Source organism: Bacteroidia bacterium, from assembly GCA_040880525.1.
In the GTDB taxonomy this organism is placed as follows: Bacteria; Bacteroidota; Bacteroidia; order CAILMK01; family JBBDIG01; genus JBBDIG01.
The window spans coordinates 1-45,254 of the sequence record JBBDIG010000010.1; the positions used below are offsets into that span (position 1 = coordinate 1).

Below are 45,254 nucleotides of genomic sequence, written 5' to 3' on the forward strand. Positions count from 1 at the left end.
CCCTGTCCGGTCGTTGTATTCGTAAAAATTGCCAACTCCCCATCACAAACATCTGATACCGTAAAACCCGGATCAGGCACTGGGGAGACATATACGTAGCGGGTAAGAACACTATCGCAACCGGCAGAACCTACCTGAACCGTTATATCAATTTTAAATTTATGCCCGGCTTCGCTTGCATCTGCCACGAATTGCAGCCTCGCATTTGCGCTGCCCGAGGGCGGGAAAGTTGCCGTATCCACCGGAGCGGTGCCGAAGCTTCGTTGGATCTGCAGATCACTTACAACCCAGCCTGATCCGAAATCGGCATTGGTGAAGCCTGTCGGAGGGGTTACCCCGTAAGTTACGGTATCTCCTACACAAACAGTATCGGGCGAAGATGCAGTTCCAGCGCCTGCTCTACCCTGGAATGGGGATTCCTGTGTGGAGCTAATCCCACTAATAATGGCTACAACCCTTGTCGTCAGAGTATCATCAAAATTCACAGTATCTGCAACACCGTTGGGTAAAACTGTCCAAGCTTTGATTACACGGGGCGATGTTCCAAATGCTATGTTATTTCCGATCGTTACTTCCAGTTCATGACCAGTAGAACTCCCGGCTGTGTCTATCGCAGTTGTAACAGAGACGGGGGTTTGCGGAACGCCATCCAGCGTCCAATGGACTTCTACGCTGTCAAGCTTGTTATTGCCATTATTCTGCACAATTACCTTTACATCATGGTCTCCGCAATTTGGATTAATGGGTTCGGTTAATTCCATTATTCCGGCATTATTGGGGGAGGGTGGCTCATAAATAAATGCCACATCATCCACCCAAAAAGATGCATCAGCATCAGTCGGATAGAGATCAAGCGAGGCTATCTGGTTTATTGAGTTGGAAAATGATCCGAGTAAAACGTCATCTATATAAACGTTCCAGGTATTGGCAGATAGATGGACATAGATTTTGAGTTCAAACCATTGATCATTTGGAAATGTACCTGAAAGCATAGTTCCGGAGGTTCCATTATCGAAAATGATATCTCCATTGTCCTCCATGTTCACATTCATGGCCCATGTTACCCCAATAGTGGCATCCGCCTGAAAATTAAAGTAAGCGGTTTTTCCAGTAGGAACTTTAAAGTTGGCTTTGAAGAGAAACTGGCCTCTCGTGTATTCGCCTCCAAAAGGCAGCACTACGTCCTCCGGCCCCGGTCCGGCTCCGAAATAAATAGATTTCGTTCCGCTGGCGGCATCAGTATTCGTAACCTGAACGTCATCCCCGCCTGATCCATGAACCCCGCTCCAGGTTGTCCATTCTGATGAGGATTGTCCAAGCCAGGAGTTAACCGAATAACTTTCGAAGTTATCTGAGAATGATTGCGATGATTGACCATGCAGCAATGAGAATGTTGCTACGCAAGCTAAAAATAGTGTGACTACTTTTTTCATAAATCTTAAAAGTTTAAATGAGTTAATGGTTGGTAAAGGAATTTAATACCTTTTTAGTTTCACAAAACTCCTTAAAAAACGTTCATTATTTGCCCCATTATAAATATATCAATAAGTTTTCTTACGTGTTCAAAAATGAATATCTATTTCCAACAGTGAGTACCACAGCGAGTAAGCTGCACTACTACCGATAAAAGCCCCTGGCAACGTTTGTCGCCAGGGGCTTTTATTTGAATATTAATGACTTATTGTAAGCTGCCTTACTTCGCCTTCACGATTTGCTTCATGTAGGTTTCGCCATCAATGGTGAAGCGTATAAAGAAACTGCCGCTGCTCAGGCCGCTTTCCTGGCCACTGAATATGCAGCGGTGCTCGCCTGCCTGTTGCGTGGCATTCACCAGGCGCGAAGCTAGTTTGCCCTCCATCGTATACACCTCTATCAGCACCTTGCTGGTTTTCTCCAGCTCGTACACGATATTGGTGGTCTCACGGTAGGGATTCGGATACACATTGATCGAAGCACTTACTGCCGGAGTATTCTCCACTCCCGTGGCGTAATCAATGTTCACATCTGAAGTGGATTCACAGCCATTGCTGTTAACGACAATTAATGACACTGTAAAACTTCCGAAGTCCTCATACCGATGGCGCGCGATTTCATCATTGCTTGTCGTGGTATCGCCAAAGTTCCAGCTATATGAATTCAGGCCGGTTGTATTGGGTGTGAATTCATAAAGCCCATTACCTAAATGAGCATGCGTAAACCCTGCATCGGGCTTTGGATACACTTCCACCGTCATCGTCATGCTATCCGTACAGCCGTTTTCGGTTGTTGCTATCAGCATGACATCATAGCTACCCTCGCTGATATAACGGTGATCTGGCGACATCCCCGTTGAGGTCATTCCGTCTCCGAACCTCCACACAAACTCCATCGTATCGCTCAGGGATTGACTTTGATTGCCAAACATCGTAGTATCTCCAATACAGGCATTATTAGCAGTGAAATCAGCGGCCGGAACCTCGAATATCTCCAACTCATGGCTGAATGTATCTACACAACCCAAAACCGATTCAGCAATAAGCTGAACATTATATGTTCCGGGAACTGAATAGGTGTGAATTGGGTCAAGATCTGTTGATGTATTTCCATCACCCAGGATCCATTCATAAGTAAGGGTATCACCGGTTACTATGGTGCTGGCATTGCTAAACCCGGTGGCAGGCCCGAAACAAGCATCTGAAACGGTAAAATCCGCTTCGGGTGTTTCATAAATGTCTGTCATCATCGTCATTGTATCCACACATCCTGAGGCAGTCATCACGGCCAGAGAAACCATGTACTGTCCGGGAGCTGAATATTGGTGAGAAGGCAATTGGCCGGAAGAGGAATTTCCATCACCAAATTCCCAAGAATAACTGGAGATGGTGCCGCCATTCACAGTGCTCGAATTACTGAACATCGTACTATCTCCAAAGCAATGCCCGCTTGCAATCGAAAAGGAAGCAACAGGATCCGGATAGACCTCTACATTTTTTGTCGTAGTATCCGCACAGCCGTCAGGCGAGGTGGTGATTTGCGTCACTAAATAGATTCCTGATGTTGCGTAATGATGTGTGGGATTCCTTAATCCGGAAGAACTACCATCTCCGAAATCCCAGGAATATGTGAGCCCCGTACCGGAAAAACCAGATGCATCTGCAAAACTGACAGAATCAGATTCACAAACATTGGCTGCTGAGAAATCAGCTTCAGGTACTTCAAATACGTTCACCTGCCTGGTTACCTGACCCGTACAACCTTTATCTGAGGTAGCTCGCAGCTTCACGTCAAATGTTCCTGCCGAGTCGAAGAGATAGGTGGGATTCTGAAGAACTGAAGTATCCCCGCCAAAATCCCATCTGTAGTCCGTAACCGAACCACTGGCTATACTGGTCGTATCAGTGAACATGACAGGAAGGCCATCGCACGCTTCGATGGCAGAAAAACCAACCACAGGATCGGGATGAACGGTTACCGGCTTTACGATGGATGACATACAACCAAAGGAGTTGGTCGCTTCGAGTTCTACCTGATAGGTTCCGGGTGTGCTATACACCCGGATTGGGTTCTGAAAAGTGGAAGACGAATTATTTCCAAAATCCCAGCGGTAAGTCATTGTTCCCGGGCCGGTGGTATTATTAGTAAAAATTACAAGATCACGATCGCACACATCGGAAACCGAGAAATCCGCAACCGGAACAGGCGCAACAAAAAAGTAATGCGTAAGGACCGTATCACAACCTACCGAAGTAAGCTCAACCGTTATTTCCATTTTAAACAGTTCATTGGCCTCACTTGTATCAGCCACATACCGCAGCCTCGCATTGGTGTTACTGGTAGGTGGCAGAGTAACGGTATCCACAGGAGGGATTCCGGGATTTCTTTCAATTTCCAGGTTGCTTATTATCCAGTCTGTTCCAAGGTCGGCATTGGTAAACCCTGTTGGAGGAGAAATGCCGTAGGTCAACGTATCACCTACACAAACCGTATCTGGTGAGCTCGCTGTACCGGCAGCGGTACGGCCCTGAAATGGAGATTCCCGTGTAATACCAGTGCCTCGCAATACGGCTGTAACGCTCGTTTCAAGCGTATCATCAAAATTGATGGTATCAGCCACGCCATTGGGGAGTACTGTCCATACCTTAATATCCCGTGGTGTGCTACCAAAGCTGATATTGGTTCCCAGGGTTACTTCCAGTTCATGCCCGGAACTACTGCCCGGAGTGTCAATAGCTGTGGTAACGTTTACCGGGGTTTGTGATACCCCATCAAGCGTCCAGTGTACCTCCACGCTGTCAAGCCGGTTGTTCCCATTATTCTGAACATTTACCTTCAAATCGTGATCACCGCACGGTGTGGGTTTAAGAGGTCTGGTCAATTCCATGATCCCGGCATTATCGGGCGAAGGCGGTGCGTAGATAAATGAAACATCATCCACCCAGAATGAAGAATTATTATCCACCGGATAAAGATCTAATGAAGCAATCCGGTTAATGGCATTGGAAAAGTATCCCAGGTATTCACCGTCAATATAAACATGCCACCTATTGACAGAAAGATGAACATATAATTTTATCTCAAACCAGCGGTCATTCGGTATCGTAGCACTAAACATGGTGCCTGAAGTCAGATTACTGAAAATAATATCTCCATCTGTTTCCATGTTCACTTCCATCGCCCAGGTTACTCCCGTGGTAACATCCGCCTGGAAATTAAAATAAGCTGATTTATTGACCGGGACTTTAAAATTGGCTGAAAAAAGAAACTGGCCCCTTGTATACTCACCTCCAAAAGGCAAGACCACATCTTCCGGTCCGGGACCTGCGTTAAAATAAATGGATTTGGTTCCGCTTGCAGCATCACTGTTGGTAACCTCTACATCATCACCACCAGATCCATGAACACCGCTCCAGGTAGTCCAGGCAGGTGAAGACTGTGCAAGCCAGGAATTTACAGTGTAACTTTCAAAATCATCATGGTATGATTTATAAGCCTGTCCTTGCAGCCATGTGGATGCTCCAAGGAAAATTATAAGAAGAGGGACAAGATTTTTCATAAGATTAGGTTTTTGATCAGGTTTAATGGTTCAGAATCAATTTTAAGTTTCAAAAAAGGATGTTTTGCCGTGATTTATTTAATGTCGAAATTACAAAAACCCTTGCTGAAACATAGGATACACCGTTAGAATGTAAACAACGGCAAAATAAAAAGGGCGAAAATATTTTCGCCCTTTTTATCAGATTTAGCTTTTTCATCGATCCCACCAAACTGGGGTGAGGATGTTGGTGACAACCGTTGCATTTTGGTTGTACAATCTTTCATCAAGTGAAGTTGGCAGCCGCACTGGAATTTGGGTTTCAGTGCCCTGCGGGTGGGGGCTTATAGCAGGAATTCCCTTTCTCCGCCAATCAGTCCAAACTTCTGCCTGCGTAAACATGGCAATATACTTTTGGGTCATGATTTTCTCAAGGTTGATGGATCCTGCTGTTTCGCTGGCGTACTCATCAATGAAAACCGTGGGAGGTGCAGCACCCGAAACTTTAGTAACATGTGCTATCACAGCTTCATTATAGGCATCGGCCGCAGGTCCGGAATTGCCCGCTCTTAAATTGGCCTCGGCCTCGATAAATTTCACTTCAGCATATGTGATAAGAGGTGCCGGTGAATTGGCAGAAGCAAAATAAGGCCCTACATAAGATGCGCTGATGTCCTCTGATCCAAGCTCGGCTCCTCTGTAGCCACCCCCTGAAGCCTCAGAGAAATAGAATGGTATCCTTGGATCCAAAGTATCCATCATGTCCACCATCATCTCCGAGGCTCTGATGTATCCGGCTCTCTCATTTTCAAAGGAATACCATTGATTTAATTCGTTGCCATTGGTACCAAAAACTGCATACGCATCGTCACCATTACCAGTCAGTCCTGCCTGGGCAATTGCAGTCAGCGCACTGGTAGCCGAGCCGTTAGGATCCACTTCGCTCAAATGATTGTGGTAGCGCGCTTTGAGCATATAAGCCGTGGTTCTCCAGGCATTAATGTCTCCTCCATGGATGAAGTCCTCTGCACCTGGGAACAGTAAGTTCGCGGCAGCAGGATCAGGCACGTTAAAATCGGCTATCGCCTCATCCAACAGCGTTTGAATTCTTTGGTATATCACTTCTTGTGGCTGATAGGCAGGATTAAAGTTCTCTGATCCATCCAGCCCCCCGAAAGCCTCATCATAAGGGACATCCCCCCAGAGCGAGGTCGCGAGGCCTAAATTCATCGCCATCAAAACTTTTGCAATACCCCGGTAATATGCGTTTTCTCCACCACCTGTTTCACCAGCCCTGGAATCTTCGATCAAGGTGAAGGCGGTTTGCATCGCATTGGTGTACAACACTTCCCATTCGTTTACGACATCTCCTTCCCTGATCCGGTATTGGGCTACATCCAGCATTTGGAATTGTGTGCCCTCCAGTTGCTGCACAATGATGCCTGAAGTCCGTGCCAGTTGACCGGAATGAGCAATAAAAGTAGCGACCTCCGCATTCGTCAAAAGCAAGGCCGGGGTAACCTCCAATGGTTCGTTTGGTGAAATATCATAGTCTTCAACAAACTTGTTGCAACCTGTTGAAATCAATATTATCGCTGAAAGGGTTATGATTATCTTTTTCATTGTTTTGTCCTTTAATGATTAAAATCCAGCTCTCAGTGAAAAGAGATATGACCGGGTACTCGGCATATTAAAGTAATCGAATCCTCCTACATTGGAGCCTGCACCTGTCAGGCTGGTTTCAGGATCCACACCGGGATAGTCGGTTTTCATCCAGATATTACGTGCTGATACGCTAATGTCTAAGGTCCTGAGCAAGGGAACGTCTGTAAGCATTTTGTTTGCGAAACGGTAACCCAAAGACACCTCTCTGAGCCTGATCCATGACCCGTCAAAAACTGCATTTTCTGTGGCCCCCAAATCTCCTACTACATTTCTGAAATAGTCATAGGCCGTAATGGGGATAGCCGCTGCGGTTTCTGTAGCTATTGGGTCGCCATTTTCCTGTAGCTTGATCTCTCCTGCGGCATCCAACTCTGCTAAAACTCCCTCAACTTCATATGTCTGCTCTCGCTCAGCGGATTCTTCAGACCGGCCGATCTGGTTAAGTCTCGCGCAGGTTCCGCACCACACGTCCCCACCTTCCCGAATGTCCAAAAGAGCGGTCAGGTAAAATCCTTTCAACTCAATGGTGTTTCTGATAAATGCCGTCCAGTCAGGATAAGGATTACCCAGGTTTCCTCTTTGCTGCGCAATGATGGGCAGGCCGGTTCTTGGATCAATAATCAATTCGCCAGCTTCAGAGCGCGCCCATTTCGAACCGTAAAAAGCCCCGTAAGGATCACCCACAATTGCAAAAGAGCCAATGGAGGCGAAAGCTGCTTCTATATCAATTTCATCCACGCCTTCAGCCAGTTCCAATACTTCATTCTCATTTGTGGCGAAGTTCAACTCAATCAGCCAGTTAAATCCTCGTGGTTTTGAAGCTTTAATGGGTATTCCTGATAAAGTGATCTCAATTCCCTGATTCCGCATTTTTCCGGTATTATCCAAAATAGCTGAGAATCCCGTGGAAGGAGCCAATGGACGCAGTACCAACAGATCGCTTGACAGTTGATGGTAATATGTAATATCCATATTTAGGCGTCCATTCCAGATTCTCAGATCCAGTCCAACTTCATTTCCCACGACCTTTTCAGGACGCAACTCCTCATTGCCCAGGGTGCTGCTATAACCAAATCCATTAAAGCCAAGATAAGGATAGCTCAATCCTGAGGTGAAACCATCCGTCAGGAATGGCTTATTAAAGTAAGTCCGCGTAAAATATGGATCAGGATTTATACCTGCCTGCGCATAGGCATATCTCAGTTTACCAAATGAAAAAACGTCATTATCCGGGAGCAATTCAGTAAATACGAAAGAAATATTAGCAGAGGGATAAAAGAAGTTATTATTGGCCTGGCCAAAAGTGGATGCCCATTCGTTCCTGCCGGTTACGCCCAGATAAATTATACTCCGCCAATCCAGATTTGCATCAAAGAAAAAAGCTGCGGTTCTCACATATTCTTCGCTCTCGTCTGCATACAGGTTCCGGGCGTTGGAAAGGTTGTTAAAATCGGGAATATCCATATTCCTTCCACGGCTGTATACATCCTGGTAATATTCATGGAACAGATTATTACCTAATAATAATGTACCTGATAAGTCTTCATTGAAGTTGTGCGTCATGTTGGCCAACAAGTCCGAATATACCATCCTGTATCGCTGTATGTTCTGTTCCAGTTGTCCTGTCGGCTGAGGTGGGTCCCAAGAACCTATTGCAAATACCTGCTTGCGCTGATCTGAATAAACATCGGTCCCTAATCTATAGGTAAACTCAAGCCAATCGAGCGCTCTATAATTTATATCGAAGTTTCCCAAAATTCGGTTGACATCATCAGTAAAAGGATTTTCATAGGTACTCCAGTATGGGTTGTCATAGGGAAAGAAATATTGCCGTTGCTGTCCATTAGGATATTTATAACCCTCCTCCCCTTCGCCCTTGAGGTCATAAGTGGCGGGAGCCCGTGTGAGGCTCAGCATTACTCCCGAAAGGTTGCTGCCGTTTTGAGAGCGCAATCCGCCAGACTTTATGTAATTAGCGCTTGCTCCTACAGTTACTCTCTCTGATAGCGATGACCGGGCGTTAAATCTTACAGAGGTGCGCTCAAACAGGGTATTCGGAATAACACCCTCCTGTCTTCTATGGCCAATGGACATTCTGATGCGGGAATTTTCATTACCCGCTGTTACAGCAACGTTATTGTCCCATGACCAGGCTGTCTCAAAATAATTGTCCATATTATCATATGTATTCAGGTAGTCCAATTCCGAAATTTTTGGGCCCCAACTGTTGGCTGTTCCAAGCGAAATATCATCACCCGTAAAGAAAAGATTATCAGGACCCGGGTCCGCCACATCATATACTACGGAATCCAGTATTTGTCCGTTATTATCAACATAATAAAAGCCATACGGAGTACCGGCTGCGTCTAGAACCGGACGGTCATAAGAAGGGAAGTAAACATTTGCCGGTGAGTCTACTTTGAAGCCACCGCCTCCTGATCCCTGTGCGTATTGTGAGTGCAATGCCGGCAGTTTATTTACCTGGCTGGCCTCAACACTGGTAGAGTATGTAACCCTTACGCCACCTACTCCGGCTCCGGACTTGGTCTTAATGATGACAGCCCCATTTGCTGCCCGCACACCATAAAGAGCCGCTGCTGCCGGGCCTTTCAAGATAGTCATCGATTCTATATCATCAGGGTTGATATCTATGGCCCGGTTAGAATTATTCACCCCGGTCAAATTCGCGTTAAATGGATAATCCCCCGCCACGGTGGATCTTGTTTCATTATCAATGGGAACACCATCCACAATAAACAACGGTTGATTATTTCCGGTGAATGTGGAATTGCCGCGGATTATGATCTTACTGGATGCACCGGGTGTTCCGCCCGAACCGATCACCTGTACTCCTGAGGCCTTTGCAGCCATTGACTGCACCACATTGGTTTCACCTGCCCTGCTTAATTCATCACCACCAATTTCCTGTGTGGAATACCCCAGCGCCTTTTGATCCCGAGGAATACCTAATGCAGTTACAACAACAGCATCCAACTCCATTATATCCTGCCGTAGCTGGATGTTGACGATGTTTGTTGTACCCAGTGGCACCTCCTGGCTTTCCATGCCTACGTAACGAAAAACAAGGATTTCGGCATCTTGCGGCACACGCAGCGTATAGTTGCCTTCAAGGTTAGTGGTAGTACCTATGGTAGTACCTTTCACAAATACATTCACCCCGATCAGGGGTTCCCCCGATTGTGCATCGGTTACCTGGCCGGTAATTTCACGTTGCTGAGCAAACGATTGGACCGAAACAAATGTGCTCAACGCAAGAAACAATGTCAGGAATCGCTTCATAAGTTTGGTTGTTTTGTGGTTGAAGAAATAATGAAATGTTAATGTTGTATTCAGGGCAAGTTGGAGAATTTTTTTGTATTGCCAAAATTATTAATAGCACTATTTTTTAACACTTGTTAACAATTCTTAGCAAAAAATTAAGAAACAACACTGCGAGGAAGAAAAAAGTTGAGCAATTATTTCAGGCGTGTTTCATAGAACTCATCCTGGAGGCGCTGCTGAAGCATTTTTGGGTTCACCTTTAAGGTTATTTTGCCGTCTTGCGCAATGGAGATTGACCCCCGCTCTTCTGAGATAATGATTACCACTGCATCTGTTTGCTCGCTGATGCCGAGGCCGGAACGGTGGCGCATTCCGAGGTGGTGGGGTAGCGTTTCGCTTTCTGAAACAGGGAGTATGCAGCCTGCCGCTTTTATCCGGTTGGCAGCTATAACAACTGCGCCATCATGTAACGGGCTTTTTTTATTGAAAATACTTTCCAGCAGCTTGGTGCTTACATCTCCATTAATGGCTGTTCCTGTAGAAGCATAAAATCTCAGTTCCGATGTTTTTGCAATGACGATGAGGGCGCCCGTTTTGGTGCGGGAAAGATTGCGGCAGGCATCCACAAGGGCCGTATAATTCAGGTCCGTAGGTTTCTGCAATTTCCAGTTCCAGGGCAGTATCTTTTGCCAGCTCCAGTTTTGATTCAATAAAAAACTGTTTTTCCCAATAATTAAAAGAAAGCGCCTCACCTCCTGTTGAAAAACGATAAGCAATGCCAGTACACCTACTCCGATAAATTCACCCAGTATCTCGGAGAGCAGTTGCATATTGAGTGCTTCCACAATTTTGGAAAGCAGGAAAATAGACAGGAAACCAATGAAGATGTTAAAGGCTATGGTGCCGCGTACCAGTTTATAAAGAAAATAGATAAGGATGGCCACCAGGATAATGTCCACCACGTCAAGAAGACGTATTTCTATGAATCCAATATTAAATAACAGAATCATAGAAACGGGTTATTTTGATGGCGTCTTTTGCGGCTTTCACATCATGGACACGTAGAATGCTGCAGCCTTCCAAAAGGGCTATTGTATTGACCGCTATCGTGCCCGCCAGCGCATCTTCCGGCTTTGTATGTAATATCTTATTGATCATTGATTTTCTTGAAACCCCTGCGAGCACCGGCAAATTGAATTCTTTGAAAAGATGCAGTTTTTTCAATATTATGAAATTATGGAGGGTCGTTTTTCCAAAACCAAATCCAGGATCCAGAATAACGTCCTTTACCCCCCGTTGGCGCAACCAGTCCTGGCGAGTGGCAAAATAACGAAGGATTTCCATTACCACATCTTCATATTGCGGATCTGCCTGCATTGTTTGGAACGTTCCTTTGATATGCATTAGAACGTAAGGCACAGAATTTCTGGCGGCAACGGCAGCGATTTCAGAATCTTCCCGGCCCCCTGTTACGTCATTAATGAGGCAAGCTCCGGCTGCAATGGCTTCCTCTGCTACTTTGCTCCTGTAGGTATCAATAGAAATAAGCGCTGAAGGAAACTCCCTGATCAATGCTTCAATAACCGGAATTACGCGCTTCAGTTCCTCATCCTCCGTAACTGTTACGGCTCCGGGCCTTGTGGAGTGCCCGCCCACATCCAGGAAATCAGCGCCTTCCTCCAGCATTTGGGCTGCCTGCTTCAGCAAAGCGCTGGTTGTGGGGATGGCTCCCTTCTCTTCGTCCTTCCGGTAGAATGAATCGGGCGTTACATTAAGAATGGCCATCACTGCGGGTTCATCAAAATGGTAGAGCCTGCCACCCAGATTAAGGGAGAAATGATGCCCGCGATCAAAATCTTTATTCATCCTTATATCTTTGCCTTCATAATTTCAATACTCAGAAATTGCCCCTGAAATTTCACCATTGCCGGTCATTTTGAATATCAGCCAAAAAATGCAAAGATATTCTACATAAAAAGACGCAGGACTTTTGTCAGGGATTATTGCCGGTCCGGATCTCTTAAAATTTTGAATTCCGTACAAGCCATTAATTTTTAAAATGCATTAAGCACCTTTCATTTTTTGGTTAAATAAAATTTTAGAATTAAAACTATGAATGTATTAATTTGGATCAGCCGCCTGGTAACGGGCATCCTGTTTATTCTTTCAGGCTTTGTAAAAGCAGTGGATCCGGTTGGTTTTTCCTATAAACTTCAGGAGTATTTCACAATTTTCGGAACCGATTTTCTGAATCCCTACACGGTTATCCTATCCGTTATTCTGTGCATACTGGAAATCGTTCTGGGCCTCTCGGTGATACTCGGCACGCACCGCCATATAACCTATATCTTCCTGCTGATCATGATCCTGTTTTTTACTTTCCTCACCGGGTGGTCACATTTTACCGGGCAGGTAACCGATTGCGGATGTTTCGGGGATGCGGTAAAACTCACTCCTTTTGAGTCATTTCTCAAAGACCTCATCCTTCTTGTCCTGATCATATTTCTGTTTATTTACCGCTATACCATTGTGCGCATTGTACCGCGTGCAACTGGAAACATCATACTGGCCATCAGCGTGTTGGCAACGGCATCTATCTCCTTCATCGGCTGGTATTATTTGCCGGTCATTGACTTCAGGGCCTACAAAGTGGGAAATGATATTCAGGAACTCTCTGTAGGAGGCCAGCCCGCAGTTTACGAAACCACACTTATTTACAAAAAGGATGGGGAAACTTTCAGGTTCGATATGAATGAACTGCCTGATAACCTTGACGAATATGAATTTGTAGATTCAGAAAATCGCGAAGTGGAGGCGGCTGTATTACCTCCTATTCACGACTTCTATATATTTAATGCTGAAGGAACAGAAATTACCCAAAAATTCTTTTCACAGCCCGGCTACCGGTTCATGATCGTTCAGTACGACATTGCAAACAGCAATGAAAGTGTACAGGCGGAACTCAATGTGCTGATTGAAAAAATGGTGAAAGACTATGGCCTCCGGGTTTGGGCGCTGACGAGTTCTCCGGCCTCAGATGTTTCGGAATACCGCCAGAAATATAATGTGCCATATCCCTTCTTCACTGGCGATGCCACAACGCTCAAAACCATTATCCGTTCCAATCCCGGCCTTCTGCTTTTAGATGGCAATACGGTAATTGCCAAATGGCCTTCCACCAGCCTGCCTGATGAGGAGGAAGTGCTAAATCACATGGAATGATCCGCTTTATTATTCGCAGGCTGCTCTATGGCGTGCTGGTAATGCTGGGCATCATCGGTGTGGTGTTCATGCTCTTTATGGTGCTGCCGGACCCGGCCCGGTTAACGCTCGGCCAGCGGGCTGATGCCGCCACCGCAGAGGCCGTGAACCGGGAACTTGGCCTTGATAAACCCTGGCACACGCAACTCCGGCTGTACCTCAATGATCTCTCCCCGCTTTCCATTCATGCTGATAAAGAAGCGAATCGGGAGAAGTACCGGTACACAAGACTCATTCCCATTGGAGATAACGTTCTGACCGCTAAAGCGCCATACCTCCGCAGGTCTTACCAGTCCCGCAGAGAAGTTTCTGATATTCTCTGGGAGGCGCTGCCCAAAACAGCGATCCTTGCGCTTACGGCACTTTTACTCGCAGTAGTACTCGGCATTCCGTTCGGGGTGTTTTCTGCATTAAATAAATACAAGCTCACAGACAATGTGATCATGGTCATTGCCGTCCTGGGAATTTCCATCCCTTCATTTTTCTCCGGTATCCTGATCTCCTGGTTTTTTGGGTTTAAACTTCATGAATATACCGGGCTGGATATGTTTGGAAGTTTGCATGAATATGATGCCTACCAGTGGAAAGTCCTGGATCTGAAAAACCTGATACTTCCGGCTATCACCCTGGGCATCCGTCCTTTGGCCATTATTACGCAGCTCACGCGGAGCTCAATGGTTGAGGTGCTTTCGCAGGATTACATCCGCACAGCCGTGGCAAAGGGAATTGGCAAGCGGGTACTGCTATATAAGCACGCCCTCAGGAATGCATTGAATCCGGTGCTGACTGCCGTTTCCGGCTGGCTTGCTTCTCTTATGGCGGGCGCCTTCTTTGTGGAGTTTATCTTCGATTGGAAAGGACTGGGGCTGGTAACGGTAAACGCTCTTGCCACGTCCGATTTTCCCGTGGTGATGGGCGTAGTCCTGCTGATAGGGGCGCTTTTTGTGGCAATCAATATTATTGTGGATGTGCTTTATGGTGTGCTGGATCCCCGGATCAGATTATAGCCGTCAGGCTTCCACACCCGGAGGCCTGGTTCCGGTAACCTTCAGCCAGCCATGAGCCGCTGCCCTATGTACCAGCACTCTTCCAAGAGCTGCGGTGAGTCCTGTTAATCCGGCCCATATCATCGCCTCCTGCCAATCCGTACCATAGGCTGCCGGATTCTTTGGAGGCTCATCTTTCTTTATTGCCTTCCATGAGGCATTCAATCCTTTCCGAATTCCCCATGCCACGATCAGCGCTGAGCCCGTAGCCAACAGCTCATATTGCATATTCCTGGATATCAAAGCCATAGTAAAGGTTTGTTTAAAATATTATTCTCCAAACATGATATAGCAATGAAAGTTGAATTGTAAACCTTTTTAATTCTATTAAATGTGGGTAAAATGATTACTCAGGGAGCCATTTCAGGTTTCTTAATTTTGCGCTCATTTTCTTAGTGGCTTTATCGCCATAATGATATATATGGATCTAACCATCATTGTCCCCCTTTATAATGAAGAGCAACTGGTACCGCAGGTTATCAGCAAACTGTTAAATCTCAAACTACCTGAATTTGTAAATAAACGTGAAATCATAGTGGTGGATGATGCCTCTTCAGATGGCTCCTACCAGGTAGTGGAAAAAATTGCTGCGCGACACGAACAGATTCATCTGCTCCGGCACGAGGTAAACCAGGGAAAAGGCGCAGCCGTGCATACCGCCATAGCTGCCGCCAAGGGCAATGTATTTCTCATCCAGGATGCAGATATGGAGCTTGATCCTGCTGACATTCCGGCTATGCTCACCGCCATGCACAAACTCAAAGTCCAACTGGTGAATGGCTCCCGCTATATGCCAGGGGTCATCAGGCCCCTCTCCAGCTACAGAAGATTTATGGCCAACCGGCTTTTCACGCTGCTTACCTCCATTTTTATCAATGTCAGGATCACAGACATGGCCTGCGGATATAAGCTCATTCATAAAGATCTCTTAGACCAGATACAGTTGAAGGAAAAGCGATTCGGAATTGAGGCCGAACTGATCATTAAAGCCATGCGGATAAGGCGAAATAATATTGCTGAGGTACCCGTACAATATTTTCCCCGGAACGAAGGCGAAGGGAAAAAACTGAGAACCAGCGATGGAATTAAAATACTCTGGATCATTTTTAAATATGGTTTATGGGACAAATGAAAACACTCCTGCACCAAAAACTATGGTCCACTAAAGCTTTGTGCTGGGCCAGCGTCCTTGTAATACTGATGATCATCAATAATCTCCGCGACTGGGAGGACTATAAGCAGGTGATATATTGGGATACCCTTTCATACTATGCCTATCTGCCGGCAGCCTTCATTCACGGAGATCTTTCCCTGAAATTTACCTCCAAAGCTCCTGCAGCATACTCTCAGAAATTTTGGCCTAATACTACGCCCGAAGGCTATAAAGTGATCAAAACCACGATGGGCCTGGCATATTTGTACGCTCCCTTCTTTTTTATTGCCCATGGCGCAGCCCACGTTTTAGGATATCAAACCGATGGATTTTCTGACCCCTACAGCCTGATGATGTTACTGGGCGTGGTATTCTATTTTGCCATTGGCCTTTTTGCGCTCAGGAAAATTTTGTTGCGATATTTTTCCCCTTTTGTTACAGGTCTTACGCTTATTGCAGTTGTATTTGCCACCAATCTTTTTCACTACACTTTTGAGCAATCCACAGTTGCCCATACCTACAACTTCATGTTGTTCAATATTTTTATTGGACTCTCAATACTCTGGCATGAGCGGCCTAACTGGAAGACATCATTATTCCTGGGTTTTGTATTTGGCCTCATCGTGCTGATCCGCCCTACGAATATCCTGATCGGGCTATTCTTCCTGCTATTCGGGATTACGAGCGTGGCGAGGCTGAAAGAGCAATTCCGGAAATTCGGCAGGCACTGGCAGTTGCTCCTGCTGATGGCGGCAGCTTCACAGTTTCCGTGGATACCACAATATCTCTACTGGAAACTCTTTGCAGGCCAATGGATATTCTGGAGCTATACGGGCGAGCGGTTTTTCTTTAATGACCCAGAAGTGTTGAATGTTCTTTTTAGTTATCGCAAGGGCTGGCTGCTTTATACGCCTATCATGGCTTTTGCCCTGGTTGGGATATTTTTTCTTCGCCAACAGCTAAAACCATTCTTTCTGCCAATACTCATATTTACAATACTCAACTTTTATGTAATCTCAAGCTGGTGGTGCTGGTGGTGGGGCGGATGCTATGGCCAGCGTGCATTCGTGGATTCTTATGGGCTTATGGCTTTCCCCCTTGCAGCTCTAATGGCCTGGAGCCTGAAAAAACATTTTGCGACCAGAGTGGCGACACTGGTATTGGTTACCCTCCTAACCGCGCATGGCATATTCCAAACCGCACAGTATCATTATGGAGCGATCCATTATGACGCGATGACCAAAGAGGCCTACCTGCACCAGTTCCTGAGACTGAGACAAGGGCCGCTCTTCTGGAAATACGTAAAGACACCGGATTATAAAGCCGCAAGGAAAAACGAAGAGTGAGGGTATCAGAAAGTCAGCTCCAACTGCCTTGCAGCGCACGGGGCGAAGCTCATCCGGTGATAAGGCGTAACTCCAAAATATCGCAATGCGGATTTGTGAATGGGCGTTCCGTAACCTTTGTTCCGGTCCCAGCAATATTGCGGATATTCTGTATCCAGGTGTTGCATCAGTTCATCTCTAAATACTTTTGCCAAAATAGAAGCGGCTGCTATGCTTTTGAATTTCGCGTCTCCATCCACCACACATTCGTGCCTGATCTGCCGGTAAGGTTTAAAACGATTCCCATCAATCAGCAGCAATTCCGGTTGAACAGTTAACTGATCTATTGCCAAATGCATAGCCTTTACAGATGCCCAGAGAATGTTGATCTGATCTATCACCACGTTATCCACCACACCTATTCCCCAGGAAATAGCTTTCTTACGAATATAGATCGCGAGTTTTTCGCGGTCTTCGCGCAGAACCTGCTTACTATCATTCAGCAGCTGGTGCCGGAAACCACCTGCCGGCAATATAACTGCAGCAGCCACTACCGGCCCCGCAAGGCAGCCGCGCCCGGCTTCATCACATCCTGCTTCAGCTATCCCATGACTGAAGAAATTCCGCAGTCGTTTTGTCTTTTTACCGTTATTTTGAACGCGATCCATTCCACAAAAATAAAACTAGTCATCGCTCTTGGTCACATCTTCAAAAGATAACTCTTCCGCCTATCGCGGTAAATTGTATGAAAACTACTTTGAGACCCAGGTTTCGCGCATTGGAGCAGAAGGTGTGGCAAAGTTGAAAAACGACCTCCGCCTGTATCGCAAAGAAATCCTGCCACTGCTTTCGCAAGACCGCCAAATGCCGGTGCTCGATATTGGATGCGGATATGGAAGTCTGCTCATGTTGCTAAAGCAGGAAAAATATCAGCATCTCCAGGGCATTGATCTTAGTCCTGAACAAGTGAAGAAAGCCGAAGAATTTGGTGTAGAGGATGTGCAGCACGCGGATGTCTTTGATTTTTTATATGATAAAAAAGAAGAATTCGGAGCGATCACAGGCATTGATATTATTGAGCATTTCAATAAAAATGAGTTGTTGCGTTTGCTGGGCATTATCAGGAATTCATTGAAACCCGGAGGCATCTGTATTTTTCGCACGCCCAATATGGATGCACCCTTCGGTTCTACTTATGCCTATGGCGATTTTACGCACGAGGTTTTGCTAAATTATTCTTCGGCAGTTCAGCTTATGAGATCTGCGGGCTTTGTTGAGGTACAGGTGCTGCCCTCCACTTTGGAAGTTTCAGGTGCAGCGAAGAAAATACTGCAAAGGATGGCATGGACAGGAGTGAAATTCTTTTCACGGCTCATCCTGTTTGCCACCGGTAAAAGCAGCCGTGATGTCATCCTTACTCCAAACCTTATCATCACCGGCAGGAAATAAGTTTGTTGCTACAAAAACTCCTTCAGGATTGTTAAGCATTCCCGTAAATGTGCGCAATGCCTGCCCCTGCTTCCAGCGCGACAAATGATACTTTTGCAAAAATTTTCAGAAATAAAATATGTACGGTAAATACATTAAAATAGGAATCGTGGTTTTGCTCGTAGCCCTTGCGGTTTATCAGTTCATTATAGGGAATATAGGGTTTGGAATATTGCTGGTGTTGCTGGCAGGGTTTCCGGTACTTTTTATTTTTAAGAATGAATACAACCTGCTGGCACTCATTTTTATGAAACGCGGCAAATTTATAACTGCCGAAAAAGTATTGCTAAAGGTGAAGCATCCTGAAGCTATGCCCAAGAGCCAGGAAGCATACTATTATTTTCTCCGGGGAGGCCTGGAAGCGCAAAAGCGCCAAATGCGCGAGTCGGAGCGATTTTATAAAAGGGCCCTTGCCACCGGCCTTCGGATGCCCACTGATCAGGCAATGGCAAAACTGAATCTGGCGGTAGGCAGTATCAGCAGGCGCAGAAAACGCGAAGCCCAAATTTACCTGCAAGAGGTAAAAAAGCTGGATAAATACAAAATGCTGGATGAACAGGTGAAGATGCTCAAGGAGCAAATGAAGCGGATCTAAAAAACAGGGTCATCAGGGGATCTGTCATCTTGTATTTCCCGCTTTTGGGTTTTAGGAATAAATATGCTGGAAAAACGGTAAAGATACACGCCTCCCAGCGCTGCCCAAAGCAATATCAGATCGGATATACCAAACGTGCCATAGAGAAAACTCCCGGCAAAACAGGTCAATACTGCCACGATAATAGTAGCACGGACCCGTATGGAATGGAGTTTTTCACCAGTGGCATCGGCTACGGTGGATGGCCGGTGGATAAAGATGAGCACAGGAATGGCAGATAACACGAGTACACCCGCTGAAAGAAGCAACGGCACCGAAGCAGTGGGTGTGGGAAATGTAAGGTTGGAAAAGACTGAAATAACGGCCACAATTCCGGCTGCCAGGACAAAGGATGCTAACTGGCGCATGTCCTTTTGAGGCAAAAGCGCATCCAGCAGGAAAGGCAGCGGCATCAGCCCAACCATAAGCAAACTGCCATCATATAGCAGCCATCCCCCCGCCAATAATACCAGCGCCACATCCAACACTTTGATGGGTAACCCCACGCTCTTATTAATGATGCGAAATATCCCAATAAGATAAAAGGTCAGCAACCAGTCAGGAAATCCAAAAAAATAATATCCCGTGGCAGCTACCGGCAATGCTACAAATGCGGCAAGCTCATTTGCCGGATCCAGTTCCCGCGCCAGCACCCACGTCAGGAACATGGATAGGCTCGCCTGCACGCCCCACCATAACGCCTCCAAAATGGGCATGCCACCCACGGATTTAACTATGATTCCCAGAAGCAACACCAAAATAGCGATTACCGCAATAGCATTATTTGTAACCAAATCCAGTTCAATTGGCCGTGCGAGTGAACTGAACTTATACCGTTTTTTTTCTTTCATTTCTTATTAGAAAGGACACGAATTTTAAAAACCACCTATGAAAGCAATTTTGGCTGGCAAAGATGAAAAACTCTGCTGGGAACAGCAGCCTGATCCGGCAGTGCCAAAGGGCTACGTGATGCTTGATGTAAAAGCTGCCGGAGTAAATCGTGCCGATCTCCTTCAACGAAAAGGATTGTATCCGCCACCTCCGGGAGCCTCTGAAATTCTTGGGCTGGAACTGGCCGGGGAAATAATTGAGATAAATGGAAATACCCACTGGCAACAGGGACAGCGGGCCATGGCACTTGTTCCGGGCGGAGCATATGCCTCAAAGGCGGTGGTTCCGGTCGGAATGCTACTTCCCATCCCCAGCCAATTTTCTTATGCAGAAGCTGCAGCCATTCCCGAAGCAATCCTCACCTCATATCTCAATCTTGTTACGATCGGCAAACTAAAAGCAGGTGAAACCGTGCTCATTCATGCAGGTGCCGGTGGAATCGGGAGTACGGCCATACAGTTGGCAACCGCATTGAAAGCTAAGGTAATTACCACAGCCGGAACAGATGAAAAACTGGTCTTTTGCAGGGAACTTGGTGCTGACATAGCGATCAATTATCATGAACCTGAATTTGAGCAAAAGCTAAAAAATGCCGCTGCAGAAGGGATTGATCTGGTTTTCGATACAGTGGGTGGGAGCCGGTATGGCTCTCTTCACCCCCGCCTGCTAAATAAGTATGGCCGCTGGATAATAATAGGGTTACTGGCCGGGCGCAATGCTGAAATTGATCTGGGTCAGATACTAATAAAGAACATAATCATCAGCGGCTCCACGTTAAGGAGCCGGCCACAGGTTGAGAAGGAAGGGCTAATCGCCAACATACAGAAGGAAGTGATACAACTATATAAAATCGGGGTAATTCGGCCAGTGCTTGACAAAGTTTTCCCTATTGAGGAGGCTGAAACCGCACATGAATATATGCAGTCGGGCAAGGCACAGGGGAAAATAGTCCTTGCGATTTCCTGATTCGGATGTGAGATTGAAAGAATCCTGAAACCTGTGGTGATTTTATAGACGGTATAATCGCCTCATTCAACGCCAAAATTATCCGGTCCGGCAAAACTCATTTCTAAAACTATTGGATAACTTAAAAATTTGTGCAGTTGAAATCCAAAAAACTAACTCATGAAAAATCTGCTACTTCTATTGCCATTCGTATTGTTTTTTACTAATGCAATCGCCCAGGGTTGGACGGCCCAAACCACCGGCACCTCTGCCGATCTGGTCTATATAAAGTTTATTGACTCAACCCATGGCTGGGCATTTGGTGCCGGTGGCGTGGTTTTAAAAACTAGTAATGGCGGTACTTCCTGGCGGGATGTTTCAGCTTCCACCGATTTTGATACCCGTTCGGCCTATGCTTTCGATACAAATATGGCAGTGGCAGTTGGTGAGTATTCCAATGGTGATGGCTTTATTCTCAGGACCACCGATGGAGGTGCCAATTGGACCACCATTACCTCTTCGCTGGACGAGCGTCTGCTTGGGGTTTATTTTTCCGGTGACAAGGGATGGGCAGTGGGAAGAAAAGGGGAATTCTATTTTTCTTCGGATAAAGGCGCAACATGGAATTCGCAAAACTCTTCTGCTGGCGAAGACCTGGAGACGGTTTTTGCCGTTTCGCCCAGTACTGCCTGGAAGGCTGGCGAGGATGGGGAAATATTCCGGACCTCCAACAGCGGTAGCTCCTGGAGCAGTCAGAACAGCGGAACAGGAAGGGATATTTTCACCATCTTTTTTATAGATCAAAACGTGGGTTGGGCCGGGGTGGAAAATGGCACATTGCTGAATACCACTAACGGAGGGAGCACATGGTCCTCTTCGTCCCCCGCATCGTCTGATATCCTGGCCATCGAATTTGTTAACAACAGCAGGGGCTGGATAGCTGGTGAGGCGGGGATGCTCTACACTACCACGGATAGCGGGAATACATGGACAGCAGAAACCGCAGCATCAGGCATTATAAGCTCCCTCTCTTTTATTTCGCCCACGCGGGGATGGCTTGCAGCTTCTGGTGGAGCTATTTACAAGTTCGAAACAGTTTCCCCATTGAGTGCTGATTTTTCATCCTCTGCACCAGCTTGTGTGGGTGCGTCAGTGGATTTTACCGATAATTCAACCGGAAGCCCTGTGGAATGGGAATGGAATTTTGGCGATGGCGCCACTTCCATCAGCCAGAATCCATCTCATGCCTACGCCACGAGCGGCCAGTTTGAAGTTACACTTACAGTAACAGATGCCCAGCAAAATGAGGCTTCAGTGAAAAAGACCATTGAAATAACAGCCGGTCCGACTGCTGATTTTATCGCTTCCGACAGTGCATTGTGTCTTGGCGATTCAGTGTCATTCACGAGCGTTTCATCCAAGGATGTTGTGAGCCATAGCTGGAATTTTGGTGATGGATCACCGACAGGCAGTGGGACGGACCCAGGCCACCTGTACACGCGGGGCGGCAATTTTGAAGTCGCTCTGATTGTAGCAAATGCAGACGGCTGCACAGATACAGCTTTGACATCCATATCAATTGAAGACCTGTCAGTATCTGTAAATCCTGCCAATGTCACGCTCTGTGCCGCTGGTGATTCAGTATTGATAACAGCCTCAGGTGCCGATAACTATGTTTGGTCCCCGGCAGCTTCGGTTCGCTCTCCCAATAGCCCATCTACCTATGTGTTCCCTGGGGCAACAACGGTCTACAGCGTTATCGGGTCCGGCAACAGCGGTTGCAGGGACACTGCCTATTCTGTGGTTACCATTCATTCAAGCGAACCCCCGGTTGCGGATTTTGAATTAAATGCCACGCAGGGCTGCGTACCTTTTACGGTTAGCGCCACTAACCTCTCCACATCAGCTACCGGATACCAATGGTTGTTAACAGGAAGCAGCAGCCAGAAAAATTCAGCATTAGAGAACCCCGATTTCCTCATCAGTTCACCGGGTCTTTATACAATCATGCTGGTGGCATTTGGATGTGGGGAAGATGACACACTTATCAAACCACAACATATCCGGGGCGAACAAACCCCGGTTGCCGCATTCACTATTTCTTCAGATACGTTAGACCTTAAATTCACCTCCTCGGTTACATTTACAAATCAAAGTACGCAGACCGTGCAGCCTTCATGGAGTTGGGACTTTGGGAATGGAGCCACGGCAAGCCTTGAATCGCCAGTAGCAACTTACAGTACGCCTGGCAATTATAATGTTCAATTGGTGGTGGCTTCTTCAAACGGATGCAGGGATACGGCATCCCGTCCATTGAAAGTCATTGACACAACACCACAATTCGTGTCCGAGGCCAATGATGGAGGCGGCTTTGCACTTTATCCGGTTCCTGCCAGAGACCAGATCTGGGTGCAGGTTCCGAAAGGAGAAAATATCGTGTACTCCTTGCATGTTTATGGTCTGGATGGCCGGGAGCGGGCTATTTTTAACAACTTAATGCCCGGCCTGCAAAGCATTCAATTAGCGGGATTAAAAAAAGGACTTTATTTGTATTGCATAAAATCTACTGACAATCAGGTATTTAATGGAAAATTGGTCATCAAGTAACTTTAAACACGAGATAATGAGCAAGTTCAAATACTTTTCCCTCCGCATGTTGCTGTTTCTGGCAATTGGATGTGCTATACATAGCTGCAAGCATGAGCCGCTGGAGCCGGTAAGCCCCACTGATCCCACAGATACAACGGGAACGGATACTACCGGCACGGACACCACAGGTACCGATACAACGATTGTTGAGCCAATTCCCTGTGATCCTGATACGGTGTATTTCAACCGTGATATTCTGCCACTGCTCATAAGCAACTGCGCCAAAAGTGGTTGCCATGATGCTGCTTCGCGTCAGGATGGTGTAGTGCTGGATAATTACCTGAATGTAATCAATACTGGGGATGTGAGGGCTTTCAGGCCTGACAACAGCGAGATATATGAGAAGATCACAGAAAATGATCTTGACGACCGGATGCCGCCCCCGCCTAACCAACCGCTCACCCCGGACCAGATTAACCTGATTGAAAAATGGATTAACCAGGGTGCACTTAACAACGATTGCAATGAAAGCGGTTGCGATACCAGCAATGTTACCCTGTCAGGAACCGTTATGCCAATCCTGAAGAATTATTGTCAGGGTTGCCACAATTCTTCACTGGCATCTGGTGGTGTGCGGCTGGACAACTATAACAGTATTAAGGTAGTAGCACAGAATGGAAAATTACATGGGGTAACGGCATGGCTACCGGGGTATAAGAAAATGCCACAAAACCCTCAGGGTGCTACCCAACTGCCCGAATGTAAAATCCGCCAGATCAAGATCTGGATTGATGCTGGTGCACTAAATAATTAATCTTGGGTTTAGGTAGGCGGGTATATTTGCAGGCTATGAAAATTCTTGGCCTATCTGCCTTTTATCATGATTCTGCTGCAGCCCTTATCGTTGATGGCGAAATTTTAGCCGCAGCCCAGGAAGAGCGTTTCAGTCGTAAAAAGCATGATCCATCATTTCCCGCACAGGCCATTTCATTTTGCCTCGAATATGGCGGCATTTCGCTTGATGACCTTGATGCGGTGGCATTTTACGACAAGCCTCTGCTTAAGTTCGAGCGCCTGCTTGAAACCTATTATGCATTTGCACCTAAGGGTCTCAGTTCCTTTATCGTTTCGATGCCAGTTTGGCTTAAAGAAAAGATGTTTCTGAAACGGCTCATTCATACGGAACTAAAAGCGATAGGGGAATATGACCGCAAGAAACTAATATTGCTGTTTCCTGAGCACCACCTTTCTCACGTAGCCAGCGCATTTTACCCTTCAAATTTTGAAGATGCTGCGGTGATGACACTGGATGGTGTGGGCGAATGGGCCACCGCCTCTATCGCAAGCGCGGATGCTGCCGGCATCTCGGTTTTAAAAGAACTGCATTTTCCCCATTCGCTTGGACTCCTTTATTCCGCATTCACTTACTACATGGGTTTCAGGGTAAATTCCGGAGAATATAAGATGATGGGACTTGCCCCTTATGGAAACCCAGGAAGTGACGAGGTGAAACGCTACCATGCTGCGATCCACGAGCATTTGATAAAGCTCTTTGACGATGGATCCATTTGGCTGAATCAGGATTATTTTGGATACGCTACAGGCTTGCGAATGGTAAAGGACAAGAAGTGGGAGAACATTTTTGGATTGGCCAGAAGAGAACCTGAGACGGCCCTCACACAATCTCATTGTAACCTGGCGCTGGCAGCACAGCAGGTAACTGAAGAGGTGGTGGTGAAGATGGCAGCCGAAGCAGCTAAACTCACCGGCAGCCGCAATCTTTGCCTGGCCGGTGGTGTGGCCCTGAATTGTGTGGCAAACGGTAAAATCCAGAATGCCGGATTATTTGACAACATTTTCATCCAGCCGGCTGCGGGAGATGCGGGCGGTGCTTTAGGAGCGGCTCTGGCAGCTTATCATATTAGCTTTCAGCACCCGGTGCAGCGAAGCCCTCTCCCAGACAAAATGAAGGGCAGTTATTTAGGACCAGAATATTTCTCGCACCATGCGGCACGAGCCATTAAAAAGCATAAGGGAATTTTTCATGACCTGCAACATGAAGATGCACTTTGCGAGCGTGTGGCAAAGTTGCTTTCGGAGGGAAATATAATTGGATGGATGCAGGGCCGTATTGAATTTGGCCCGCGCGCTCTGGGAAATCGGAGCATTCTGGGCGATCCCCGGAACCAGGAGATGCAACAGAAGCTGAACCTGAAGATCAAATACCGTGAATCTTTTCGTCCGTTTGCGCCTTCGGTGCTTGCCGAAGATGCCCGCAAATATTTTGAGTTGGATAGCCACTCGCCATATATGCTGTTGGTGCAATCGCTGAAAGAAGAATGGCGGCATCCGCTTCCCGATCATTACGATCAGTTTCCACTAAAGGAAAAACTATACTACCAGCGCAGTGAGTTCCCCGCCATTACGCACGTGGATTTTTCAGCCCGTATACAGACCGTTCACAAGCAATCGAATCCAGTCTATCATCGCCTGTTAACAGAGATGAAAAAACGAACAGGTCACGGCATGTTGGTAAACACCAGCTTTAATGTGCGCGGAGAACCGGTAGTCTGCACTCCGGCTGATGCTTATCGCTGCTTCATGCGCACTGAGATGGATTGTCTGGTCATCGGCAATCTCTTGTTTCTGAAAGACGAACAGCCCGAATGGCACAAGGAGAAAGGAGTCATAAGCGAGGAACTGGATTAATGAAGCCCTACATGAAATCATTTCAATACCTGATGATCCATTGAAAATTTGCCGGCTCCGGTAAAAAACAAGGTGGTGAAAGTAACGGCATACAGCAAAGCAAATTCCTGCTTGCTCCAGGGATCATCCGCATGTACGATGAGTGCCGCGACCAGCATTGTGATAATGAGCGGGATCACCGCAACACGGGTAAACAATCCGAGGATCACCAGAATGGAGCAAAGAAACTCCGCTCCGACAGCGAAGAGATAACTGATCTCGCTACCTACTCCAAGTGGATCTGAGAATGTACTGAATCTTTCATTGAATGACTTCAGCTTTGGATATCCATGGGCGAAAAGCATAAAACTTCCGCTAAAAACCCTTAGCACCAGCAATCCCATATTTACAGAGGAACCTAACAGGAATTTTTTCATCAGGTAATATTTGAGGGGTGATTGATTATTACAATAAATACTTTAATCAAAAGTTAAAAGCTGTTAAATCCATTGTTGTTCGGGAAAAGGAAAACGAAACCGCACATTTTACGGAAATGCAAAACTTAACTTTGGCGCCAGCAAACGTGGAAATGATCTCTCTAAAGAACATTCATAAATCCTACGCCACCGGGCAGGGCAGCCTGCACGTCCTGAAAGGCATTGACATGGAAATTGAAGAAGGCGAGATGGTCTCAATAATGGGATCCTCCGGTTCGGGAAAATCCACGCTCCTGAACGTTCTCGGTATTCTTGATAAATATGAAGAAGGAGAATACAGGCTTGGCGGCACACTCATCAAAAACCTCAATGAAACGCAGGCCGCCCGCTATCGCAACCGGTTCCTGGGTTTTGTATTTCAATCATTCAATCTCATCTCCTTTAAGAATGCGATGGAAAATGTGGCCTTGCCGCTGTATTATCAGAAGGTGAGCCGCAGAAAGCGCAACCGTATTGCAATGGAATACCTTGAGCGCGTGGGGCTGAATGATTGGGCCTCGCATCATCCCAATGAACTTTCGGGAGGGCAAAAGCAGCGCGTAGCCATAGCGCGTGCCCTGATTACCAATCCCCGCGTAATCCTCGCTGACGAGCCCACAGGGGCGCTGGATTCTCAAACCTCGTCTGAAGTAATGGATGTATTGAAGGAGGTAAATGAAGAGGGAATGACGGTGGTAATCGTAACCCACGAAGCAGATATAGCCGCCCGTACCGGGCGCATCATCCGGCTGCGGGATGGTATTATAGAGGATCAGACCGTTTCATCTCATTAAAGATTCATGGCCAATCCCAACGCAGATAATGCCATGGAACAGGATCAAAATTTCATTCGATAAAAAATATTTTTATTTAATATAGTTTTGCCCGCATTGTTACCCTAAGCTGCCGTGTCCGGATGCGGAGCTTGCAGCCATCCACCCAACCGCACCTTTTTAGAAAGTAAAATAACCGCAGCTTCTGCGATAAGAATATCTCAGAGGTTGCAATTCTCATTACTTTGCAGATATGGAGAAATTACGATTTGCAGTTGTTGGCTGCGGGAATATTGGCAAGCGACACATTGCCGTAATAGATGCTGAACCTGAAGCGGAACTTGTGGCACTATGCGACAAGGACGAAGAACGGATGAAGGAGTTGGGCCGGAACTACAGCAATGTAGCCTGCTATACCAGTTACCAGCAATTGCTTGCAGAAAGCAATGCCAACATCATCAGCATTTGCACGCCTCACGGACTTCACGCAGAAATGAGCATCCTGGCAGCACAAGCAGGAAAACAGATCCTGGTGGAGAAGCCAATGGCGCTGAACGTGGCTGACAGCACCCGCATGATAGAAGAAGCCCAAAAACATGGGGTGAACCTGTACGTGGTGAAGCAAAACCGTTTCAATAGACCGATTACGTTGACGCAGCAGGCCTTGGAGGAAAAGCGGCTGGGGAAGGTTTTCATGGTGCAGTGCAATGTGCTATGGAACCGCCACCAGCGCTACTACGATGAATCAGAATGGCGGGGTCGCAAGGCACTTGAAGGCGGATGCCTCCATACGCAGGTGTGCCATTTCCTGGATTTGCTTACCTGGTGGTTCGGACCGCTGAAGGAGGCGCATACGATACTGGATACGTTCAACCATGAGATCGAGATCGAGGATTGTGGCGTTTCTGCACTGCGGTTTCAAAGTGGCATCCTCGGCTCCCTTACCTGGACCACCTGCGTATACAATGTGAATTACGAGGGCAGCATCACCATTATTGGCGAAAAGGGAACCATCAAGATTGGCGGCAAATACCTGAACGAAATTGAGTTTTGGGACGTGCAGAGCTACCCGCTGCCACAGGATGTGGAATATGTGGACGCACCTAATATTTACGCACATTACCAGGGTAGCAGCTCCAACCACAACCAACTCATCAACCAACTGGTGAAGCAGGTAATTGAACGCAGGCATGGCTTGGTGGAGGGAGTGGAAGGACGGAAGACGATAGAGGCGATTGAGATGATATATGGAGGGAAACATAGACACTAAGACACGAAAACTCAAAGAACCACAAGGAAAATGTTTTAAAAATCTTAGTTTCAAATAATGTATTTAAAATGAAAAACTTATTGTTCCTTAGAGCCTTAGTGTCTATTTATGTAGTTCAAGTTGCAAACCAATGATTACCTTTTATCCTTTTGATGATCCCAATTTTAACTTTGAAACGGAAAACCTTTTTCACTCAAAAAGCTGGTTATCTATTTTAAAAGAACAATATAATTATGAAATTAAAACGGCATTAAATACCGAAACTAGTGAATCGATAATATTCGCTGTAACCGGCCCTTTTCCCGCCCAGAAGATCATCAGCCTTCCCTTCAGCGATTATACCATTCCCAACGTAACTTCCGCAGAAAGCTTAAAGCCTTTTATGGAAGCCCTGGTCGCAAACTACCTCTCTTCCCCAATTATTATCAAAGCGCCTTACTCGTCTGAAGAAATCGCAAAAACGGGATTAGGCAAAGTAGCAAGGACAGCCATGTACCACCGGGTTGAAACAGCGCAGGCCAGCCAAATAGAACCCGCCCTGCATTCTTCATTTAAACGCGGAATCAGGAAAGCGGAAAAAAGCAATGTTAAAATTTCTATTAAAAATGATGAGGAAGCGTTGTGGACATTTTATAAAATATACCATGATTTAAGGTTAGAAAAATTCAATAGCATTCCGCAGCCATATTCTTTTTTTAAAAGCATTTTCAATCATTTTATTAAAAATAAAAACGGCTGGATTTTCCAGGCTGAAATTAACGGAGAAGCAGTGGCTTCTGCGATTGTTTTAAAACACAAGGAAATTCTTTTTTACAAATTTGGAGCATCTGCGCTTTCAGCTTTGGAATTCAGGCCCAACAATCTTTTGTTTTTCGAGATGCTGATTTTTGCAGCAGAAAATGGATTTGAACAAGTGGATTTAGGACTCAGCGGCACCGGCGAAAGCTACAAAGGCCTGGTTAGGTTTAAGGAAAGTATGGGCGGGCAGCCCCATCCCATTACCTGGGTGAGGCACGATCCTGCGGGCTATGACGATTCGGTGGAGACTGCGTTCAAGGCTGTTCTGGGCAAACTCACCGACCAGATTGTAAAGGAGCGGATGAGCCCGGAAAAAACAAGTGCATTTAGCGAGATCATTTATCCCTTTTTCGCATGAGGATCGGGATTGTAGGTAACAATGATGGGCCGCTAATATTGCTGCGGTCGCTGGCCCACCGCCAATTGGCAGCAGCGTGGGTAGGGCTGCAAAAGCCTGTTCCGCCCAAAATGCTGGAAAATTACTCCACTTTGGCGACTGACATTTCCCAGGAAATTGATGAACCCTGGATACTGGCAAAACTCGTCAGCCAGCCCGTGGATGTGCTCGTGAACTGCTTTTGCAATTTTCGGTTCTCGAAAACGTTGGAGCGGGTGCCGGTGCTGAATGTGCATCTATCCTATCTGCCCTCTTACCGAGGTCGCCACCCGCTTCACTGGGCGCTGATCAATGGCGAAACGGAGCATGGTGTTACAATTCATCGCATGACGGAGAAGATGGATGCCGGGGAAATTTACTGGCAGGAGAAGGTTGCAGTGAAAAGCGGCAGTTCGGTGCGGCAACTGCGGGAGAATCTTTTAGGGGTTCTGGAAAATCATTTTGGCAAATTCATGATACAATGGCACCTGGGAAACGCACCTGCTGAAATAAATCCTGACACTGACTCAACCTGGTTTCCCGGGCGGAAGCCCCAGGACAGCCGTCTGATTGAGTGGCATGACCGCGACAAAATGTATCGAAAGGTCATGGCTTTGAGATCAGAAGTAGAACATCAGGCGTATTTATTTATTGATGGAAAAAAAAGAAAAGTAGATTTTGCAGGTAAACCTCCTTCTAATTTTTCAAACACAAAAGATCGTGTTGTTGGAATAGGCCGGGATATCAAGTCAATAATGTTGAAATGTGACGATAATAATCTGATTATTTTGCATTTTGTAGAGACGCTGCCAATGAACATTACGCATAATTCAAAAATCACCTGAACATGATCAAAGTGCCTTTTGCCAATTTGCCGGCACAATACCTTTCCATTAAACCGGAGATTGACGCTGCAATAGCCCAGGTGCTGGAATCGGGCGCTTTCATTGGCGGGGAACCGGTGAGGCAATTCGAGGCTGATTTCGGGAAGTTCTTGGGCGTGAAACACATCATTGGTTGTGGAAACGGGACTGATGCCCTGGAAATTCTTTTAACGGCAATGGGCATTGGCACTGGCGATGATGTGCTGGTACCTGCCATCTCCTGGATTGCCACTTCGGAGGCCGTGACCACTGCGGACGCAAAACCGGTGTTCGTAGACGTAGAGCCGGATTTTTACACGATGGATGCAGCAAAGGCAGCAGAAAAAATTTCCCCGGTAACTACAGCCGTTATACCCGTACATCTTTATGGCCAGCCGGCTGACTTGCAAGCCGTGAGAACCCTAGCCGATAAACTTGGCCTGTTGATGCTGGAAGATTGCGCCCAGGCCCACGGAGCTTCACAAAATGGCCAATTGACCGGAACTATTGGGGAGGCTGCGGCTTTCAGTTTTTATCCGGGCAAAAATTTGGGAGCTTATGGTGATGCCGGTGCAATGGCGACAAACAATCCGGATACTGCGAAGCAGGTACGGATGATAGCCAACCACGGCCAGCTTCAGAAACACCACCACCAATTCGAAGGCCGCAACAGCCGGTTGGATGGATTGCAGGCCGCAGTGCTGTCTGTAAAGCTAAAGCATCTCGAAAAGTGGACAAAGCAGCGCATTGCTCTGGCGGACAATTATTTTGAGCAGCTAAAAGATCTCCCCGGCCTCACGTTGCCCAAAGTGCGCACCGGCAGCCGCCATGTTTTTCACCTGTTCGTGGTGCTTGCGGAAAAGCGGGATGAACTGCGGGAATTCCTGCACAGTCGCGGAATTGAAACGGCCAGGCATTATCCCACTGCCCTGCCTTTTCTGCCCTGTTACCGGCATCTTGACCACCACCCGGATGATTTCCCAGTAGCGTACAGGCTACAGTGCCAGGGCCTCTCCCTGCCTCTCTACCCGGAAATGACCGAAGCGCAACAACAGTGGGTGGTGGATTCGATTAGGGAGTTTTATGGGTGATGAATTCGAGGCAAAGGGCGCAATGAACCGCACGGTCTGCGAACCGGTTGGTGTTTATCCTGAAGAATGGAAGGATCTGGTTGGATGAGAGTTCTCCCGGTGGGTTTAACGGCTCACCGGACAGCTACCGGATTATGGGTTCATACCTCAATTGTCATAGGTCAAGCAGTCCGAAAGTTTCATTGTATGGTGTCTTTAAGTCAATAAATTGAAATTTCGGAGCGCTTTCTTGGCTGAGCAGATTATAAATTTTTTGGCTTTCGCTGTCGGACGACAGATAAAATTCAACTGCTTTTTCACAGTCTGCCTGAGCAAACAGTTTGGTGTCGTTTGGGATTATATTTCTTTCTTTGAGTTTTAACTTGTCTTTATTGTTGAATACGATCTTTGCAAATTCTCCGGTCCTTTTTGAATGATCTAAGTTGAATGGTATAATTTGTAAATTTCTCAAAGGCAGTTCGTGCACATCTCCACCAACGCAATATTCGGCAATACTAATTGTAGAAATCATCATTGTAATTTCTTTCCGGATAAAATAGCGGAAATAGCCGTCAGCATTCTTGAATAGCGGGTCATTGTCGTTTAAAAAGCGAAGAAAAAAGCTGGTATCTAGTAAAACTGCTTTATGCGTCATATCCACCCCTTATTTCTTTTAACCAAGTATCGGGATTGATACCGCCAAGCCAGGATTTTTTTGCTCTGTCCCGAAGTGATTTTAAATACTGTTCGTCATATTTAGGTTGATAGTCAACCAATTCAATAAATTTCAGCGTAGAAGTGTCAATCTCTCCTGTCTCAGAATGTTGCTTGCCTGCCGCTCTTATACCAAATGTCTTATAGAGCAAATTTTCGTTATACTGCTCTAAAAAGCTAATTGGAGTTTGAATTCTAACGGTGCCAAATTCTTCGGTATAAATGTGAATGTTAGCCCTGTCTTTACCACCTGCATTGGTCAATTTGCCATAAAAGTAGAATTCTGCATTTGCCCAAATTGCTTCTGTTCTGTAATACTGTGTGGACTTGTCAATTTTGACTTCATTCGTGTGATCAAGCGAGGTTTTAATGCTGAAAACGTAATTTCTTGTAGTGGCAATGCTTTGAATATTTTCAAATGCTCTTGCAGTATTAAGGTCAAGAAAATCAATGCTTTGAATCTGACTAACCTGTCCAATAATAGCGTTAAAACCAATTATATATTGGATTGAAGTTTTTAAGATATGTTTTACAGAACCTTCTTCAATTTTGTAGCTGATATTCGGTCTGTCCCTTTTGTCACCCGGATAAAGTAAGTTTTCGGCATTTTCGAGCATAGCCATAATCTCACGAATATCGTAGTTGTCGGGTATCAGGTCAAGATTCCCCTTTGTACCTGTTATTCTTATCTCTATGAAACCTATCTTTTCCACTCAGCAAAGGTAATATTTTTAAGACTGATTGGTCCTTATTTGTATTTTGGAATCACTGACGTGCTGACTTTTTAGAATGAGCGATAACGTTTTGTGTTTTGCCGACATGAGCAAAGGTTTCTAACATACCTAAATTTCCAGAACGTGCAAGTCGCTCTCAGGCCAGTTACAACTCACCAGGCGTCCACCGGATTATGGCTGTGATGCTATCTTGTCGTCTGTCAGATTTCATTTTCTAATTGATTAGCCTGTCTTATTAAGTAGCCCCTGGTTTCAAAGTCGTCTTCGTCTTTCAAACGTTTGTAGATTTCTATGTATTTGTTCGCTAAGGTTAAAAATTTTTCTGATTGGGTCAAATTGTCTAACCAATCTGAAAAGTCCAATAAATTTTCTTGTTTATGGGAATAGTCGAAGTAGTCAATTGCAAAATCAGCAATTGCTAGATTAGAGCCTTCCCATTTGTCAATTTTGTTTATAGGTCTCCCAAAAAACTTGTCAAACAGATAGGTGTTTCCCATAAAAGTCCGAAACGCCTTTTTCTCCGCTTCTTTCAGTCTGCCAGTCTTGAAGAGGATGACCGTCCACTCGAACAAGAAGTCCGGATAACCACTGTCGTCTGGAAAGTTCTTGTTAAACCAATTCAGGAATCGAAGTCCGCCAGAAAAATCACTTAGCTGAATGTAAAGCCGGGGAGGAGCATATCTAAGTCCTTGTCCATCGTGATGAAACCCGCCCCAATGTTTTTTGTCAGCGGCTAAAGCTGCTTTGATCTTCTTAATTTTGTTCCTGATTCTTTCTTCTTGTTTCGGTGTCATTTGGTTGCGAAATTTTGTTGGTCGGATTAAGTGATAGTCTGTTCAATAATTTTTTCTTAAAGTCTTGGAAGGCGTGGCCTCAACGTCATTTACAAATATTCGGATAAGTGATTTTAGATAGGGTAAAACCTTTTGGGTAAATGCATTTTAATGCGTTTTAGGTGTTTTTGTACCCTCGCTTTTTTTAATGTTAATTAAAACGTTTCCTGTTTTTTCTCCTTTGATTACATACTCGTAAGCCTTGGATATATCTTCTAATTGATATTCCCGATCAATCACTGGCTGAAATTTTCCAGTCTCTAAGTGATTACTGATATACGGTATTGTTGTCTTCTTATGGAAAGGAATCGGAAAGATTACTTTTTTGCTTGATATTGAATTCAATAGAGGATAAAAAACATTTTGAGAATAAGGTCCTAACTCAGAAGAAATGTAAACCCCTTTTTCATTTAATATTGATTTGCACTTTCTAAATGTGCTTTTACCAACCGTATCAAAAACAAAGTCATATTTATCTTCATCATTGGTAAAATCTTCTTTAGTATAATCAAAAATTTTGTCAGCACCTAAAGATTTAACAAGCTCAATATTTTTCGTGTTACAGGTCGCTGTTATTTTGACATCATATTGCCTTACAAATTGCAACAGCGCAGAACCAATTCCGCCCGTTGCACCATTTATAAGAATACGGTGTCCTGGTTTAATCTTTACTTTATGTAGAAAAGAGTAAGCATAATGTGCTCCTTCCAAGCTTGCCGCTGCTTTTTTGAAATCAATGTTCCCTGGTATAGGAAAAACATTTTCTATGGTTGTCGCTAAGTACTCAGCTTGAGATTCGGCACCTGTGTCATTAAAACCAAATACCCTGTCGCCAATATTAAATGACTTAACATTTTTTCCGGTTTTTATTACTTCTCCTCCAAAATCCGTCCCCAATATAGTTTTTCTTGGTTTGAATAATCCCAAGACAAATCGCATGATAAATGGCTTGGCTGTAAGGTTCGCACAATCTGTCCGATTGACAGTAGCACTATAAACTTTAATTAAAACTTCATCGTCTTTTGGGATTGGTTTTTCAATCTGCTCAATTCTTATTTGGCTTGGCGAACAATAATTTCTACGAATTGCTGCTTTCATTTTTTTGCTGTTTATTCTCTAATGGAGGACAATGGGTTTGCGGCTACGGCCTGTCGACATAGCTGTCTTCGGTCGAGTTCTCTTTTGCTATAATTTTCTTGCTTAACAAGTTTAAGATAGAATTCCCTTTCTTCAATTGTTTTACCCCTTGAAAAAACGAGCATATTGTCAGTTCAACTAATTTCTCTCACCACTGGTGAGAGTTTTGGAAAATCCTTGTATGTCTCGTAAAACTGTTTCATTCTCCAAATATTTTTGTCGGAGAAGCCTTTAATCTCAGGTTCGTTGTTCTGTATGTATTTTGCTAATTCTGTCACAACAGAGTCGCCCCATTCCGAGCTTGCTTTATTAGTTGAATTATGTCTGTAAATCGTTTATCCATTGTTAGTTTGTATATGCTACAAATTTATGTTTTTAAAGACGTTAGTTGTTTGATGCGTTCGTTTTTCTACCATTACTGCCAACGGTTTGGCGCTTGGCGCAGTGGCGGATTTCGGAGCACTTCACTGTCAATATAACACAAAAGTTGATACGAGGCAGAATGTTCAATTTACCACTGAACCCGCTTTTTTTACCAAACGCTTGTTATGCACTGGCACTTATTCTATTTTTCAAAGTCGAGATTTGTCGGCTCCGATAATGGCATATTATTTTTGCCATTGTCAGTAGTTGGAACAGTATTGTCGACAACTTCAAATTTTAAATTGGAAAACCAAATTTGTCCTGTCCCACTGAGTAATGCACCATAAGCAAGGTTTGAAGCTTTTGTCGGAACATCTAATACTATTTCATATTTTTTCCAATCAGTTGTCCCTTTAATTGCACGGTCTTGCATATTGTCAAAAGAAAGTGCCCCCTGTGAATTAACTTGGTCAACACGAAACCAAAATCCAGCCCATTCGGTAACATCTTTGGATTTCATTAAGCCACTCATTCGAACTCTTTTTCCTAAGTATTTGCCAGGCAAACAGTTTTGCATTAGTGTCCCGAAACCTTTGATAGATTTGTCGATTGACTTAATTGTCGCAGCGTTTTTACCGTCTTGTCCCGCGCCTTTGTCTGTCCCCATTTCATAACTTTTGGGCTGGTCGCCAGCTTTGAACCAACCTGTTGGTAAGTCAAAAGATAATAGTGCTACAGTTGTCCCAACGAGTAAAGCACTTCTGAGAATTTTTTTTGTCATGGTTTTTATTGTTAATGGTTAGTTTCTATTTAACGTCAAAGTTAAATTTAGTTACAATATATTTTAGTGCTTGTGCATAACAAATCTATATACGCAATTGCGTATATATCCACTTTTACCTAACCTCGAATCCCGCCCCGGCTTCGCTGACAAATGTAAAGAAAATTATTTCTCAGTGGGATTCTATTGCAAAAGATTCTATTTAGCGCCAAGCCATTGGTCATGAGACTATAAAACGAAACTACCCTGGTAACTACCAACGTAAAGCGGAATAGGCTGGTCAGTCTGATGGCTATTAAAATCGCGGGCATCGCAACGGCCTGTATTTCCTATAAAGATCATCTGTCTCAGGTTTGTGTCAGTTGCGATTAGGTGCCAAGGAAGTTGAGAAACTCTGCACTTTGCCTGATATTGCGCCCATGAAGCGAAGTACCGGAAGCCAAAAGCAACTCAAGCTCCTCAAATTCGACATCATCCATCCTGCCGCCTATCTTGAAGAAAAGAAGCGGCAGTGGCCGGATTTGGCCAATTTGTCGTTGGCAGCATACAGAGACCGCCTTATTGCGTTGCGCAGCAATTATTCTGACTTCTACACCTATTGGCTAAAGCAAAAGGGCTGGCAGGCCGAGGAGTTTTTTCTGATGGATGATGATTACCTGGCGAAAACAGCAGCCCATCTCTATGGCAGTAGCACCGGCCTCAAAAAGCTGCAAAGCCGCCTCAAGGACAAGCTGCGGCCCAAGCAAAGGCGCTGGGAGGAGCAGGTGATTCGCGACTACATTGAGGCGTTCGACCCGGATGTGCTGTTTGTGCGGTCGCAACCGCTGCCGAGCCAGTTCTGGCAGAAATACCGTGGAAAGCGACTGCTGGTGGCGCGGCTATCTGCCCGGCTGCCCTTTCACTGGCACCCCAACCATTGGGACCTTATTTATACTGACCACCCGGATTTTGCCCGTTTCTTCGAGCTGCACGATGTGCCGACCAAACTTAATGACCAGGGCTTCGACCCGCGCATTCTCAGCGAACTACAGGACGAAGGAAAAACCTATGACCTCACATTTGTGGGCGGACTTGGGACACAAAACTTCAGGCAGCGCACGGAGTTCTTCGAGCAGGTGGCGGCCAAGGCGGACTTCCGCTGGTGGGGCTACTGGTGGGAACATGGCGGCAAAGGCAGGCTCACGGATTTCCCCAACCTAAAGCGCACTTTCCAGGGGCCCACCTCCGGCCTCGACATGTTTCAGGTGTACCGCAACAGCCGCATCGTCCTCAACGACTATGTGGACACCGCCAACGGTCTGGGCGTAAACCAGCGCATCTACGAAATCCTCGGCACCGGCAGCCTCATGCTCACCCGCGAGGCACCTAACTTTGGAGAGATGTTTCCCGGCCACCTTTTCGCCACTTACAAAGATTTGGCGGACTGCCTTTCCAAAGTGGATTACTATCTCGCGCACGACAAGGAGCGAGAGGAATTGGCTGCTGCCGGTCAAGGGTTTATCGTGGGGAATTATAGTTATGAGCGGATTGTGGGGGAGTTGGATGAGGTGTTGAGGGGGATGGTCACCCCCTAACGTCATTCTGACCGTAGCGCAGCGCAGGGAAGAATCTGGTGCTTGGATAACCGGGCGAGCAGCACAGTACCAGATTCTTCGCTGGCGCTCAGAATGACGTGTGTTTTTCGAATGGTGTAATTTGTAATGAACTAATTTAGCAAAATGGGAAAAGGCGGATACACCTATATAATTTCAAATCAAAGAAACACCACCTTGTATATTGGTGTCACCGAAGATTTGTATTCGCGTATTTATAAACACAAGACCAACGCATTTCCCAAAAGTTTCTCGGCCAGATATAACCTGGATAAACTGGTGTACTTCAAATCATTTGGCTCAATTGAGGCAGCAATTGATTATGAAAAATACCTTAAAGGAAAAACCAGGAAATTCAAAGAAGACCTGATCAATAAATTAAATCAAATTGGGATGATTCATTTGACCAAATCAAGGAGTGGTAAATCCGCTTTCATCCTTCCACCCAAAACGTCATTCTGACCGGAGCGCAGCATAGAGAAGAATCTGGTGCAGGAATGACCGAGCGTGGAGCATACATACCACCAGATTCTTCGCTGGCGCTCAGAATGACGTTCTGATTGGGTCATTTCAATTAAGGCAATCCAGGGCCCGCTGCAAGCTCTCTTCGTCTTCGGCAAGTACCACGATCACATCCCCCGGCAATAGTACTGTGGCCCCGTTCGCAGAAATGTAGGTCCCATCGCGCTTAATCAATACTATCAACGCCTTTTTAGGAAACCCGAGGCTTACCACTTTAGCACCAGCAGCCCTGCTGGTGCCGGCAATTTCTACTTCCGCCAGCTCCGATCCTATGCTGTCAGCAAGCTCAATGTCAAGCGGAGTACGTCTTTTCACGCCTTCGGGCAGGGCTACCTTTAGTATCCTGGCCATTATTGGAATTGTGGTTCCCTGCAATATAACCGAAATCAGGGTAATAAAAAATACGATATTAAATATGAGGTCGGCATTTGTTAATCCAGCAATAAGCGGATAAGTAGCAAATACGATGGGCACCGCTCCTCTTAACCCTACCCATGAAATAAATATCTTATTTCTTATTTTCATTTTAAAAAAAGCGAGGCAAATAAGAACGCTTAATGGCCGCGCAATAAAAATAAGAAACACTGAAATGACTATCCCTATGCCTACAATGGGAATGATCTGAGAAGGAAAAACGAGCAAGCCCAGTGTCAAAAACAATATAATTTGCATAAGCCATGCGACTCCATCAAAAAATCGCATCAGGCTTTTTTTGTGAATGAGGCTATGGTTTCCCATATAAACGGCACAGATGTACACTGCCAAAAACCCATTGCCGCCAATATATTCGGTAGCTGAATATGTGAAAAATATAACGGCAAGCAACAATCCCGGATAGAGGCCCTCGAAATCCAGTTTAATTTTATTTACCAGTAACCGGCCAAGATAGCCCATCCCAATTCCTGCACCGAAGCCCAGCGCAAACTGTAGTATGAAAGTAGGCAGTATGGCCAACATACTGGTTTTCGCTCCAATTGCGAGTGCGGTAAGGGTAATGGTGAGGAAATATGCCATCGGATCATTGCTGCCGCTTTCCAGTTCCAGGGTAGGGCGCAGGTATCCCTTTAACCCCACACTTTTGGAACGTAGCACAGAGAATACAGCAGCAGCATCAGTCGAAGATACAATGGCCCCCAGTAATAGACCTTCGATTAAGTCCACCTTAAAGAAATACCATGTGAATATCCCTACAAATGCAGTAGTCAGCAATACGCCCAATGTAGAAAGTACAGCTCCCCGCCAAAGTATGGGCTTAATACTTTCCCACTTGGTATCCAGCCCCCCGGAAAACAAAATAAAATTCAGCGCTACAATTCCAATAAATTGGGCAGCCTGGGGATCATTAAAATTTATTCCGCCAAGCCCTTCTGATCCGGCAAGAATGCCAATACCAAGGAAAAGCAATAGCGTAGGAACCCCAAACCGGTAGGAAGTCTTGCCCGCCAAAATGCTTATAAAAAGCAGGATAGAGCCAATTAACAGAATGTCTTCGCTAATATATTCCATGCGCAGTAAGCCAGCCGTTTGATGATCTGTTTATTTATAGCCAACGAAGGAGGCAATTGTTCAGGACCCGCTACTTCTCCGGTTTAGCCTGAATTCAATATGTGTCAAAGTATATGGTCCTGCTGAAGGTGAAATACTAGAAAAGGTGTAAATTCCAGAATTCCCGAAATAGTTGTCATTCCCTCGGAGGCGGGAATCTTCGAATGTAATGCAACCTCGTAAACTTTTCAGGGACTTTATGCGCAGGAGATCTCTGATATTCCGCTATCGCCAAATTCAGGAATGACAGATCTGTTTATTTTTCAATATTTTATCCCGTTCGCAATATAATCAGGATGACATAATATCTATTTCAAAAGGTTTAAATAATTGATAAAATGCACTCTGAAAAAAACGATACAACTATTTCAATTAAATTATTCCACCCCTTGACGTCATTCTGACCGGAGCGCAGCGCAGAGAAGAATCTGTGCATGAATAACCGGGCGTGGAGCACACCACCAGATTCTCCAAATAACATACAAAACAAAATTCGCTGTTGCTATGAATGACGAAAAGGAAAATAAATGATTGCTTTCCGCCAAGCAAAGTCTATTTTTGGCTAACTAAATAATGAATACACGCAGGCCCCTGGCCGGACCTAAAAATGACATCTTCACTTACCATCTAACCATGAAAAAATTCTTTGTTCACGCGTTTACAATCTTGTCTGTTGTTATCGCACTCCAGTCCTGTACAAAGGATCGCTTCCGATCTAACTACCAGGATCACAACCGGTTAATCCACGAGACAAAAAATTTGCTGGACAAGCCATTTTTGAAAGCCCACCTCAAGAATGGGGATATATGCATTTTATATGATAGTTGGAAAATTGATACCATTGCCCACAATGTGAATGGATACGGGACAAGGTTCAACTTTAACCGCAGCCTGATACATGAGGGGAAAATCACGCTTCCCATAGACCGTGTTGCCATCTTTGAAACCAATAAACGGGTTGAATTCTCTGAGTCAGGCAGGATTGCAGTTTTAACTATATTGGCTGGCTTTGACCTTTATATAGGCATTTATTGCATGCTAAACCCGAAAGCATGCTTCGGCTCCTGCCCCACTTTCTACATCAATGAAAACGATAATTTCCATTATGCCGATGCAGAAGGGTTTTCTAGTGCAATTTCGCCATCAATGGAATACTATGATGTAGATGCCCTGAACCATCACACATTAGCGGACAGCAACTTCTCAATAACCATGAAAAATGAAGCGCTGGAAACCCATTGTGTTAAAGAGGTGAAACTTCTTGCCTACCCTTTAAATAAAGGAGAAAGGGTTTATCATTCGGCAATAAATGATTTTTATTTGTGTGAAAACAATTATCCTCTCTCTGAGGCAAAAGCAAACGAAGGGGATATTACATGGCTGCTAAAGGATCACGACAGGCAAGAGCGGTTCTCATTGGCTGACGAAAAGAACCTCAGCAGTAAAGAGGAAATTTACCTGACATTTAATGACGTTAAAAATCCAAGTGACCTGGGGCTGATCCTGCAATTTCGCCAATCCTTATTAACCACCTACATTTTTTACAGCGCAATGGGCTATATGGGCGAAGAGGTGTCTGATATATTTGCAAAAATTGAGACCGATGAGGAGATTAGGGAAAAGGCCCTAACCGGAATTATGGACGAATTGGGCAATATTGACATTTATGTATGGGATGGCCAGACCGAAGCATGGGTATATCAAAATGAGTTTAATGAAACCGGACCCATAGCCATTAACCGCCAATTCATTCCTTTGAAAATACCTTTACCGGAACCGGTAATTAAAGTCAAAATTGTACTGAACAAGGGATTATGGCGCATGGATTATGTTGCTTTAACAAACATTAAAAAAGAAGTAACAGTTAATGAATTCACAGTAAACCAAGTATTAAATAAAGGTAAAGAAGACTCAACCGCTTTAGGGCAACTTATTGATCCTGAAAAGTATTTGATTTCTATGCCAGGCAGTAAGTACAAGTTTAGCTTTCCACTTCCGGGTGCCGATACAACCTATGAATTATTTTTATTTTCCAAAGGTTATTATTTAGAATGGATGCGTGAAAAATGGATAAAAGATAAGAATTTAATGAAACTGAAACAGATGGTGGACCGGCCAAAGAAATACCTGAGGCAACAAAGTAAGGATTACAAGCAATATGAAGCCACTATGGAAGAACAGTTTTGGAATAGTAAAATTGAAACTGAAACATTCTTGTATTATGAGAAATAGAATACTACTGGCTGAAATCCTGCTTCTGGCTATGCTCCTTTCCGGTTGTTCCTCGTCCGGATATCTTCCTTCAGTAAAAAATCTGGGAGTAAACCAATATGGCTCCTTAATCATGGTAAGGGTTCCGGGGCAATATTTTGATGGGGAATTAATAGCAATAGAAAATGAGGAAATAATCATATTGTCTCCGGAAACCAATACTTGCGTTTCGATACCGATGGAAAATGTAAAAAAATTTAAATTAACCTACGCTAAATCAACGCAATATGGTTGGACAATCCCACTTTTAACAATTTCAGCATTCAGCCACGGTATAATAGGAATCAGTACTCTTCCTTTGAATCTGATCGTCACAATTTGGGTAACAATAGCAGGGAATAATGCGACTCGTTATACTGACAAAAAAATGACCTATGAGGAATTAAAAATGTTCGCCCGTTTTCCTCAAGGTATCCCGGAGGGACTGGACTTGTCAAGCATACGTGGGAAAGAATATAATTGACACTTACTGTCCTTCTTTTGGCTTCGTTCATATCTGGCTTTCCGTTTCGGGGGACTGGTGGGACAAGTAGGACGCTGTCCCGCATGTCACAAAAGTCCTACAAAATTACTTTTTCTTCTTTCTCACTTCTATTCTGGCCTTGGTCATTCGTTCACGCAAACCGCCTTCTTTTAGGAAGGCCATTTCCAATTGCTTTAGCTGCTGTTTGAGCAGATAAGTAGTAATGGTGATTAAAGCTATCATAGCATTGGCGCAAATCTCAGGGTTTTCATGCTCAATGGCTTTTTGGAATGTTTCGTAAGTTGGTTTTGATGTACTCTTGTTAAGCTCACGCATACGGGCTACCAAACGGTGTCCTTTCTCCCAAATGGCCAACTTCCTCTGATACATACTGGCATTACAACCATGTGGGAACATCACCGGAAGAAGCACGAGGCGTCATAGGTTCACTTGCGTTTTTCTCAGCCATAAAAATCAGCACTTTTTACAGAACCTTTTGTGCACTTTTTTTTCAGGAATTAATCCCCAAAGGTTACCTTCAATTCTGCCTTTATTGTTTCATCCAGACCTTCCTGCTTTATTCCCAAGTGCTCTTCAATGGCAGCATAAAAGTCTTCACTTGTTTTACCTGAGTTCAGCAGTTTCTTTACAAGACCATAACCTCCTTTTTCATAAGCTTTCTGCACTACCCAACCGCCCAGGGCGTAGCTGTAATCAGTAAATTGGTCAACGGTTCTGTACTGTAGCATAGTGTCAAGGTTAATTTCCGGGTGCTTTGCCAAGTGCCTGTTCAGTCGCTCCAGCTGCCAGTTAAGTTCTTTGCCCCGGCTTAAACCAAAGTAAGTGGCCACTCCCTCATGTATCCACCAATGGCCGTTGGGGTAGTGGGGATACAGCAGAATATGAATGAATTCGTGCGGGTAATATTCGGCTAATCCCGAAGAATATACTATCCGCCCCGTTGCATCGGCCCTGCCTGAAGGAATTTCCTCTCCATTTATTCCAATAATAAAATCAAAGCCCCTTATTTGTGCAAGCTCTTCGCGTGTAGGGGCAAAGTAGTAATCTATGGTATCTGTTGGCACTTCAAAATGCTTGGCGAAATCCACCAAAAAATCATTCTGCTTTTTTGCCAGAACTTCATCAAACGTATGAGTTTTAAGGTAATGGAATCTGATGAAGCCAACGGTGGTGCTGTTGAGGTTAATATCCGTATTTATCTTCAGCGGATTAAAGAGTTTTAATTCACCATTTTCTTCTCCCGCATACACATTGTAAATGTACTGGATATTACTTGTAATACTATCCTTGCCGGGAAACTCCATTAGGGAATTGATCTTATAATAATCACCCAATTTGCGTATGCTGAGAATTGTCACGGTGGCATAATTCATCAGCTTGAGATAATTCTTGGTGCCGAAATTCAATTCCCGCTCAATTAGAAAATAAGAATCCCGGCCATATTTTTCTACTTCTGCCGCGCTCCAATATTTTGAGCTGATAGAATCATCACCTGCCTCCAAAAAATTCATCCACAACTGCAAAGGCGCCCCAACATTGTAAGTGGCGGTGTCAATGTCGTAGTTTATCCTGATGGTTTGCCCTTGAGTGGAAGCAAGCGGGATAAAGATCAACAGAAGTAACATGTATTTCATTGAAAAGCTAATTGGTACGTTATACAGTCATTCTTTTTCTGTGAACTTTTTTTGAGCAGCGCTTAATCGGGTCAGGACGGGGAATTTCACCCCTGCCTTCCCACGGAACCCTACGTGAAAGTCTCCTCTTATGTGGGTCTCATATTACCTGACCAAAGTAAACACATTTTCTGGATATACCAACAGACGAGTGGGTTGATGTATCTGGTTTGCAAATACCTCACGGTTGCGCAGGAAAATCCAGACGATCCTGACCTCATTCCGAAATTAACTGACCCTCTGTTACGGTCATTATGGGTACAGGGTTGGCATCACCGGAATTGCCACGAAGCTTCATTGGTCCAATTGCGTTCTTGTCGGCTGGCACCAAACTTACTTAAAAGCACCAAGTTTGATTTACCACTTTACCCGCTAAAGTTATAAACGCTATTGTAGCCAGGCTTTTTTTATTTTCAAGTCGAGAAATCCTCTTTTCTTATCAAAAACCATTTGCCATTTATTCTTTTAAAATACGAAGTCACATAAATTCCATTTTCTACTCCTGACCAAACAAAGACGCGTTCTTCAGTATTTCGCAATTTCATTTCGTAGTTGTCGTAGATAACTGGAATTGAAGTTTCATTTAGAAAGTAATGGTTATGCTCCCATTTCTCCTTTGTCAAAAAAGTAGTATCAGTTTCATCTCCTGGATCTCCGTCCTTAAAATAAATAAAAGGTAGAGGGAATTTAATTCTCGAAATTTGAAAGTCGGGGTCGTACATGAACTGATAGAAGAAGGTTTCAAAATCTTCTGTAGTCAGCTTTTCCCTTTCAAGTGTTAAATTTAAGTCCCCAGTGTTCGGCTTAATATTTCGGGCGTCTTCAACTACTCCTTCCGGTAATGGATTCAGTTCATTAAACCACCAGCCCAGGCCAAAACCAATTATGAGTGTCAATATGATTAATAGTCCCTTTTTCATTTTTTGCTGACCTACTACGGTTAGTAGTAAGCATCCGGCCACGCACATGTTGGATTAGTTATTTAACTCCTTTAGGCGGTT

General features: G+C 45.1%; 39 protein-coding genes. 19 read left to right on the top strand and 20 right to left on the bottom strand.

The annotated features are described in order from the left end of the window. The 6 genes from WD077_01725 to folP all read right to left on the bottom strand — a co-directional run. The coding region (locus WD077_01725) for a hypothetical protein (protein MEX0965928.1) at nucleotides 1-1,433 on the bottom strand (1,433 nt) is incomplete at its 3' end. A 260-nt stretch (nucleotides 1,434-1,693) separates the two neighbouring features. Beyond that, complete coding sequence (locus tag WD077_01730; protein MEX0965929.1) at nucleotides 1,694-5,032, bottom strand: PKD domain-containing protein; 3,339 nt, start codon at nucleotides 5,030-5,032, stop codon at nucleotides 1,694-1,696. A gap of 195 nt (nucleotides 5,033-5,227) precedes the next feature. Then, a complete protein-coding gene (locus WD077_01735; protein ID MEX0965930.1) occupies nucleotides 5,228-6,634 on the bottom strand; it encodes a SusD/RagB family nutrient-binding outer membrane lipoprotein in 1,407 nt (468 codons plus the stop codon). Nucleotides 6,635-6,652: 18 nt separating this feature from the next. After that, a complete protein-coding gene (locus WD077_01740; protein ID MEX0965931.1) occupies nucleotides 6,653-9,976 on the bottom strand; it encodes a SusC/RagA family TonB-linked outer membrane protein in 3,324 nt (1,107 codons plus the stop codon). Nucleotides 9,977-10,152: 176 nt separating this feature from the next. Then, nucleotides 10,153-10,968 carry a diadenylate cyclase CdaA gene (cdaA, locus tag WD077_01745; protein MEX0965932.1) on the bottom strand — a complete coding sequence of 272 codons (816 nt, stop codon included), beginning with the start codon at nucleotides 10,966-10,968 and terminating at the stop codon, nucleotides 10,153-10,155. Further along, nucleotides 10,952-11,824: a dihydropteroate synthase gene (folP, locus tag WD077_01750; GenBank protein MEX0965933.1), complete on the bottom strand. Its 873-nt coding sequence runs from the start codon at nucleotides 11,822-11,824 to the stop codon at nucleotides 10,952-10,954. Before folP ends, cdaA begins: the two co-directional genes overlap by 17 nt. A 246-nt stretch (nucleotides 11,825-12,070) precedes the next feature. Between folP and WD077_01755 the strand changes: the two genes are divergently transcribed. Together WD077_01755 and WD077_01760 are read left to right on the top strand one after the other, a co-directional pair. After that, nucleotides 12,071-13,180 (top strand): BT_3928 family protein, encoded by a 1,110-nt coding sequence (locus WD077_01755; GenBank protein ID MEX0965934.1) that lies wholly within the window; start codon nucleotides 12,071-12,073, stop codon nucleotides 13,178-13,180. Beyond that, nucleotides 13,177-14,226 carry an ABC transporter permease gene (locus tag WD077_01760; GenBank protein MEX0965935.1) on the top strand — a complete coding sequence of 350 codons (1,050 nt, stop codon included), beginning with the start codon at nucleotides 13,177-13,179 and terminating at the stop codon, nucleotides 14,224-14,226. The genes WD077_01755 and WD077_01760 overlap by 4 nt, the downstream gene beginning before the upstream one ends. A 3-nt stretch (nucleotides 14,227-14,229) precedes the next feature. On the opposite strand, the gene WD077_01765 is transcribed toward WD077_01760, so the two are convergent. Beyond that, nucleotides 14,230-14,514, bottom strand: a complete 285-nt coding sequence (locus tag WD077_01765) for a DUF4235 domain-containing protein (GenBank protein ID MEX0965936.1) — start codon at nucleotides 14,512-14,514, stop codon at nucleotides 14,230-14,232. A gap of 172 nt (nucleotides 14,515-14,686) precedes the next feature. Between WD077_01765 and WD077_01770 the strand changes: the two genes are divergently transcribed. Together WD077_01770 and WD077_01775 are read left to right on the top strand one after the other, a co-directional pair. Beyond that, nucleotides 14,687-15,397, top strand: coding sequence for a glycosyltransferase family 2 protein (locus tag WD077_01770; protein ID MEX0965937.1), 711 nt, complete (start codon nucleotides 14,687-14,689; stop codon nucleotides 15,395-15,397). Next, nucleotides 15,385-16,764 carry a hypothetical protein gene (locus WD077_01775; GenBank protein MEX0965938.1) on the top strand — a complete coding sequence of 460 codons (1,380 nt, stop codon included), beginning with the start codon at nucleotides 15,385-15,387 and terminating at the stop codon, nucleotides 16,762-16,764. The genes WD077_01770 and WD077_01775 overlap by 13 nt, the downstream gene beginning before the upstream one ends. A gap of 5 nt (nucleotides 16,765-16,769) precedes the next feature. Here the strand turns inward: WD077_01775 and WD077_01780 are convergent, their stop codons facing one another. Continuing rightward, a complete protein-coding gene (locus tag WD077_01780; GenBank protein MEX0965939.1) occupies nucleotides 16,770-17,411 on the bottom strand; it encodes a ribonuclease HII in 642 nt (213 codons plus the stop codon). 28 nt (nucleotides 17,412-17,439) lie between these two features. Here WD077_01780 and WD077_01785 point away from each other — a divergent pair, with 28 nt between their 5' ends. Both WD077_01785 and WD077_01790 read left to right on the top strand, forming a co-directional pair. After that, complete coding sequence (locus WD077_01785; GenBank protein ID MEX0965940.1) at nucleotides 17,440-18,192, top strand: class I SAM-dependent methyltransferase; 753 nt, start codon at nucleotides 17,440-17,442, stop codon at nucleotides 18,190-18,192. A gap of 118 nt (nucleotides 18,193-18,310) precedes the next feature. After that, on the top strand, nucleotides 18,311-18,826 hold the full coding sequence (locus tag WD077_01790; protein MEX0965941.1) for a DUF2892 domain-containing protein: 516 nt from the start codon (nucleotides 18,311-18,313) through the stop codon (nucleotides 18,824-18,826). On the opposite strand, the gene WD077_01795 is transcribed toward WD077_01790, so the two are convergent. Beyond that, nucleotides 18,823-19,716, bottom strand: coding sequence for a hypothetical protein (locus WD077_01795; protein MEX0965942.1), 894 nt, complete (start codon nucleotides 19,714-19,716; stop codon nucleotides 18,823-18,825). The genes WD077_01790 and WD077_01795 overlap by 4 nt on opposite strands. Before the next feature lie 37 nt (nucleotides 19,717-19,753). Here WD077_01795 and WD077_01800 point away from each other — a divergent pair, with 37 nt between their 5' ends. The 4 genes from WD077_01800 (at nucleotide 19,754) to WD077_01815 (ending at nucleotide 25,999) form a co-directional block, all read left to right on the top strand. Then, complete coding sequence (locus WD077_01800) at nucleotides 19,754-20,722, top strand: NAD(P)H-quinone oxidoreductase (GenBank protein MEX0965943.1); 969 nt, start codon at nucleotides 19,754-19,756, stop codon at nucleotides 20,720-20,722. Between the two features lie 159 nt (nucleotides 20,723-20,881). Then, on the top strand, nucleotides 20,882-23,308 hold the full coding sequence (locus WD077_01805) for a PKD domain-containing protein (protein MEX0965944.1): 2,427 nt from the start codon (nucleotides 20,882-20,884) through the stop codon (nucleotides 23,306-23,308). A 16-nt stretch (nucleotides 23,309-23,324) separates the two neighbouring features. Beyond that, a complete protein-coding gene (locus WD077_01810) occupies nucleotides 23,325-24,104 on the top strand; it encodes a c-type cytochrome domain-containing protein (protein MEX0965945.1) in 780 nt (259 codons plus the stop codon). Between the two features lie 35 nt (nucleotides 24,105-24,139). After that, nucleotides 24,140-25,999 (top strand): carbamoyltransferase, encoded by a 1,860-nt coding sequence (locus WD077_01815; GenBank protein ID MEX0965946.1) that lies wholly within the window; start codon nucleotides 24,140-24,142, stop codon nucleotides 25,997-25,999. A gap of 17 nt (nucleotides 26,000-26,016) precedes the next feature. Here the strand turns inward: WD077_01815 and WD077_01820 are convergent, their stop codons facing one another. Further along, nucleotides 26,017-26,415: a DoxX family protein gene (locus tag WD077_01820; protein ID MEX0965947.1), complete on the bottom strand. Its 399-nt coding sequence runs from the start codon at nucleotides 26,413-26,415 to the stop codon at nucleotides 26,017-26,019. A 152-nt stretch (nucleotides 26,416-26,567) separates the two neighbouring features. Here WD077_01820 and WD077_01825 point away from each other — a divergent pair, with 152 nt between their 5' ends. The 5 genes from WD077_01825 (at nucleotide 26,568) to WD077_01845 (ending at nucleotide 31,625) form a co-directional block, all read left to right on the top strand. Beyond that, complete coding sequence (locus WD077_01825; GenBank protein ID MEX0965948.1) at nucleotides 26,568-27,248, top strand: ABC transporter ATP-binding protein; 681 nt, start codon at nucleotides 26,568-26,570, stop codon at nucleotides 27,246-27,248. A 232-nt stretch (nucleotides 27,249-27,480) separates the two neighbouring features. Next, complete coding sequence (locus tag WD077_01830) at nucleotides 27,481-28,497, top strand: Gfo/Idh/MocA family oxidoreductase (GenBank protein ID MEX0965949.1); 1,017 nt, start codon at nucleotides 27,481-27,483, stop codon at nucleotides 28,495-28,497. Between the two features lie 130 nt (nucleotides 28,498-28,627). Beyond that, nucleotides 28,628-29,653 (top strand): GNAT family N-acetyltransferase, encoded by a 1,026-nt coding sequence (locus WD077_01835; protein MEX0965950.1) that lies wholly within the window; start codon nucleotides 28,628-28,630, stop codon nucleotides 29,651-29,653. Next, nucleotides 29,650-30,516: a formyltransferase family protein gene (locus WD077_01840; protein ID MEX0965951.1), complete on the top strand. Its 867-nt coding sequence runs from the start codon at nucleotides 29,650-29,652 to the stop codon at nucleotides 30,514-30,516. The genes WD077_01835 and WD077_01840 overlap by 4 nt, the downstream gene beginning before the upstream one ends. 2 nt (nucleotides 30,517-30,518) lie before the next feature. After that, on the top strand, nucleotides 30,519-31,625 hold the full coding sequence (locus WD077_01845) for a DegT/DnrJ/EryC1/StrS family aminotransferase (protein MEX0965952.1): 1,107 nt from the start codon (nucleotides 30,519-30,521) through the stop codon (nucleotides 31,623-31,625). A 154-nt stretch (nucleotides 31,626-31,779) separates the two neighbouring features. On the opposite strand, the gene WD077_01850 is transcribed toward WD077_01845, so the two are convergent. From WD077_01850 to WD077_01875, 6 genes are all read right to left on the bottom strand, one after another. Further along, nucleotides 31,780-32,259, bottom strand: a complete 480-nt coding sequence (locus tag WD077_01850) for a hypothetical protein (protein ID MEX0965953.1) — start codon at nucleotides 32,257-32,259, stop codon at nucleotides 31,780-31,782. Next, entirely contained in the window at nucleotides 32,249-33,031 is a 783-nt protein-coding gene (locus WD077_01855) for a hypothetical protein (protein ID MEX0965954.1), read from the bottom strand. Before WD077_01855 ends, WD077_01850 begins: the two co-directional genes overlap by 11 nt. Before the next feature lie 221 nt (nucleotides 33,032-33,252). Further along, on the bottom strand, nucleotides 33,253-33,846 hold the full coding sequence (locus tag WD077_01860; protein MEX0965955.1) for a hypothetical protein: 594 nt from the start codon (nucleotides 33,844-33,846) through the stop codon (nucleotides 33,253-33,255). A gap of 147 nt (nucleotides 33,847-33,993) precedes the next feature. Continuing rightward, complete coding sequence (locus tag WD077_01865; protein ID MEX0965956.1) at nucleotides 33,994-34,983, bottom strand: NAD(P)-dependent alcohol dehydrogenase; 990 nt, start codon at nucleotides 34,981-34,983, stop codon at nucleotides 33,994-33,996. Between the two features lie 173 nt (nucleotides 34,984-35,156). Continuing rightward, nucleotides 35,157-35,300, bottom strand: coding sequence for a DUF1016 N-terminal domain-containing protein (locus tag WD077_01870; protein MEX0965957.1), 144 nt, complete (start codon nucleotides 35,298-35,300; stop codon nucleotides 35,157-35,159). 287 nt (nucleotides 35,301-35,587) lie between these two features. Beyond that, a complete protein-coding gene (locus WD077_01875) occupies nucleotides 35,588-36,166 on the bottom strand; it encodes a hypothetical protein (protein ID MEX0965958.1) in 579 nt (192 codons plus the stop codon). A 362-nt stretch (nucleotides 36,167-36,528) separates the two neighbouring features. On the opposite strand from WD077_01875, the gene WD077_01880 reads away from it, so the two are divergent. Both WD077_01880 and WD077_01885 read left to right on the top strand, forming a co-directional pair. Then, a complete protein-coding gene (locus tag WD077_01880) occupies nucleotides 36,529-37,740 on the top strand; it encodes a glycosyltransferase (GenBank protein MEX0965959.1) in 1,212 nt (403 codons plus the stop codon). 144 nt (nucleotides 37,741-37,884) lie between these two features. Next, the gene (locus WD077_01885) at nucleotides 37,885-38,220 is read left to right on the top strand and encodes a GIY-YIG nuclease family protein (protein MEX0965960.1); all 336 of its coding nucleotides are present in this window, start codon (nucleotides 37,885-37,887) and stop codon (nucleotides 38,218-38,220) included. A gap of 108 nt (nucleotides 38,221-38,328) precedes the next feature. On the opposite strand, the gene WD077_01890 is transcribed toward WD077_01885, so the two are convergent. Continuing rightward, nucleotides 38,329-39,786, bottom strand: a complete 1,458-nt coding sequence (locus WD077_01890) for a potassium/proton antiporter (protein MEX0965961.1) — start codon at nucleotides 39,784-39,786, stop codon at nucleotides 38,329-38,331. A 612-nt stretch (nucleotides 39,787-40,398) separates the two neighbouring features. Between WD077_01890 and WD077_01895 the strand changes: the two genes are divergently transcribed. Further along, entirely contained in the window at nucleotides 40,399-42,057 is a 1,659-nt protein-coding gene (locus WD077_01895) for a hypothetical protein (GenBank protein ID MEX0965962.1), read from the top strand. Next, nucleotides 42,023-42,559, top strand: coding sequence for a hypothetical protein (locus WD077_01900; protein ID MEX0965963.1), 537 nt, complete (start codon nucleotides 42,023-42,025; stop codon nucleotides 42,557-42,559). The genes WD077_01895 and WD077_01900 overlap by 35 nt, the downstream gene beginning before the upstream one ends. A gap of 105 nt (nucleotides 42,560-42,664) precedes the next feature. On the opposite strand, the gene WD077_01905 is transcribed toward WD077_01900, so the two are convergent. From WD077_01905 to WD077_01915, 3 genes are all read right to left on the bottom strand, one after another. Continuing rightward, a complete protein-coding gene (locus WD077_01905) occupies nucleotides 42,665-42,949 on the bottom strand; it encodes a four helix bundle suffix domain-containing protein (GenBank protein MEX0965964.1) in 285 nt (94 codons plus the stop codon). A gap of 128 nt (nucleotides 42,950-43,077) precedes the next feature. Further along, complete coding sequence (locus WD077_01910; GenBank protein ID MEX0965965.1) at nucleotides 43,078-44,214, bottom strand: hypothetical protein; 1,137 nt, start codon at nucleotides 44,212-44,214, stop codon at nucleotides 43,078-43,080. A 452-nt stretch (nucleotides 44,215-44,666) separates the two neighbouring features. Next, nucleotides 44,667-45,173 carry a DUF4348 domain-containing protein gene (locus WD077_01915; GenBank protein MEX0965966.1) on the bottom strand — a complete coding sequence of 169 codons (507 nt, stop codon included), beginning with the start codon at nucleotides 45,171-45,173 and terminating at the stop codon, nucleotides 44,667-44,669. Nucleotides 45,174-45,254 lie beyond the last annotated feature (81 nt).

Bases quoted from the DNA above. Each gene is read 5' to 3' on its own strand.
- WD077_01730 (MEX0965929.1), bottom strand. From the start codon at position 5,032: ATGAAAAATCTTGTCCCTCTTCTTATAATTTTCCTTGGAGCATCCACA.
- WD077_01735 (MEX0965930.1), bottom strand. From the start codon at position 6,634: ATGAAAAAGATAATCATAACCCTTTCAGCGATAATATTGATTTCAACA.
- WD077_01740 (MEX0965931.1), bottom strand. From the start codon at position 9,976: ATGAAGCGATTCCTGACATTGTTTCTTGCGTTGAGCACATTTGTTTCG.
- cdaA (MEX0965932.1), bottom strand. From the start codon at position 10,968: ATGATTCTGTTATTTAATATTGGATTCATAGAAATACGTCTTCTTGAC.
- folP (MEX0965933.1), bottom strand. From the start codon at position 11,824: ATGAATAAAGATTTTGATCGCGGGCATCATTTCTCCCTTAATCTGGGT.
- WD077_01755 (MEX0965934.1), top strand. From the start codon at position 12,071: ATGAATGTATTAATTTGGATCAGCCGCCTGGTAACGGGCATCCTGTTT.
- WD077_01760 (MEX0965935.1), top strand. From the start codon at position 13,177: ATGATCCGCTTTATTATTCGCAGGCTGCTCTATGGCGTGCTGGTAATG.
- WD077_01765 (MEX0965936.1), bottom strand. From the start codon at position 14,514: ATGGCTTTGATATCCAGGAATATGCAATATGAGCTGTTGGCTACGGGC.
- WD077_01770 (MEX0965937.1), top strand. From the start codon at position 14,687: ATGGATCTAACCATCATTGTCCCCCTTTATAATGAAGAGCAACTGGTA.
- WD077_01775 (MEX0965938.1), top strand. From the start codon at position 15,385: ATGGGACAAATGAAAACACTCCTGCACCAAAAACTATGGTCCACTAAA.
- WD077_01780 (MEX0965939.1), bottom strand. From the start codon at position 17,411: ATGGATCGCGTTCAAAATAACGGTAAAAAGACAAAACGACTGCGGAAT.
- WD077_01790 (MEX0965941.1), top strand. From the start codon at position 18,311: ATGTACGGTAAATACATTAAAATAGGAATCGTGGTTTTGCTCGTAGCC.
- WD077_01795 (MEX0965942.1), bottom strand. From the start codon at position 19,716: ATGAAAGAAAAAAAACGGTATAAGTTCAGTTCACTCGCACGGCCAATT.
- WD077_01800 (MEX0965943.1), top strand. From the start codon at position 19,754: ATGAAAGCAATTTTGGCTGGCAAAGATGAAAAACTCTGCTGGGAACAG.
- WD077_01805 (MEX0965944.1), top strand. From the start codon at position 20,882: ATGAAAAATCTGCTACTTCTATTGCCATTCGTATTGTTTTTTACTAAT.
- WD077_01810 (MEX0965945.1), top strand. From the start codon at position 23,325: ATGAGCAAGTTCAAATACTTTTCCCTCCGCATGTTGCTGTTTCTGGCA.
- WD077_01815 (MEX0965946.1), top strand. From the start codon at position 24,140: ATGAAAATTCTTGGCCTATCTGCCTTTTATCATGATTCTGCTGCAGCC.
- WD077_01820 (MEX0965947.1), bottom strand. From the start codon at position 26,415: ATGAAAAAATTCCTGTTAGGTTCCTCTGTAAATATGGGATTGCTGGTG.
- WD077_01825 (MEX0965948.1), top strand. From the start codon at position 26,568: ATGATCTCTCTAAAGAACATTCATAAATCCTACGCCACCGGGCAGGGC.
- WD077_01830 (MEX0965949.1), top strand. From the start codon at position 27,481: ATGGAGAAATTACGATTTGCAGTTGTTGGCTGCGGGAATATTGGCAAG.
- WD077_01835 (MEX0965950.1), top strand. From the start codon at position 28,628: ATGATTACCTTTTATCCTTTTGATGATCCCAATTTTAACTTTGAAACG.
- WD077_01840 (MEX0965951.1), top strand. From the start codon at position 29,650: ATGAGGATCGGGATTGTAGGTAACAATGATGGGCCGCTAATATTGCTG.
- WD077_01845 (MEX0965952.1), top strand. From the start codon at position 30,519: ATGATCAAAGTGCCTTTTGCCAATTTGCCGGCACAATACCTTTCCATT.
- WD077_01850 (MEX0965953.1), bottom strand. From the start codon at position 32,259: ATGACGCATAAAGCAGTTTTACTAGATACCAGCTTTTTTCTTCGCTTT.
- WD077_01860 (MEX0965955.1), bottom strand. From the start codon at position 33,846: ATGACACCGAAACAAGAAGAAAGAATCAGGAACAAAATTAAGAAGATC.
- WD077_01865 (MEX0965956.1), bottom strand. From the start codon at position 34,983: ATGAAAGCAGCAATTCGTAGAAATTATTGTTCGCCAAGCCAAATAAGA.
- WD077_01875 (MEX0965958.1), bottom strand. From the start codon at position 36,166: ATGACAAAAAAAATTCTCAGAAGTGCTTTACTCGTTGGGACAACTGTA.
- WD077_01885 (MEX0965960.1), top strand. From the start codon at position 37,885: ATGGGAAAAGGCGGATACACCTATATAATTTCAAATCAAAGAAACACC.
- WD077_01890 (MEX0965961.1), bottom strand. From the start codon at position 39,786: ATGGAATATATTAGCGAAGACATTCTGTTAATTGGCTCTATCCTGCTT.
- WD077_01895 (MEX0965962.1), top strand. From the start codon at position 40,399: ATGAATACACGCAGGCCCCTGGCCGGACCTAAAAATGACATCTTCACT.
- WD077_01905 (MEX0965964.1), bottom strand. From the start codon at position 42,949: ATGTATCAGAGGAAGTTGGCCATTTGGGAGAAAGGACACCGTTTGGTA.
- WD077_01910 (MEX0965965.1), bottom strand. From the start codon at position 44,214: ATGAAATACATGTTACTTCTGTTGATCTTTATCCCGCTTGCTTCCACT.
- WD077_01915 (MEX0965966.1), bottom strand. From the start codon at position 45,173: ATGAAAAAGGGACTATTAATCATATTGACACTCATAATTGGTTTTGGC.